This window comes from Succinivibrio dextrinosolvens DSM 3072 (assembly GCF_900167015.1).
GTDB classification, from domain to species: Bacteria; Pseudomonadota; Gammaproteobacteria; order Enterobacterales; family Succinivibrionaceae; genus Succinivibrio; species Succinivibrio dextrinosolvens.
This window is the reverse complement of the sequence record NZ_FUXX01000004.1, coordinates 57,672-113,758: the sequence shown is the minus strand read 5'-3', so window position 1 is coordinate 113,758 and position 56,087 is coordinate 57,672. Positions and strand designations below refer to the sequence as shown.

The following is a 56,087-nucleotide window of genomic DNA, read 5'->3' as shown; positions in this document are numbered from 1 at the left end:
GCTGCTTCTTTTAATAATTAACGAGACTGTGTATTCTACCTTCTGTAGAAAATCAAATAAAGCCTAAAAAATAAAAGTCTACAAAATTTTTGTAGACTTTAAAAACAATTTATAGATTTTTCAAAACAGTTATTAGCCCCATAAAAATGTGACAAAACAGTCATCTTTCATTTTTGGTAAGTTTATTTCTATTTGTTTGTGTCTAATTTTTTATACATAATCAAAATGTAACCAATTCGTTCTACTACAATCACAAGTAAGGAAGGAAAAATCATCCTAATTTGTTGTTATTGAAATTGATTTTATTCTTCAAAATCGTTTTTTCTGTTTTGCTTTATAGAATGGTGTGAATATGGGTATTAAGGTTCGTCTTGCTATATTGAACTTTCTTCATATGGGTGCATGGGGGGCTTACCTCATAAGTATGGGAAACTATTTTGTTCACATTGGTCTGGCAAGCCGTATTGGATCTTTTTACGCTCTGATTGGTATCGTTTCATTTTTTACACCTACCATAGCAGGAATTATTGCTGACAGATATATTCAGCCTGTAAGAGTGTTAGGACTGTGTCATCTTCTGTGCGGTCTGGGCATGATGGTTCTGTTCTACATAGGCGGTCAGCCGGATGCTGGAATGTACTACTCAAAAATGTACATGGTCTATTTCTTCTGCATTGCCTGTTACATGGGTTCATACTCTCTGGTACTTTCTGTTTCCTATACACTTTTGGAGCAGGAAAATCTGGATACTGTAAAGCACTTCCCTTCAATCAGAGTTTTTGGTTCTATCGGCTTTGTTGTTCTGATGTGGATTACCGATATTCTGAACTATGAGACAACAGAAAAGCAGTTTATGCTTTCTGGAATAATAAGCCTGCTTTTCTTCCTCTATACTTTTACTCTGCCTATCTGTAATCATCAGAAGCAGTTAAAGCATCAGACCTTAAGAGAAATGTTCGGACTTAATGCCTTTGGTCTGTTTAAGAATAAGGAGCTGTGTATCTTCTTCATATTCTCAGCACTTCTGGGTGTAAATCTGCAGATTGCAAATGCATACGGTACCCCATACCTTTCAAGCTTCTCAAGTATGGCTGAGTATGCTGACTCATTTGCTGTTAAGCATTCTAATATTCTTTATTCTCTCTCTCAGATCAGTGAATGCGGCTGTCTGCTTTTGATTCCATTCTTCCTAAAACGCTTTGGCATTAAGGCAGTTATGCTTCTTGCAATGGCCGCCTGGGCATTAAGATTCTTCTTTATGGGCGAGGGTAATCCTGGTTCAGGTCTATACCTTCTGATCCTATCAATGGTTGTATACGGATTTGCATTTGATTTCTTCGTAATCTCAAGTTCAATCTACATTGACAATAGAGCTCCAAATAATATCCGCAGCAGTGCGCAGGGACTGTTCTGGATGATGGCTAATGGTGTCGGCTCGTCAGTTGGCTCCATGTTCGCTCAGTCTGTAATCAATATGAATACTGATGTAGAAGGGAAAATAGACTGGTATCCAAGCTGGATGAGTTTCAGTGTGTATGCCCTGATTATCTGTATACTGTTCTACTTTATGTTCCATACAAAAGTAGAGGAGAGTGCTGAATCCCAGTCTGATATAAAAGCTTCTGAATAATCTTTTCGAGTTTTTTTAGATAAAGTAACCACCGTACGGTGGTTACTTTTTGGTGGAAGGCTAATTCTTTGGATGAGTCAGTTTATCACTTTCTTTTTTTGCCATTTCCATTGCATGAAGAAAATCTGAATTAGTGTGCAGTCTTGCATTTACATATCCCGCTATTAAAGCACCAGCTTCAATATCAGACTGCCAGTGGAATCCTCATACAACTCTGTAGTAGCCGAATTTTTGTCCTGCATTGATTATTTCAATCTGTTTTGAAGGAACAATCTCACTTAAAATCAGTGCCACCAGATTTCCATATGCTGAATGAGCTGATGGGTAAGAGCCTGAGTTTACGTGGTCGCGATCATCTTCAATTGTGGAACAGGTTCTCTCTTTATAATATACAAAAGGTCTTACTCTCTGATAGTGCTGTTTTGTGGATTTTGTTCCGCCTGTTTTTGCATCCTTAAATACTCTGGTAATTAGATAATATGTCCAGGGTGTATTTTCCTTTGAAATATTAAGACCGGTTTCCTTTGAGTAAAAACGCGATATATCCCTTGGATCATAGGATGCGAAGGTTCTGGCATCATTCCAGACTTGTGTATCCTTAAGGCGTCTGGTTTCCTTATATATTTTCTTATCTCTTTCAAACTCAAGTGACTTATCCTTTGGAGGAGTTGGAATAGAAAGATAATATTCAGGGTAGGATTTTTTGTCGATAAAAGGCTTTGGATTTGCTTCGTCTATTGTAGGTATTACTGAATTATCCATATGCGAATTATTGGCTGTATTTGATGCTGATCCCTGCAATGAACAACCAGTAAGCCCAAGTGAAAGCGTAAGTGCAGTAACGAGTATTTTTGTATGAATATATAATCCTTTCTTAACTTATATCTGAATCATTCCCAACAAAATCAACATGTAAGTCAAGTATAGGGTCTTTTTTAAACTTTTTACTGAAGAATGACTCTGTTTTACTTTCTTTTGTATGGATGAATTGCTATTTCTGTGCAATCGATGTCGTTTCTTGTTGAAAAATCTCAAAATGAAGTAGAATTTCCTAAGTACTACATTTAATCAGTTTCAAATAATCGGAGAAGTAATGTCCAAAGCAGAAAAAAACAGAATTTTCCTTGTCGGTCCTATGGGAGCAGGTAAAAGTTCCATCGGAAAATCATTGGCATTACTTACTCAGAAACCATTTATCGATGTTGATGAAGAGATTGTAAGAACAACTTTAAAGAGCATCCCGGAGATTTTTGAAGAATCGGGAGAGAGTGGATTTCGAAAGGTTGAAACTGAAGTTCTTAAAAAATGTCTTAAATATGAGGCAGTGATAGCAACCGGCGGTGGAATCGTAGGTTCTGAGGAGAACCGCCAGATTCTAAAGGACAATGGCTTTGTTGTTTATCTATATGCCGATGTTGATACCCAGTATTTAAGAACAATGAACGATTCAAATCGACCAATGATCAACGTGGCAGATCCAAAAGCCAGACTAAACGAGATATTCTCCAAGCGAAAGCCTTTATATGAAGAGGTTCAGGACTGTCTGGTCGATACCAATACTCATACAATAAAAGAATGTGTAGAACAGATTAAGGCAGAAATCAGGAAATAATCAAAGATGGAAAATATAACAGTCGGACTTAATGAGCGTTCATATCCAATTTACATCGGTACTTCCCAGCATTATGGTGAACTGGTCAGAAAAGCTCTGCCTAAAATCACTGATCTTATGGTTGTAACTAATGATACTGTTGGACCTCTTTATTTTGATTCTCTTAAAAAACAGCTTGAAGAATCTGGTTTTAAAGTCTGCCAGTGTGTATTAAAAGATGGTGAGGCCTATAAAACAATCGACAGTTTCTGGGCAATTCAGACAGCTCTGCTTGAGAACAATTTTGCCCGTGACAGCGCCATTGTAGCATTAGGAGGTGGTGTTGTCGGTGATATGGCAGGCTTTGCAGCTGCAACCTATCAGAGAGGCATTCCTTTTATTCAGATTCCAACTACTCTTCTGGCAATGGTTGATTCTTCTGTCGGTGGTAAAACCGCCATCAATCATCCTTTAGGAAAGAATATGATCGGTGCTTTTTATCAGCCAAAAGCTGTTATAGCTGATCTTGAAACCCTAAAGACTCTTCCAAAGAGAGAATTAACTGCAGGTCTTGGTGAAGTGGTTAAAACTGCCATTATCTATGACGCTGATTTCTTCAGCTATCTTGAGAAGAATATTGAAAAAGTCTTCGATTATGATCTGGAGGTTATTGCCTGGATCGTAAAGTGCTGCTGTCAGATTAAGGCCAGCGTGGTTTCAGAGGATGAAAAGGAGCATGGTCTTCGAGCAATCCTGAATTACGGTCATACCTTTGGTCATGCCATAGAGGCTTTTTTAGGATTTGGAACCTGGCTTCATGGAGAGGCTGTTGGTCTTGGAATGGTAATAGCTTCAGCTCTTGCTAAAAAGCGTGGTCTGATTTCTGAAAGTGATGACAGAAAAATGTTGGAGCTTTGCAGAAAGGCTCTGCTTCCAACCAAGATCCCTGAGAATATGACAGCTGATGATTTTATAAAACATATGCGTCATGATAAAAAGGTAAGACAGGGAACAATCAGATATGTTCTTCCAACTTCAATCGGTAAAGTTGAAATATTTTCTGACGTATCCGATGAAGAGATAAAAAATCTGATTAACTGTCTGAAATAATGTAGTAAAATCCCAGTAGTTAATGGAAAGATTTAATTAAAGATTGTGTCTAACCTCAAGCTAAGCATGGATATGTATATTCGTGTGCTGGAACAGAGTGTTCAGACATGACAGCTATCGATTGGAATTACTGGGGACCTGATGAAATATCAGAATTTTTCAACCGCAAAGTCATTATTGGACTGCGTGAAACATCTGCAGTCTGACTTGGAATACGGTGAAAAAATTATTTTTCTGACCGGTAATTCTGGAAGCGGTAGAACAAGTGTCTGTGAACACATTGTGAATGCGCTTGATGAGACTTTTTCTACTGTCTTTATTCCCTGCCAGAGGGAAATGTCTATAGAACGTCTCAGACAGCTTTTTCTTCAGCAGGCAGCTCCTGCTGATAAATGGGATGAGACAGTTCCTTTATATCAGAGCTTTAAATCCTTATCTATTCCTGTAAGACAGAAACTGCTGGTTGTAATAGATAATATTGATGATGTTATTACAACCTTCTCTGATGAAGTATTCGAACTCTTTTCTCAGTTTTTAGGTCAAAATCGATTTTCATTTTTGATCACATCTCATCCTTTGTGGGCTCAGGCTAAGATCTCTTCTTCATTAAATGATAAGCTTGAAGTGAAAGAGTATGAAATTCCAAAAATTTCTATGCAGGAGTCTTTGGAAATCAGCAGACAGTTATTTGAACATGCTGGGCTTGAGAAAGTATATAACGTAATTTTGCCTAAATTACCTAATGCTCTTGAGGCATGTGATGGTAATCTGGGGAGAATCATCAAACTAACGGAGACTTTTATGGCAGATCCAATTGAAGTAGAGAAAGATCAACAGAATCAGAATGTTGATAAGAATGTGTCTGAAGTAAAGAAACACAGCAGTACAGGTATTTTTATTGCTATTGTCTGTGTAGTGATTGTTTTGGCCTGCCTCATTCCTGTTTTCCTTGGAACCAATGTAGTTGATAAACTTTTTGGAAAAACTCCTGCGGAGGATCCGGCCAAGCAGAAGGTTGAGGTTTCAACTTCAATTGCAGATCCATCTGCAAATAAGCTTACCTTCGGTGACGAGGGAGACAAAAAGGAGCAGAGCGTAAGCGATGATCCTCTTGCTGTATCAGCAGGTTCAATCAGCGATATCAAAGCTAATGGACCAAAAGGTTCAGAGAAAGAGGCTGTTCATGATGAAGGAGGTCTTCTTCCAAAGGTTGAAGGTGGCGTAGAAGCTGAAGAAGTAAAATCTACAACCAAGAATTCTGTTACTCTTCAGGGCGAGGCTTTAGAGGCAATTGAAGGAAAGGGGGCTGATTCTAAATCAGACGATCCCAGGCGAGGATTGGCAGGATCTTTAAACAAACAGGATAAGGCAAAGTCTGAGAAAGAAACTGCTGTTTCTAAATCAGACAAGATCGCTGCCAATAAAACTGATAAAGCTGACAAAACTGAAGTGGCTCCTTTAGCTGTACTAAAGAGAGAAAACAGTATCCTTTATAAGGATAAAATCCAGAAAGAGGATGAAGCTATTGCATTAAAGCGTAAGGCTGATGAAGAGGCTGCAATTAAGCTCGCTCAGGCACAGGAACAGGCCAAAAAAGATTTAGCTGCTAAGGAAAAGGCTAAACAGAAGGCTGAAACTAAAGCAGCAGAGGTTAAAGAAACAGCTCAGACACCAAAGAAGAAAGAGCCTGTAAGTTCAGGAATTCCTGCAAAGAGAAATTCCAGAGCATATCTGGGTGAAAATTCAGAAATTGATTCTATGAACTCAAATCATTATACTCTTCAGGTGTTAGCAGGAACTGATAAATCAGCTTTGCAGAGAGCTGCAACATACATTGACGGCAAATACTGGATTTATTCAACAGTTCGTAACGGAAGAGCCTGGCATGTTCTGATTACAGGTGACTTTGCATCTCCTCGTGCAGCAGTGGATGCAAGCAGAGGTTTCCCTGCATCAATTAGAAATGCAGGTCCGTTTGCTAAAACTTTCGATAAAGTTAAAACTGAAATGAGATTGCAATAATCGTGAAAGAGAAAAATTTTTTGATAGCAGGTTCTATCCTGTCAGCTGACCTTTTAAATCTTGAAAGAGATGTGAAGGAGGCTTTAGATGTAGGTGTTGATGTAATTCATTTTGATGTAATGGATTACCATTTTGTTCCAAATATGACATTTGGTCCTGCTTTCCTCAAAGCAATGAGAAAGAAGTTTCCTGATGCAGTATTTGATGTCCATCTGATGGTTACACCTGTTACCGAAAATATTGTTGACGATTATGCAAAAGCAGGAGCAAGCTGGATTTCATTCCATCCTGAAGCATGTGTTCATACTGAAAGAATGCTAACCCATATTCAGGAGATGGGAATAAAGGCTGGTCTTGCTCTAAATCCTTCAACTCCTCCTCAGATGCTTCGTTATCTGTGGGATAAGCTTGATTTTGTTCTTGTAATGACCGTAAATCCTGGTTTTGGCGGACAGTCTACTATTCCCGCAACTCTTACCAAGGTTGCAGATATCAAGGCTATGGCTAAGGCTGAGAACAAGGACATCTTAATTGAAGTTGACGGTGGTGTAAAATCTACCAATATCAAAGAGATAGCTTCATATGGTGCAGAAGTGTTCGTAGTTGGTTCCGCATTCTTTGGAACTCCTGACAAGAGCGCTGCACTATCATCATTACACAGTGCATTAGCATAAGATTAAAATGTCAAAATTAAAGTCTCTTCCAGAGGCCCTTCTTTTTGACCTTGACGGCACTTTAGCAGATACAATCGTACAGCTTGCTAAGGCAGCAAGAGCAAGTGCCGTTTCCTTAGGTCTGAATCCTCCAGCACAGAAAAACGTTCAGGAATATGTCGGCAACGGTGTAAATATGCTTCTTGCAAGAGTTATTGCCGGAAGATTTGATATCACCCTTGATGATGTCGATAAAGAGCTTCTATTAAAAGCCAGAGAAGTCTTTAATCACGTTTATGCTGAAGGCTTAAAAACAGATTTCAGAGTTTATGATGGTGTAATCGAAGGCCTTAAGTATTTTAAGAAAAGAGGAATAAAACTTGCGGTTGTTACCAATAAACCTCAAATTTTTGCTGATCCTTTGTTAAAATGCATGGGCATTTATGATTATTTTGATTTTGTTTTAGGCGGTGAAGTCCTAAAGCAGAGAAAGCCTGATCCTGCACCATTACAGTACTGTCTTGATAAAATAGGCGTTTCTAACGATAAAGCAGTGATGATTGGTGATTCAGATAATGATATCATAGCAGGTCTGAATGCAAAGATTTGTACTGTCTTTTTTACTTACGGCTATAATCGAGCAAATCTAGATGAGCTTGACATAGACTATAAATTTGATAGTTTTACACAACTAATTGAACTAATAAAATCATTTAAATAAAGGTAAAGAAAAATGTCTAAACCAATTATCTTCAGTGGCATCCAGCCATCTGGTGAATTATCAGTAGGTAACTACATTGGTTCTTTACGCAACTGGGTTAAACTGCAGGATGATTATGACTGCATATATTGCGTTGTAAACGAGCACGCAATTACTGTTAGACAGGATCCAAAAGAGCTTCTAAACCGCTCTTACGATACACTTGCTATTTTCCTTGCTGCTGGAATTGATCCTAACAAGAGCACTATTTTCCTACAGTCTCATGTACCTGCTCACTGTCAGCTTTCATGGGTATTAAACTGCTACACTCAGGTTGGCGAGCTAAACAGAATGACTCAGTACAAGGACAAGTCAAAGAGATATGCTGATAATGTTACAGCTGGTCTATTTGATTATCCTGTACTGATGGCTGCTGATATTCTTCTGTATCAGGCAAATCTTGTACCTGTTGGTGATGATCAGAAGCAGCACATTGAAATTACAAGAGATATTGCAACCCGTTTCAACAATCTTTACGGTGACACTTTCGTTCTTCCTGAGGGCTATTTCCCTAAGACTGGCGCAAGAGTTATGTCTCTGCAGGAGCCTACCAAGAAGATGTCAAAATCTGATGATAATCAGAATAACGTTGTAAGAATTCTTGAAGAGCCAAAATCAATCATCAAGAAACTTAAGAAGGCTGTAACCGATTCAGATAATCCTCCTGTAATCAAGTACGACTGGGAAAATAAGCCTGGTGTATCTAATCTGCTTGAGATTCTTTCTGCTTGTAACGGCAAGAGTATTGAAGAGCTTGTTGAGCAGTATAAGGATTCTATGTACGGTACCTTCAAGTGTGATGTTGGTGATGCTCTTGTTGCAATGTTAGAGCCAATCCAGACCAGATACAAGGAAATCAGAGCTGACCAGGGCTATCTTGACGAAGTTCTAAAGAACGGTGCTATAAAGGCTCGCGAAAGAGCTCAGAAGACTCTTGATGATGTTTACAAGAAGGTTGGCTTTGCTCTAGAAGCCTAATTTGAAATCATATCCTCCTGTCCTTAGGAGAGGAGGATATTCTTAAATCTCTCAGATTTATCCTCCATCCTCTCTAGCTATTCAGCAATAATGCTTTTCTGAACCGCTGTTTATCTGTCAAAAGTTAAAGCCATTCCTGTTGTTTCATTAACTATTTTTCCATTTTCAACAATATGATTTCCATTAACGATTGTATGAACAACAGTTGAAGGGAATGTATGTCCAGTAAATGGAGACCATTTGCATGAGGAGGCTATATCGTTCTCGTTAACATTATGATTTAAAAGAGGATTGATGATAGCTAAATCAGCAAAATATCCTTCCTCAATTCTTCCTCTGTTTTCAATATGGAATCTCTGAGCTACATTTTCTGCAGTAACCTTTGCGATAGTCTCAAGAGTTATTTCCTTTCTCTTCCATAATTCCAGAAGACTTAAGCATGAATACTGAACGGAAGGCAGTCCTGAGGCACATTTAAAGTAGGTTCCCTGTTTTGCCTGTATTTCATGTGGCGCATGGTCTGTGCCGACTGTTGTAAGTGTCCCGTTTTCAAGCGCATTAACGATAGCAAGTCTATCTTTTTCTGTCTTTACTGCTGGGTTACATTTTAAGAAAGCATTCTTCTGAATATAATCTGATTCAGAGAAGAATAGGTGAGGAATACAGGCTTCTCCAGATATCTGTCTGGTTTTAACATTGCCGAATTTTAATTGCTCAAGCATTGCAATTTCTTCTTTTGTGGAAATATGCATGATATGAATTCTGGCACCGGTCTGCATAGCAAGCTGAATCGCCAATGTTGAAGAAGCTATACAGCAGTCTCTGTTTCTAATTAAAGGGTGCATTGAGAATGGAACATTATCAGCGTATGATTCCTTTGCTTTTTTCTCATTTCTAAGGATGGTGGCTGTATCTTCACAGTGAAGAGCAATGATGGTTCTTGCAGACTCGAAAATACCGTATAGTTTCTCAGCATTATCAACAAGCAGATTTCCTGTTGAAGAGCCCATAAATACCTTAATACCTGCAATCTCTTTTACAGGAGCCCTCTTTATTTCTTCCAGATTGTTGTCTGTTGCTCCAAGATAGAATCCATAGTTGGCAAGAGAATTCTTTTGGGCTATTTCTTTTTTCTGGTTGATAAGTTCAATAGTAGTTGTTGCCGGATTGTTGTTAGGCATATCCAGATAAGAGGTAACACCACCTAAAACTGCAGCTCTGGATTCAGAGTAGATTGTTGCTTTTTGAGTCATTCCTGGCTCGCGGAAGTGCACATGATCGTCGATAAGGCCTGGAAGCACAATATGTTCATGACATTCAATGATTTTGGCCTGTGAGTCAGAAATATCGTTATCTATTTTTGTTATTAATTGTCCTTCAATAAGCAGATCTTTGCGTATAATACGCTCTGGGGTAACCAGCAGAGCATTTTTTAATAACAGTTTGGTCATATTAACTCCGAAATTTTTTCAATATTTTACAAGATAAAGAGACACTTAAGAAATGAGTGAAAGTGATAATTTATTTGCACCTAGATTCAGCATCAAGGATGTAACAATTCATAAAAAAGAGCGCGTTTACAAACAGTTTTTCGCTATGGACAGATATGAGGTTTCATATAAGCAGTTTTCGGGCGGTGAAACTAAGGTTTTAGTAAGAGAAATATTTGAAAGAGATGCGGATGCCGTTGCTGTTTTAGTATGGGATGAGAAAACCGACGAGGTTGCGTTAATTGAACAGTTCCGTCCTGGTGCTTTAAAGGATGCTGAGAGTCCTTGGCTTATTGAAATTGTTGCTGGCATTATCGATAAAGGCGAGAGCTGTGAACAGACTGCAATCAGAGAAGTAAAAGAAGAAATCGGTATTGATTTAAAGCCTGAGGATTTATGCTTTATCACTTCAGAATACCCATCTCCAGGTGGAATTTCAGAGATGGTTACCTTGTATGTAGCCAAGGCTGATTTATCAAATCTTGGAAATCATGGTGGTCTTGAAATCGAATCAGAGGATATTCGTGTATTTAAGGCTAAACTTGATGATGCTTACGAAAATGTAATGAATGGTCGTATTCACAACTCAGTTGCTATTATCGCAATCATGAATCTGAAGTGGGAAAAGGCGAAAATTGTAAAACGTTTGCAAAATAATAAAAACTAAATCACATTTTTGGTACAGAGGGTTTAAAAAATTTGTCTTTTCCTATAGAATTGCCTAACTTTTTAAATTCAAAAGAAGAAGTACATTGGTACTAATCAATATACTTTTGTAAAAAAGTACCAATTTTCTAAAAATGAGCTAGCGATTACGTTATAAAGGTTCATTTTTTATTAGAATAACTAATATAGTGTTAAAACAAAGATAAGGTTAACAACAATGGCCCCTCGGTACTTAACTCCTAAAGCAGGCGATGGTACAGTCAGAGTTCTTCAGATTTCTGATTGTCATTTGTTTGCTGATCCTGAAAAAGATCTGTTAGGGGTAAATACGTCTGAGAGTTTTAAAGCTACAGTTCAGGCCATTAAAGAGCAGAATTTTGAATATGACTTTATCGCCTTTACCGGTGATATCAGTCAAGATTATTCTGCAACCTCATATCAACACTTCGCTTCTATAATTTCTGTTCTGGAAAAACCTGTATTCTTCCTGCCTGGAAACCATGATGATGGTCCTCTTATGTATAGAATCTTTGAGGATCTTGGGGTTAATATTGCAAAAAATGTTATTACTCCTAGATGGCAGTTTGTATTCCTGAATTCTGAGGTATACGCTGTTCCTCATGGCTGGATAGAAAGAAGACAGCTTGATTACACTGGCTTCTGTTCACAGAGAAATCCAGATCAGTTCATGGCTGTTCTTGTTCATCACATGCCGCAACTGGTTCATTCAGCCTGGCTTGATACGCAGACAATGCATAATCGTGATGAATTCAATGCATACATGCGACGTGTTCCTAATTTAAAACTGGTTCTTACAGGTCATGTTCATCAGGAATTTGACATGTATGATCATAATATCCGTTATATAGCATCCCCATCTACATCAATTCAGTTTACACCGTTGTCCAGTGATTTCTCTCTGGATAATCTAGCCCCTGGATGGAGATATCTGACTTTTTATCCTGATGGCAATATTGATACTCAGGTTTACAGACTTCAGAATAACGTCTTTATCCCAAATCATGATGTAGAGGGATATTAATGAAAATCATTTATATTCATGGTTTTCTTTCTACATCAAATGCTCAGAAGGCCCAGATCCTGAGACGGGAGCTTGGGAATTATTCTGATATTGAATTTCAGTCCGTAGACTATCCCGATGATCTTGAATACAGTGTTGAAAGTCTGAGTGAAATAATAAAAAAAGATCTTTATTCCGGAGTAAAACCTTTTCTTATAGGCAGTTCTCTTGGCGGATTTCTTTCAATTATTCTTTCTGTTCGTTTTGATCTTAAGATTGCTCTCATAAATCCATGCCTGTATCCTTCAGCCTGGATTAAGAAAATGGGGTATATCGGAAAGACTCTAACCAATTTTGACAGCGGAGAATCTTTTGTGGTTCGTCCTGAAGCCGTTGCCTACGTTGAAAAACTTGAAAAAGAACTTCCTTCATATCTTAAGGATAAGACCATGGTTCTTCTGCAGACAGGGGATGAGGTTTTAGATTACAGATATTCTCTTGATTTTTTTAAGGATATTGATGTTGATGTAGAGGAAGGTGGCTCTCATCGCTATGACAATTTTGAAAGTAAGATAGGAAAAATACTGAAATTCTTTGAGGAAAAATAAAGTATTGTCCTTTTCTCCCTGCGCTCCATCCGGTTTTCTAATCTTCTTGCTAAATTTATCCTAAGTTTGTTGTAACATAATAATAGGGTTAAATAATATGTGGGATGATTATGCGCATTTTAGTTGTTGAAGATGATCCATTGATTTCAAATGCACTTGAGAACAGTCTTAAGTCAAGTGCTTATGCTGTTGATTGTGTTTCTGATGGTAACCAGGCTCTTTATGCTCCTAAGGATATCAGCTATGACTGTATCCTTCTCGATCTTGGTCTGCCAGGAATTGACGGTGTTCAGCTTTTAAAAACATGGCGTTCTGAAAGCATATTTACTCCTGTAATAATTATTACAGCACGTGATGGTCTTGATGACCGTATTCAGGGCCTAGATGTAGGCGCTGACGATTACGTGGTCAAACCTTTTGATCTTACTGAGCTTCTTGCTCGAATCAGAGCAGTTACAAGACGAAGTGCAAATTCTAATGATGTGGTTTCTTTTACTAACGGCACTTTAACCCTGGATCCTGTAACCCATGAGGTTATGGTTAAGGACGAAGCCGGTGTATTAAGCCACTGTCCTCTAACATCCCGTGAATACTCTCTGCTTGAGGCATTACTACGTCGTCCGGGCGCTGTTTTATCAAGAGAGACTCTTGAAGACAAGATTTATGCATTTGGTGAAGAAGTTGAATCAAATGCGATCGAGTTTATCATTCACAACCTGCGCAAAAAGGTTGGCTCTGCAAATATTAAAAATGTCAGAGGTGTAGGTTGGAAGGTAATAAAGGGAAACTAATAAGGTCTCTGCGCTTAAAGCTTTGCGTTGCTCTGACTATTATTGGTATCGTTTATACAGGCTTTAGCTGTTATCGTTCATACAACAAAACCAAGATTGAGGCAGCATCGTTTATTGATGAGGAGCTTGCTCAGATAGCAAGTGTTATTGTCAATTATGATGTTATGCTTCCTAAATCCTGGGAAGGTCCATCTCTTAGAAGAAGAATCTTTCGTGATTTAAACGGAAATCTTTTATTTCCTCATCACGGTTCACAGTCATCGCTTCTTCCAATGCCTTCACTGAATGATCTTTTTGATAAGCATCAGGAAATCATGGTTGCCCCTCTGTTTGCGCAGCCAGGTGAAACCTTTTATTTTCCTTCAATGATTGAGGATGGCATTTATACCGTTCTTATTAAGGATAAACGTGTTAGAGCGTATGTTTCAACCAACAAGGCAGGTATTCGTTTTGTTGTTGCCCGCTCTTATGATCTTCTAGATGAAGTTGTTAATCAGGCTTTACTTCACTCTTTAAGTGAGTTCCTGCTGCTTCTGATTATCTACGTTCCAAGTACTATTTTTCTTGTTAATGTCATTTTCAGACCAGTCAAGAAGGTTGCTTCTGAGCTTGATGCTAGAAAGCACAATGATCTTTCTCCAATCAGAGCAACAAAGCTGCCATCAGAGCTTGATATCTTCATTGAGTCCATTAACCGTCTGTTTACTAAGACTCAGGGAGTAATGCAGAATGAACGTCGCTTTATTGCTGATGCAGCTCATGAGCTTAGAACTCCTTTAACCGCAATTTCTCTTCAGGCTCAGGCAATTCATGAGGGAGATCTTCCACATGAGGAAGCTGAAAAGATGAGTCAGCTTAAACAGGCTATTGCAAGACAGAGAACCCTTACCAATAACCTTTTGGAATATGCCCGTTCTCAGTGTGGACATGTTTTGAAGCTTCAGAATTTCTCTATAAAGGAGATATTTGTTGAGGTTATTGATGAAATCGGCTTCATTGCAGATAGGAAGAATATTGATTTAGGTCTTGAAGGTGAATGCGACATTCAGGTCTATACCGATAGAACCAATGTTAAGACCATCGTTACCAATCTGGTTTCAAACGCTCTAAAGTACACTCCTGATGGAGGAAGATGTGATCTTTCTTGTTCTGAGAGTGCCGACAAGAAAGTTGTTACCATTTACGTTGATGACACTGGTCCTGGTTTACTTCAAAAAGATCTTGATTTGGTATTTAATGCCTTCTATCGAGTTGGCGGAGATTCTGCTAAGGTCGAAGGTACAGGACTAGGTCTTTCAATTGTTAAATCTGCCTGCGACGAGATCAACGGAAGAATTGAACTTTCAAATCGTAATAAGGGTGGTCTAAGAGCTGCTGTTACCATTCCTAAGCGTAATTTTGCTTAGCTTCAGACAACCTTTGGATAAAAGTTCATTGCTAGGCTATTTCTACTTTATGTTCTAATTGCCTGAATCATAAAAAATCGAGACTGTATTCCAATCTTTTTTTCTGTCAGCAAGATCTGAATAATCTATTTTGATGATGAATTTATTTTCCCAATTGAAATTTAAGCGTTTTGCTAGATATATCTAATTCTCGCTAATGTGCTTTTATCCATGCTTTTTGCTAAAATGGAAATGATTATTAATTTGCAAAGATATACATACATTAGATTTATATGACAGATAACGTAAAAGATTATACAGGCGCTTCTATTGAGGTTTTGAAAGGTTTAGAACCAGTTCGTAGAAGACCAGGTATGTACACCGATACTCAGAATCCAAATCATCTGGGTATGGAAGTTATAGATAACAGTGTGGATGAGGCGGTTGCAGGTTTTGCTTCCGTCATCAATGTAACTCTTTATGAGGATGAATCCTTAGAGGTTGAAGATAACGGAAGAGGTATGCCTGTTGATCTGCATCCTGTCGAAAAGATCCCTGCAATTGAGCTTATTCTGACCAAGCTTCATGCTGGCGGTAAATTTAATTCTGACAGCTATAAGTTCTCAGGTGGTCTACACGGTGTTGGTGTATCTGTTGTAAATGCTCTGTCTAAAAAGCTTTCTGCTACTGTAAAGCGTGATGGAAATGTTTACCGTATTGTTTATGAGTATGGCAAGAAGTCTCAGAACCTTGAAGTAATTGGAAGCTGCGCAAAAAAAGATACCGGTACAACTGTTCATTTCTGGCCGGATGATCCATATTTTGACGATATTAAATTTAATGTTCAGACCTTAAAGCATCTATTAAAAGCCAAAGCTGTACTGTGCGAAGGTCTGACCATCAACTTTATAGATAAAATCCGCAACACAACTGATCAGTGGACCTATAACGGAAATCTTCAGACATATCTGACCAATCAGGTTCAGGGCAGAGTAATTGAGCCTCAGCCTCCATTTTTCGGTGTTGTAAAAAATGAGGATGAAGAGCTTGAATGGGCTGTTGGCTGGGAGATGGAAGGTCGAGGAACTCACTGCATCGGTGAATCCTTTGTAAACCTTATTCCTACCGTTGACGGCGGTACTCATGTTAATGGCTTCAGAAGCGGACTTACCTCAGCGATGAAGGAGTTCTGTGAACTGCACAACCTTCTGCCTCGTGGTATCAAGATTACTGCTGATGATGTCTGGTCAAGATGCAGCTATGTGATTTCCTTGAAAATGAGAGATCCTCAGTTTGCTGGTCAGACTAAAGAGAAGCTATCTTCTCGACACATTGCTGCTCTGGTTGATGGTATTATTTCCGATCGATTCTCCCTATGGCTTAATGCCAATGTTGAAAAGGCAACTGTTATTGCCAATCTGATCATTGAATCTGCTAGGGAAAGAGAGAATTCTGCTAAGGTGGTAGAACGTAAAAAAATCACCCGTGGCCCGGCTCTTCCAGGCAAGCTTGTTGACTGTACTTCAACAGATCCCTCAAGAGGAGAACTCTTTATTGTAGAGGGTGACTCTGCAGGTGGTTCAGCAAGACAGGCAAGAGACTCAAGCTGTCAGGCAATTCTTCCATTGCGTGGAAAGATCCTTAATACCTGGGAGAAGTCATCATCAGAGGCATTGGCTTCAGAGGAAATCAGAGCTATATCTATTGCTATTGGTATTGAGCCGGATGCTGATTCTCTTGAAGGATTACGCTACAACAAGATCTGCATCCTTGCCGATGCGGACTCCGATGGTCTACACATTGGAACTCTGCTATGCGGCCTTTTTGTTAAGCACTTTACTCAGCTTGTACGTGAAGGACATGTTTTTGTTGCCTGTCCTCCTCTTTTCAGAATTGACTCAGGAAAGCTCAAGGAATATGCCTTAGATGAAGAGGAGCTTGAGGTAAAACAGAAACAGCTTCTGAGAAAGGGCATAAAAAAGGAAAACATTAAGATCCAGCGATTCAAAGGTCTGGGTGAGATGAATCCTGAGCAGTTAAGAGAAACAACTCTTGCTCCTGAATCCCGTCGCCTGATGCAGCTAACTCTGACAACAGATGCAGATGAAGGCACATTTGCTCTTATGGATATGCTTTTATCCAGCAAGAGAGCCGCTGATCGTCGCCAGTGGATTGAAAATAACGGTGATAAGGCTGAAATGCTCGATTAAGTAAACTAAACTTAAGGTATGGCAGACAACGACGAAAAAACAGAACAACCGACAGGTAAAAAGTTAAGTGATGCAAGAAATAAAGGTCAGGTTCCTCGTTCAAAGGAAGCTGCGACCTTTATTGTTCTCTTGGCAGGTGTTCTTTCTCTATGGGCTTTTGCCGGAATGCTCGGTAAGTCAATTCGTCAGATCATGAATAATAGTTTTAATCTGACAAGAGATCAGATTTTCTATGAGGATGAAATCCGAAGGTTGTTTGTTGCCAATATTACCGAAATTGCTCTGCCTATTCTCTGTATTTCTGTAATTCTCTTTTTCTGCGGTATATTTGGCAATATCTTTGTTGGTGGCTTTAATTTTTCTCACGAGGCTTATCAGCCAAAATTCGATAAATTAAATCCTATAAACGGTATAGGAAGAATCTTTTCGTTAAACTCAATTGTTGAACTATTAAAAGGTATCTTAAAAGTAGCCTTTATTGGTTCTTTCTGTTATTTCGCTCTGTCTGGTCGAATCAATGAGGTTTTAACCTTATCCTATCTTGATCCTATCGGCGCTATCAGACGTGCGATGATTCTGCTTTTGCAGTTTATGATTATTGTCGTTTGCGCGATGCTTCCAATTGTGCTTATAGATGTTCCTTATCAGAAGTGGCATTACCTAAAGCAGCTTCGAATGACAAAACAGGAAGTAAAAGACGAGTATAAGAATACAGAAGGTAATCCTCAGATTAAGGGCAAGATCAAGCAACTGCAGTTTCAGATGGCTGCCCGTCGTATGATGGCTAAGGTTCCTGCTGCTGATGTTGTGGTAACCAACCCTAATCATTATGCTGTGGCTTTATCATACGATCCAAATGGAACTCTTGCTCCTGTGGTTGTTGCAAAAGGTGTTGATGAAATTGCAGAGAAGATTAAAGAGATTGCCCGTGAAACCAACGTTCCTGTGATACCTATTCCTCCTCTTGCCCGTTCTTTGTACTACACAACCGAACTGGATACTGAAATTCCAAGAGGTCTGTTTAAGGCTGTAGCTCAGGTCCTTGCCTGGGTAATGGGCATGAAAGCCTTTAAAGAGGGTAAATCCCAGCAGAGACCTCGCGATCTGGATATGAATCCGTATATACCTGACGAACTTCGCTTCTAAATGTTCCATATTGGAACCTTTTCCTTAGTTTTACTATTTTTAGCTTTTTTTCTCGTCTCATTTCTTCTTTTTATTTTGCCAATTTCAAATTTTCAGTATTAAGCTGCAACAATTATTTGAAAATTAAGAGGAAGTTCAAAAAAAATTATCGATTTTGGTTTAATATTGTGTAGTACTTTGAGTATGAACGGGTTTTTACGCTTTGTTATAATCGAGTACACCAAAGGAGTTAAAGAGGAATTTTTTATGGCAACTTCTTCAAAAAAACAAACAACAAAAACCACTGTTAAGGCAAAAGCTCCTGTAAAAGCTGCAGCTAAGACATCTACCTCAGCTACACAGACTACAGCAACTGTAGACAAGGCTCAGGTAAAGGCATTTAAAGAGCAGGTTGAAAAGCATCTGCGTACCACAATCGGTACTTCACCTGTCAAGGCAAGTAAACTAGCATGGTGGCAGGCTGTAGTTGCAACAGTTAATGAGGATATCTTCGGTCGTTTAACTGATACTCAGCAGACTCACGCAAAAAATGATACACGTGCAGTGCATTATTTATCAGCAGAATTCTTAATGGGAAGATTAACAATCAATAATCTTACCAACCTAGAAAAATTCGATGTTGCTCGCGAAGCATTAAAGGAATTTGGATTAGATATAAACGAAATTTGCGAGGAAGAGCCTGATATGGCTCTAGGTAATGGCGGTCTAGGTCGTCTAGCTGCCTGCTTTATGGATTCACTTGCAACCTGCAATTATCCTTGTGTAGGTTACGGTATTCATTATGAAAACGGCTTATTCAGACAGGAAATCCGTGCTGGTAAGCAGGTTGAGCGTCCTGATTCATGGAGAGAGTACGGTTGCCCTTGGGAAGCATGTCGACCTGAGTCTGTGCAGAACATACCATTGGGCGGTTATGTTGAGAAACAGACAGCTCCTGATGGCTCACAGTGTTCAGTATGGCACCCATCTAGCATGATTAAAGGTGTACCTTGGGATATTCCTGTTGTAGGATACAGAGGTTCATCTGTTGCAATTCTGCGTCTATGGGAATCACGTTCAACTGAACAGTTCAACTGGGACGTTTTCAATGCTGGCGGTTATGTTGACGCTCAGGCAGAAAAATCACTGGCAGAAACTATTTCAAAGGTTCTTTATCCTAATGACTCAACTGAGGCTGGTAAGGAATTACGTTTAACTCAGCAGTACTTCTTCTGCGCATGCTCTCTACGTGATATTTTACGTAGATATAAGAGATCTCATCATAATGACTTTAGCGAGTTTGCTGCAAAGATTGCTATTCAGCTGAATGACACTCATCCAACCATTGCTATTCCTGAGCTGATGAGACTTCTTATTGATGAGGAAGGCTTATCTTACGATCAGGCATGGGATATTACCTCAAAGACATTCAACTATACCAACCACACTCTGCTTCCAGAAGCATTAGAGAAATGGCCTGTATATATCTTTGAGAAGTTACTGCCTCGTCATCTTGAACTGATTTACGAGATTAACTTCCGCTTCCTGAATGGTCCTGTTGAGGCTAAGTGGCCTGGAAACAATGAAATCAAATCTAGACTTTCCATTATTGAGGAAGGTGAAGTAAGAAAGGTTCGCATGGCAAACCTATGCGTTATTACTTCTGAGCACGTTAACGGCGTTGCTAAGATTCACTCCAAGCTTGTTAAAGAGAATCTGTTCCCTGATTATGCTCAGTTATGGCCAAACAAGTTCTGCAACGTAACAAACGGTGTAACTCCACGTCGCTGGATTCTGTCATGCAACAGAGGTCTTGCTGAGTTATATAACGATGTTGCTGGTAAGGATTGGCCTCTAGATCTTGATAAGTGTGAAGTATTAAAGAAATATGCTGATAAGAAAGAGTACCAGGATCGTTTCATGAAGATTAAGCATGACAACAAGGTTGCTCTTGCTAAGACTATCAAGGAACTGACCGGTGTTGAGGTTGATCCTAACGCAATGTTTGACGTTCAGGTTAAGAGACTTCACGAGTACAAGCGTCAGCATTTAAATCTTCTGTACATTATGTCTCTGTACAAGAGTCTGCTTGAAGATCCAGATCAGGATATCGTACCTCAGGTATTTATCTTCGGTGCTAAGGCTGCTCCTGCATATACTCTTGCTAAGGACATTATTTTCGCAATCAATGCAGTTGGCGAGAAGATCAACAATGACCTGCGCATTAAGGGTAAGTTAAAGGTTGTATTCCTTCCAAACTACAGAGTAAGTCTTGCTGAAAAGATTATTCCTGCTGCAGATATTTCTGAGCAGATTTCTACTGCCGGATATGAAGCTTCAGGTACCTCAAATATGAAGTTCTCCATGAATGGTGCTCTAACTTTAGGTACTATGGATGGCGCTAATATTGAGATTGTTGAGCAGGCAGGTATAGAAAACAACTTTATCTTCGGTCTGAGTGTTGATGAGGTTCTTGAGTTGAAGCCTCGCTACAATCCATGGGATTACTACAACGCAGATCATGATCTGAAGGCTGTTGTTGATTGGCTTGATTCAGACTTCTTCACTCCTGGTCAGCCAGGTGCATTGTCATCAATCAAGACATCATTACTGAATAACGGTGATCCTTTCTTGGTTCTTGCTGATTTTGCATCCTACAAGGAAGCTCATCAGAGAGCTCAGAAGCTGTTCAAGGATAAGGCCAAGTGGGCAAGAGCTGCAATGATTAACTCTGCAACTATGGGTATCTTCAGTTCAGACAGATCAATTAGGGATTATGCTGAGAATATCTGGACTCTAAGAAGCCAGATTGTAAAGAAATAATCGATATTTGATTTGATGCTAAGCCCCTTCTAGTTTGTAGTAAGGGGCTTTTTAATTTCCGGAATCAGTTTCGGTCGATTTCGTACAGATTCATCATTCTTCCGTCTTTGACTTCAACGCAGTCAAAACCGCCAGCAACAGCCGCCTTAAGTCCTAGACCACCATCTTCAAAAACACAGCATTCTTTTGGTGAGAGCTTCATTCTCTCTGCAGCCAAAAGGAAAGTATCTGGATTTGGTTTATGACGGGTAACATTATCAGAGGTGACAACAACATCGATGAAATCTGTCATATTCTTTGCTTGAAGAAGACCTTCTACATTAGCTGTTCTTGAGCCTGTTCCAATTGCTATTTTAACGTTGTTCTTTCTGCTTTCTTTTAGGAAATTAAAGATCTCTTCAAAAACGATAATGTTAGGTACATTTTCAAGATAGATTTCGATCTTTCTATCAACGTATGTTTTTATATCTCCAACAGGGAATCCCTGATTTTTATAGAATCTGGCAATATCATAGCTCGAGGAGCCTCCAAGTCTATAGATATCAGCCATATCTATATCAAAACCGTGTTCATTAGCAACCTGCTTCCATGCGCGGGCGTGGAATGGCATTGAGTCAATAAGTGTTCCGTCAAGGTCAAAAATAAGACCTTTGTATTTTGTAAGTTTGCTAAATTTCATATTAATTCGTAGATGTCTTATAGACAAAAAAGTTTTATAAAAGAGTATATCCGTGATTATTTCTTAACAATTGTAAATGAATAATCGAATATTAGCGAGTTAGTTAATCTGAGATTTTCTTTTGGGGCGCAGGGTAGGGATGTAAAAAAAATCACCGTGTCTTGGACACGATGATTTTTCTGTTGTTTCTTTTGAGAGGATTAAGCTATCTGTAGCTTAAACTCCGTGCATGTAGAAACTTACAACGAACATGATTGAAATCAGCCACATTACAGGTGAGATTTCTTTTACATGACCTGTAAATGTTTTAATCAGACAGTAGCTGATGAAACCAAAACCAAAACCGTTACCGATAGAATAGCTTAATGGCATCATTGCGATAGTTAGGAATGCTGGAATTGACTCAGTAATATCTGAGAAATTAATATCCTTAACATTTCTCATCATCATACTGCCAACAATAATAATTGCAGGAGCAGTTGCAAATGCAGGAATTAGACCAGCAAGAGGAGCAAATACGAAAGCCAGGAAGAAGAATAAACCAACTACAACTGCAGTCAGACCGGTTCTACCACCTTCCTTGATACCAGTTGTTGACTCAACATATGAAGTAACAGTACAGGTTCCCAGTACAGCTGAAGCCATAGTGCCAACAGAGTCTGTTAAAAGAGCCTTCTCCATACCTTCAACATTGCCTTCCTTGTCCATTAGACCTGCGTCTTTGGTTACACCGATCAGAGTACATAGGTTATCGAACAGCTCAACTACTGTGAAGGTAAAGATAACAGTAACCAGACCGTAGTTAATAGCACCCATTACATCCATCTGCATGAAGGTATCTGCAAAACTTGGAATATCAAAACTGAATACATCTCCTACTGACTTTGGAGCAGGGGTAAGACCGAAAATCATTCCAAGAACAGTAATAGCAAGAATACCGTAGATTAAAGCGCCCTTTACTCTGTAAGCAAGCAGAATTGAAATCAGAATCATACCGATAATTGACAGGAATACCTTGCCGTCACCAATGTGACCCAGGGTAACCATGGTTGCATCTGACTTGACTACGATACCAGCACTGCTAAAGCCGATGATTGCCAGGAACATACCGATACCAACAACCACAGCTGCCTTGATGCTGTCTGGAACAGCCTTGATGATAAGAATACGAAGCTTGGTGATGGTCAGAATCAGGAAAACTACGCCTGATACAAAAACTGCACCTAATGCAGTCTGCCATGACAATCCCATGGTTCCGCATACGTAGAATGCGAAAAAGGCATTGATACCCATTCCAGGAGCAACACCGATTGGCAGATTGGAGAATAAGCCCATAGCAATTGAACATAGAGCTGCTGACCAAAGTGTTGCTGCAACGGCTGCTTCACGTGGAATACCTGAAGCCTCAAGAATAGATGGGTTAACGAATATGATGTAGGCCATTGCTACGAAAGTGGTTAGACCTGCAAGAAGTTCTGTTGAAACAGATGAACCTTTCTGTTCAATTTTGAATAGACGGTTCAAAAAGTGTGATGTAGACGAAAGCATAATGTCCTCAGTTTTTTATGCAATATTCTCTTTCAAAGAGAATCGACAAACCGAGTTATTTTATCATAATTTTGTCAATAACACTGATTAATCATGCGATTGTGTATTATCTTTTGACTGATTGTATGGTATCTATTTCTTATCCAATTTATGTTGGCTAATAAAGACGAGAAAAGAAAACACCTCCGGCAGTAGGAGGTGTTATCATGATAATTTTTATGATAAAGATCAATCTTTACTCGTCTTTTTCCTGTTCCCTGTATATTGTACCTTCAATATTTCTGCAGAAATAATCCAGCTGGGTTATAGCAGCTTCAAAGTTCAGATTATCCTGATAATCAAGTGTCATATGTTTCTTAAAATGTTCTCTTACAACAATCGGATCCGTCATTATTTTCTTGAATATATTTGTATAGTACTTAACTACTTCTTCTGATACGCCATGAGGGGCAACAATGCCTCTAATGGTTCCATACCATTTATTGTAATAACCGGCTTCCTCAAGAGTAGGAACATCAGGAAGAGCTGAGATTCTATTATTGCCAAAGACTGCCAGTACTCTCAATTTTGGTGAGTTTGATAAAACCAGGTCTGCAACCTCGGCAAAGGTTACGCAGATAAAATCAACATCTTTTGTTAATAGTTTTGCAAGCTGATTGATTGTTCCATCGCAGTGAACTGCAGTATATTCAAAGCCTGCTGAATGAGCAAAAAGCTGTGCTCCTGTGTGGTATGAAGCTTTATATCCATTTGTTGAAGCTTTAATTTTTCTCGGATGTTTTTTTGCATCTTCAACAAGATCATCAATCATCATGTATTTACTGTCTGCATTAACCACAATAATTGCAGTTTCTGTGTTCTGGGCACAGATTGGTACAACATCCGAAACCTTAAAGAAAGCTCCTGGAAGATAACTCATAGCAGCAAATGTTGGAAGGTTTACATATCCGATAGTATGTCCGTCAGGATTGGCTTTTACAATCTTCTTTACTCCCGAGATGCCATCTTCACCAACAATGTTCTCGATGATTATTTTCTGTTTGATGTATTTCTCTGCCACAGTCTTGATTGCCTGTGCGCTCATATCAGTGCCGCCTCCTGCCTTGTAAGGAACAATAATGGTGACATCCTGTGTAGGCTTCCATTCTCCTGCTACAGAAGAGAAGGAAAGAAAAGTAGAAAAAATACCAACAAACAATGCAGAACTAATTTTCATTATTACTGATCCCTAGGATAACGTTTTCTAATACTCAAAGTACTCCTACATATACTGAATATAAGTTAAAAAGATGAAGTTACAATTTTTTAAACTCATTTTCATAGAGTTTGTTTTATTTTTTTGCGTTATCTTAAAAATTCGAAAATGTTTTAAAACTAAAAGTCTTCAACAAGACCAATGTGAAAAAATACAGAATGATTCTGTCAGCAGAATATACTTTGGATGATTAAGTATTTAATTTTTGGAACAGTAAAACTTAATGGAAATATGACTTCTATATTGTTAGAATCTATTTCAAATGGAGAGTCTTGCTAAGGATTTGTCATGGAAACTCGAAAAATTGAGTGTCATACTTTGATTGTAGGTGCAGGTTCTGCCGGAATTGAAGCTTATAAAAGTGCAGTAGAAAACGGTGCCGACTGTATCATTGTTGATTCTGGACCAGTCGGAACGACGGCGCAGCGTTCAGGTGAACTTCCTACTAGTCTTTTAATGTCAGCGGCTCAATCCCTAAAATCTTTAAAAAATCTTGAACAATGCGGTATAAGTTTTCCCGTTCCTGTTCAGCCCGATACCTCCAATGTCCTATCTTCTTTAAGAGCCGTCAGATCCCGTGCAACGTCAGATGTTCTCTCTTTTATGTATAAAATTCCTGAAAACAGAAGAATCAGGGGAAAAGTTAAATTTATAGATAATCACAATGTAAGTGTTGATGAGTCCATTGAAATCCATTTTGAAACAGCCGTAATCGCAACAGGCTCTTCTCCTCTAGTAACATTTGAACAGTCAAGGTTAAAGAATATTCTGACCTCAAATGAATTTTTTGAGCTTGAGACTCTTCCAAAATCCGTTGCCGTATTTGGTAGTACCAAGGTTGGTCTTCAGTTAGGTCAGTCTTTATCATATCTTGGTGTTGACACAGTTGTATTCGGTCAGAAAAAACTCTGGCAGCTTACTGACGAATCAGTTCTGCTGGTTGCTCATCAGCTTCTTTCTTCCAGATTCAAACTTTATGTTGATACCTATGTAACCTCCATGGATGATGATGGAGATAACGGCTATACAATTTATTATGTTGACGGCAAAGGCTATGAAAACTACCTGCATATGGAAAGCATTGTTGCAGCAACAGCACGTATTCCAAATGTCGGTGGAATGAATCTTCAGAAAATCGGTATTAAGCTGATGCCTCACGGACTTATAAAAATCAACGAAAAGAATATGCAGACTTCAGTTCCTAATATCTTTGCTGCTGGCGATGTCTGTCGTGATACCTTCCTTTCATCTGTTGCTTTCGCTGACGGACGCTATGCCGGTTTAAATGCTGCCAACTATCCTGTTCTTTCCGATAAGCCTACTCAGGTTAAAATCAATCTTGTTTATACAGATCCTGTACTTGCGATTGTCGGTAATTCTCTTGAAGATATGAGAAAGTATGCAAAGATGACAGGAGATACTTTTATTACAACCGAAGTAAGACTTGCTCAGGGGCATTACAGAGGATTAAGAGAAGATGGCGGTATTCTGAGTATTTATACTTCTGTTACATCTCATAAGATCCTCGGAGCTGAGCTGTGTGCTTACAAAGGTGATAAAATAGCAAACTTCCTGGCATTGGCTATGGAAAATAACTACACCGTTGAAAAGCTTTCAGAATATAATTTTACGAATCTGTCCGCTGAGTCTGCAATTGGAATTGCAGCACAGAATGCAGTTGATAAATTAAAGAAAAGTAATAAATTTAGAGTTCATTAAAAATGGAAAAAACAATTGTTTTAGCATCCGCAAATGAAGGAAAGGCTAGAGAGTTCAGAGCAATCCTAGAGCCATTAGGATTCAAAATTGTTCTTCAGTCTGAACTTGGTGTTAAATCCCCAGAGGAAACAGGAAAAAGCTTTATTGAGAATGCTATTTTAAAGGCAAGATACGCTGCAGAGAAAACCGGAATGTGGGCTTTGGCTGACGACTCAGGTTTATCTGTGGATGCTTTAAACGGTGCTCCTGGAATTTACTCTGCCCGTTTTTCCGGTGGCGATGATAAGAGCAATAATTTAAAACTTCTAGATTTAATGAAGGATGTTCCTTCCGATAAAAGAACTGCAAGATATTACTGTGCCTTGTGCCTTGTAAGACATAAGGATGATCCTGTCCCTCTGACAGTTTTATCTTCCTGGGAAGGATCAATTGGCAATAAGGAAATAGGCTCAGGCGGTTTTGGCTATGATCCTTTATTCATAGTAACCGGTCGTCAGTGCACTGCAGCTCAGCTTCCTCCTCAGATTAAGAATCTGATTTCTCACAGAGGAAGAGCTCTGGCTGCTTTAACCTACAAACTAGAGCACAATCTTTCATGACATTATCTCTGCCAGTAGGATTATACGTACATTATCCCTGGTGCGTGAGAAAATGTCCTTACTGTGACTTTAACTCATATCCTGTAAAGAACAGGTCAGCATCTGAGGAAAACAGTTATGTAAACGCTCTGCTTTCTGAATTCTCCTTATATGAGAAATATCTTGAGGGCAGATCGCTTATATCCGTTTATTTTGGCGGAGGTACTCCGTCATTATTTTCTCCAAAGGATATGGGAAGGGTTATAGATAGAATCTCTCCTTATCTTACTGAAAATACAGAAATTTCCATGGAAGCAAATCCTGGAACTGTAAAACTTGATAATTTAAAAGACTACAGAAGCATTGGTGTTAACCGAATCAGTATTGGAGTTCAGAGTTTTAACGACACTTCTCTTAAAGCTCTGGGACGAATTCACAGTTCAAAAGATGCTGTCATGTGCTGTGAGAACGTTATTAAGGCAGGGTTTGATAATTTCAATATTGACATAATGCACGGACTGCCAAAGCAGAATGTCGCTATGGCGATAGAGGATATTAACAGAGCAGCGGAGCTGGGGTGTAATCATATGTCCTGGTATGAGCTGACAATTGAAGAAGATACTGCATTTGGTCTTAATCCTCCGGTTTTACCTTCTGAAGATGCCTTATCAGATATTGAGGAGCAGGGCTTTAATCTTTTATCTGAGAAAGGATTCAGGCGGTACGAGGTTTCAGGTTTTACCAAAGATAGAAGATGCATTCACAATCAGAATTACTGGTACTTTGGGGACTATATTGGAATTGGAGCAGGCGCTCATTCCAAACTTAAGCTTGAAGATAATACCTTCAGAAAAGCTAATCATGAAGTTCCATCAGAATACATCTCTCAGATAGAAACAGGCTCTTTAGAGCTTCGGAAAGTTAACTCTGAGGATTTACCTTTTGAGTTTATGCTGAACAGACTGCGTATTTTTGACGATATCGGATATGATGAGTTTGAACAAACTACAGGTCTTTCATTTGAAACTGTAAGAGAAAAACTGGAAGAGGCTCAATCCCTGGGCTTACTTGAAATGAACAGCGAATCATATCGTCTAACCTCAAAGGGCAAATGGATGCTCAATGATATTCTGGAAATGTTTTTGGATTAGGTGTAAACTGCAACGACCCTCCTCACGAAAACAGTTTTTGTCAAAAATGAGCAGTAGGACAATGTACTTTTGTAAAACACACTGTTCATCCACATAGCAGATTATAGAAAGATGCTATAATTTCATTGAAAAGAAGATAATCAAATCAAAACAGCGGGATTTTTTACAACATCAGATTTTACTACGGGATATCTGTAGTAACTATACGAACGGAATTCAGGACAAATACGATCCACTCTACCTGTTATTATTTCCCCCGCAATAAAGGGTAGAGGTTATCGACGAGAAAATTTATGAATACAAACGATAAAAAAAGAATTAACTCACTTTTAGCATTGAAGAATGCTCCAAAAGGAAAAATAGAAGCAGATTTCAGAGTTGCCCTATATGTTGTTGCAGCTCTATACCATCTTGATTTTTCAAATAAATCAAATCTAGGAGTATGCTCCTATTTAATGGGAGAAGTCGGTTTTAAAGGCGATATTTCCCGTTATTCTGAAAAGGACTATTCAGAGTGCTTAAAGGATCTCGTGGATAAAGGAAGTCTGATTCCATTAGGCAAGGGCAGTTCTTATACAGCTCCAAATGATCTGATGATTTTTAAATCAAAAGTCTTTTGTGTAGAAGATCCTGCCATGTCTGTTGAAATGGGGGAAAAGTTCTACAACTACTGCGTAGCAGATGAGACAGGAAAACAGTACAGACTTAATTCTGATTTTGTTCTGCTGCCAAACGATGAAGTTGAGGCTGTGGTTTCAAAATCTGGTGATGTTGCTTATATCAGAAACATTACCAAGGTAAGACAGTGTGTATTAGGAAGAGTAATTCCTCTGTCAGGGAAAAAGGTAGGATTTTCTCCTGATGAACCAAATCTTAAGCAGTTGAAGTTCTTCTTTAATTCAAAGGAATCTCTGGGGGAGGCAACATCTGGTGACGTTGTTATTGCCCAGATTGTCAAAAGAGATACTTCTGGCTTTGAAATCAAGACCAGGGAAGTGGTAAAGGATATCGGCAATCTTAATAACATCATTGTTATGGCTGTGTTAAGAAACGATATTCCTAATGTATGGCCTCAGAATCTTTTAAAATCCCTTTCAAGAATTCCTGATACTGTATCTGAAAAAGATACCAAGGGCAGAGTTGATCTGCGTGAGCTGCCTCTTGTAACCATCGATGGCGAGGATGCTCGAGACTTTGATGATGCAGTTTACTGTAGAAAAGAGGGTAAGGGCTGGCGCCTATGGGTAAGCATTGCCGATGTTTCTACTTATGTAAAGCCTAATACTCTTTTAGATAAGGAAGCTGTAAACCGCTGCAACAGCTGTTACTTCCCTAATTTTGTAATTCCAATGCTTCCTGAAAAGCTTTCAAATGGAATCTGCTCTCTAAACCCAAATGTTGACAGATTATGTATGACAGCTGAAATGGAAATCTCTCACCAGGGTAAGATTACATCATACAAATTCTATCCTGCGGTTATGAGATCACATGCCAGACTGACATATACCGAAGCATGGCAGATGATGGAGAAGGGTACTGTTCAGTTTGAAGAGCATGAAAGCGTAGTAGAGGATGTTAAAGAACTTCATAACCTGTATCTTGCTTTCAAGAAAGACAGAATCAACCGTGGAGGTGTTTCTGTCGAGTCAGAAGAGCTTCATTTCGTGTTTAATGAGGACATGGAAATTGAGGGAATCAAGCCTCTTGAGAGAAATGATGCCCATAAGGTTATTGAAGAGTGCATGATCGCAGCTAATGTTGCCGCAGCCTGCTTTGTGGCATCCAAGAATGCTCAGACTCTGTACCGTGTTCATGCCAAGCCAACAGAGAAGAAACTGGGGCTTTTAGTTACCCAGCTGGCAAGATTCGGTCTGTCTTTACCTGGCGGAAAGGAGCCAACCTCCAAAGATTACATGAAGCTTGCAGATTCAGTTGCACATCGTGTTGATGCAAAGATTATCAATGAACTGATTCTAAGAAGTATGTCCAAGGCAGAATATACTCCAGAGAACATCGGTCATTTTGGTCTGGCACTGGAGAAATATGCTCACTTTACTTCTCCTATTCGTCGTTATGCTGATCTTCAGTTACACCGTGTTATCAAATATCTTCTTGAAAAAGAAGAGAAAAGATCATGGGGTAAGATTGGTTCAAGATCTTATACAAGAGCTGAGCTAGTTGCTTTGGGTGTAAAGTGTACAGATAGAGAAATCGCAGCAGATATGGCAGAGCACGAGGTTGATGCTGCTTTAGCATGTATCTATATGGAGAAATTCATCGGTGAAACTGTTGAAGGTACCGTAACTGCAGTAACAAGTTTTGGTGTGTTTGTAAGAATCGATGATTTTGGTATCGATGGAATGATTTATATTGGAAACTTTAATTCCTATATGGTCTTTGATGAACGAACCCAGACTTTAACTTCCAATAGAGGAGAATCTTACGCAATCGGTAAGAAAGTTAAGGTTGTGGTTGCTGATATTAATCATGAAGAGCATAAGATCAACCTGATGCTTGCCAATATGAGTAAAGCCCAGATCAATGCTCTTAAAAAAGAAAGAGATGCAATAGTTGCAAATAGACAGAAAATTGTTCAAAATGCACCAAAAAATGATAAAGAAAAAATATTCAAGAATCTTTCAGACATATCAAAGGGCAAAGATCCTTCAGAACAGGATATTGTTTTGAGAAACAAAAAACAGTCTTTTTCAATTGGAAAGGAATATATAAGTGATCCATATGATTCAGCAATTGATATGAAAAAGATTAAGTTCTCAAAGAAATCGAATAAAAAGAGTAAAAAAGGTTAAAAGTTTATATGTACGTAAATAAGAAAAAGGCAAATACCAGAGAAATCATCTATGGTATTAATGCAGCTACAACCGCAATTCAGTCAAATCCTGACAAAATTACTGCAGCATGGGTAGTTAAAGGTCGTGAAGATGACAAGCGCATTCGTCAGATTGAGCAGATGTTATCTCAGATCGGTATTAAGGCACAGGTTGCAATGCGTCATTCCTTAGACGAGAAGACTGACAACGGAGTTCATCAGGGAATTGTGCTTGAGGTTATCGCTACTCCTCCAAAGGATGAGAGATTCCTGGAGACTCTACTCAAGGATCTTGAAGGTCAGAGACAGCTTTATCTAATCCTAGATGGTGTTACCGATCCAAGAAATCTTGGTGCTGCAATGCGTTCTGCATGGGCTGCAGGTGCCGCAGCCGTTATTGTTCCTAAGGACAAGTCTGCATCATTAACTCCTGTTGCCAGAAAGACCGCTGATGGTGCCGCAGAGCATGTTCCTTTTGTTGCTGTAACCAATCTTGCAAGAACCATTGAACTATTACAGGAGTTTAATGTTGAGGTTGTTGGCATGGCTGGTGAGGCTACAGATACAATCTATGATTACGACTTCCAGAAGGCCACTGCTCTTGTAATGGGCTCTGAGGAAAGCGGTATGCGTCATCTGACACGCGAGAAGTGTGACGCTATTGTTAAGATTCCTATGGCGAAGGGCGTTGAGTCTCTAAATGTTTCTGTTGCTGCAGGCATTGCTATGTACGAAGTTGTTCGTCAGCTTTCTGTAAAATAGAGTAAACATTCTTTTTTGCTATCGTATTCAATCAGATACGATAGCAACCCTTCAATCTTTCTGATTTTTCTTGATAAATCGCACAAAAAGCGTATAATAACCGCACTCAGTCATGTGGATAATATATTCACATTGGTCTCCTTGTCTGATAATTGACTGATTTATCAGATTTTTACCGTAAGGGGCATTTTAATGCGTAACTACGAAATTGTATTCCTGGTTCACCCAGATCAGACTGATCAGGTTCCAGGTATGATCGAGCGCTACAAGGGCGAGATCGAGAAATCAGGTGGTAAGGTTCACCGTTTAGAGAACTGGGGCCGTCGTCAGCTGGCTTACCCAATCCAGAAAGTACACAAGGCAACTTATGTTCTTATGAACGTTGAAGCTGATCAGGAAGTTATCGATTCAATCGAGAACACCTTCCGTTTCAATGATGCTATTATCCGTAATTTAATCATTCGTACCAATGAGCCAATTACTGAGCAGTCTCCTATGATGAAGGCTCGTGATGACCGCCGCGTACGTGATGAAGAAATTTCTTCACAGAAGATTGAAGATGATGCAGATGCTGAAGCTTCAGTAGATGCAGAATAAGGGGATTAATCATGGCTCATTACTATCACCGTCGTAAGTTCTGCCGTTTCACTGCAGAAGGCGTTACCGAGATTGATTACAAAGATGTTGCTTTATTAAAGAACTATGTTACCGAGTCAGGTAAGATTGTTCCAAGCCGCATCACAGGTACCAGTGCTAAGTATCAGCGTCAGCTAGCTACTGCTATCAAGCGTGCTCGCTTCTTAGCTCTATTACCATACACTGACCTACAAAGCCGCTAATTAGGAGCTAAAATGGAAGTTATTCTATTAGACAAAATTGGCCGTCTAGGCGGTCTAGGTGACAAGGTTAAGGTTAAGAATGGTTATGCTCGTAACTACCTGTTACCTTTAAAGAAGGCTGTTTTAGCAACTAAAGAGAACCTAGCTAAGTTCGAAGCTGAGCGTGCTCAGTTTGAGGCTAAGATTGCTGCTGAGTTAAAGGCTGCTCAGGATCGTGCTGAGAAGTTAAACCAGATTGGCAAGTTCGAAATCGCTGCTCAGGCTGGCGACGAGGGCAAGCTATTCGGTTCAGTTGGTACTCGCGATATTGCTGAAGCTGCATCAAAAGCTGGTGTAGAGTTACACAAGTCAGAAGTTCGTCTTCCAGACGGTGTTCTACGTTCAGTTGGTGATTACCAGATCGAAATTCAGCTTCACGCTGATGTTAAGACCGAAATTACTGTTTCTATCGTTCCAGAGAAGTAATAGTTTTTCGTTCTAAATAAAAACGGAGACTTGTTCTCCGTTTTTTAATGTGTTTTAAGTAATGATTCAACCTGCTCTTAAGTGGGTCGGTGGAAAAAGACAGTTAATAAATTCCATTGTACCGCTTATCCCAAAATCCTTTTCTAGCTACTGCGAACCATTCTTTGGCGGTGGAGCCGTTTGTTTTCACTTAAAACCTAATGTCGCTTTCATAAACGACATCAATTCCGAACTCATTGATTTCTATAAAGTTGTAAGAGACTACCCTGAAGAGCTGATATCTGAATTGTTAACCTACGTTAATGATGAAGAATTCTATTATTCAATAAGAGCTCTTGATCGTGTCGATTCTTTCAAAAAACTCTCTGCAGTTAAAAAAGCTGCCAGAACCTATTATTTAAATCGAATGGGGTATAACGGTCTTTACAGAGTCAACCGTAAAGGTCTTTTTAATGTCCCTTACGGAAAATACAAGCGAGATTTTCGTCCTAATGTTGAGGCAATCAGAGATTTAAGTATTTACTTCAATACAAACAGGATTGTCTTTTTAAACGGACATTATTCAGAGGTTATCAGTTACCTTGACTCTGATTCCTTTGTTTATCTTGATCCTCCATACGATCCGATATCAACCACCTCATTTACAAGTTATTCAAGACATAACTTTTTCCGTGAAGATCAGTGCGATTTGAAAGCTTTCTGTGACAAGCTGGATTCTATGAACATAAAATTCATGCTTTCAAACTCCGCAACTCCTTTTATTAGAGATCTATATAAGGATTACAATATAAAGATTGTCGGCGCGAAAAGGTTTGTTAATTCTGATGGAAAAAAACGTGGTTTTGTTGATGAGGTTATTGTAAGAAATTACAAATAACATTTTGCGTTTTAAATTATTAGCAAAAGAAAGGATCGTAGCAGGTGAATAGAACTCCGATCCTTTTTTGTTTATGCTATGTAGCAATTACAAGGTTATTTGTTTGCGGCAATAAGCTTACGGTATATCTCAGCCATTTCCTCATGTGTAAAGGCTTTAGGATTATTGCCAAGAAGTCTGGTAACCTTTGATGCTCCTTCAACCAGCTCTGGAATAACATCTTCAGAAATCCCCTTTTCCTGAAGATTGCACTTGATGTTCAGATCACTGTTAAATGCATACAGTTCTTTTACGAACATATCTGCAACCTGTTCTTTTGTTTTTCCGGTTACATCAAGCTCCATTGCAACAGCCATGTCATAGTACTTATCAAGGCATGAATCCTTGTTTGCGTCCATAACAAGAGGCATTAGAATAGCGTTGGCAAGTCCATGTGGAATGTGGTATCTGCCTCCTAATGGATAGGATAGTGCATGAATAGCTGTTGTTGATGATGATGCAATACAGATACCACCGTAACATGCGGCAAGCAGCATCTTTTCACGAGCCTTAAGATTTGAACCGTTCTTGTAGCACTCACGAATACTCTGTGCAACCAGCTTAATACCCTGTAGAGCAAAGGTATCTGAAAGTGGATTAGCCTTCTTTGAAATATAACACTCCATTAAGTGGCAAAGTGCATCTATACCGGTATTTGCTGTGATGTGAGGAGGAAGACCTGCGGTCATAGCAGGATCAAGAATTACACAGTCTGCAATCATCAGATCAGTTACGATACCAACCTTAAGATTCTCTTCTGGAACCAGAACGATTGCATTTGGAGTAGCCTCTGAACCTGTGCCGGCAGTGGTTGGTACCATCAGAGTAGGTACACCTCTTTCGACAGGCTTGGTTCCTCGTACCATCTCTTCAAGTGTACATTTGTTCTTTAGCATCAGTGATACTAGCTTTGTAGTATCCATTGATGAACCGCCACCAACAGCAACAAGAAGATCACAGGAGAAGTTCTTTGCCTGCTCGTAGATGTGATTTACCTGGGCAACAGAAGGCTCTGGAGGAACATCATTGATGACGCTTACATTTAAACCAGCATCCTTTAATAGCTGAATTGGTTTATTTACAAGACCGGTGGCAAATACGCCTGCATCGGTTACAACAACTACATTCTTTGCATTTAGGTCTTTTGCTAGACTTGGTAGTTCGGCGATAGAGTTTTCTCCACCAACAATTTTACGAATAGATCCCTGACTAAATACTGACATTTTTTACTCCCGTAAGGACTCTGTTTATTTTTAAGGCATAACCTTAAGGCTATGCCTGTTTTTAGTTATTCGTACTGCTTGAATACTTCTAAAAGAGCGTTATCGATTTCCTTGTTCTCAATATTGGAAGGAGCTCTTGCAGGTCCAACCTTGAAGCCCTTTAATTGAGCAGCTCTCTTAACAACGCTGTTTGGATTTCCCATCTGCATTACGTTACGGAATGGACGGATCTTCTTCTGTGCCTCGTTAGCCTTTTCGAAGTCTCCCTTTACATAGTAGTTGTAGATTGATGACATTAACTCTGGGAATACGTTTGAACAGCCTGAAATAGCACCGCTGCCTCCAGCCTTAAGAGTCCATAGAATCAATGAGTCAGAACCAGCTAATACACATAGGCGAGGATCAGTGTTCTCGATGTACTTTAAGGTATTGTCAAAGTTACCTGAGCTGTCCTTGATTCCGATGATATTCTTATGAGCTGCAAGAGTCTTTACTGTCTTGTAATCAATGTTATTTCCGGTACGAGCTGGAATGTTATAAAGAAGGATTGGTAGATCTGTACATTCTGCAACAGAATTGTAATGTCTTATCAGATCATCCTGCTTTATTGCAGTGAAGTATGGAGAAATAACTGACAGACAGTCGATTCCCTTTAATGATGAAACCTCACGGGTAAGCTCAACTGTTTCCTTGGTTGTGATACAGCCTGTACCTGCATAGAAGGGAACACGTCCGTCTACAGCTTCAATACCAGCTTTAATGATACGCAGTTTTTCTTCAGAGTTGAAAGCATAGAATTCGCCGTTGGTTCCTAAAGAGAAAATACCATGAACGCCTGACTTGATTAGATGATCAATGAAATTCTTGTATTCAGTCTCATTGAAGTTCTCATTGTCATCTAAAGCGGTTAATACTGGGGTAATAATTCCGTATGGCTTGAACATTCTCTGTATCTCCAAATTAAACTAAATCTTCTTTAAAACGTACTTTTGCCATCTGAGCACCGATCTCCATTGCCACAATCATTGACTCTGGATCTGCAATACCTTTACCTGCAATTTCAAATGCTGTACCGTGATCTACAGATGTTCTGATGATTGGCAGACCAACAGTGATGTTAACTCCTGAGCTGAAGCCTAATACTTTCAGAGGAATATGTCCCTGGTCGTGGTACATTACAACAACGATATCAAACTCATTTCTGTTTGCTGCACGGTGGAATACGGTATCAGGTGCAATTGGTCCCTGAACATTGATTCCTTCCTTGATTGCGTCTTTAACAGCAGGAACGATTTCATTCTCATCTTCCCATCCAAACAGACCATTTTCACCACAGTGTGGATTTAAGCCTGCAACAGCAATGCGAGGGTTCTCAAAGCCCATCAGTTTCATGGTTTCATCTGCAAGCTTGATTACACGGTAGACTCTGTCCTTCTGAACAGCATCGCAAGCCTTACGTAACTGAATGTGGGTTGAAACATGGATTACTCTCAGATTCTTACCAACAAGCAGCATTGAGTAGTCTTTTGTATTTGTTAGTTTTGCAAGGATTTCGGTATGACCTGGGTAAGGGCAGCCGCCTGCATGTAAGGCCTCTTTGTTCAGTGGAGCTGTAACGATAGCCTGGATCTTGTGTTCCTTTGCACAGTCAACTGCTGCCTTGATATACTCATAAGCTGCTTTTCCGCATTCAGCCTGAACCTTTCCAAAAGGAACGTCAGCTGCAACATTGTGAAGGTCAATCACTTCAATTCTGCTTGGTGAAGGATCTGCCTCTCCAGGCTCTTTGATAACATGAACTTCAACATTGGCATTGATTATCTTAGCTAAACGCTCAAGCTGTTTTGCATCACCAAACACTACTGGTCTGGAAATGTCATACATTTTCTTATCTAATAATGCTTTTACAATGATTTCAGATCCAATTCCAGCTGGATCTCCCATGGTTAGACCTAAAACAGGTTTTTTCATTTTAATTATTTCTCCAAGTTTTTAAATTTGTGTACTGCATCGGTAAAAGCATTTTCGTTTCCGAATGCACCTGCTTTGGTAACCAGATAACGATCCTTTAGGTTACCAGTTAAAATCTTTGTTAAAGGAATTCCACTCTGAACTTCCTCTATTATTTCCAGCATTCCTGCGTTACAGGCTTTGCATGCATGAATTGCAGTATCTCCGCCTGTAAGGACATAGGCGTCAAACAGTTCTGCACATTCACGCATAATGTCTGACATACAGCTGGCCATGATTTCTCCAATCTCAAAGAAGGAAATTCCTAATCTTTCTCCTTCTTTTGCAGTTCTCTGAACATCTGATTCCTCAAAGGCTGCACAGACTACAACAATGTCGCTCTTTGCAAGAGCATCCTTTATTTTTTTGCTGCAGTCTTTTGCAGACTCTTTTGGAGAAGAAACTGTAAGTTCTGGATTTGTTCTAATCAGTTCACAATCGTAATTATTCAGAAGCTCAACAGTCTGTCTGCGTGTTGTCTGACTAATAGAACCTGCAAGGACTAGAATTTTTGATACGCCACTAATTGGTTTTAAGGCGCTCTTCTGGGATGATGCGTAGCGTCTGCTTAAAGCAAGAGCCAGACCGGCTGAACCGCAGAATACTACTTGCTGATTTATTGAATCACAGGCTTGAACAAGTAGTTCCTGATGCTGTGGTTCTGTTGCATCACAGATTAAAATCTTTACTTCATCTGCTATGGCTTGATTAATCTTCTGTCGTATTTCATCAACCCCTTTATTTAGCTCATCTATATAAAGGTTTGAGCATTTAAGTGCACTCTGTTTTTTTATTATTGTCTTTATATCAGAAGTGGTAACGGGGCTCTTTGGTATTCCAGCAAGCTCTGTTTCTTCAAGCCTTACTCCATCTAAAAGCTGAACTCCATTTACAGTTGTCCTTTTTGATGGAATAAATGCAGGAGAGAAGATAATAATCTTTGGTTTAAACTCATCGAATACTGCCTGTAGCTCTGCTCCGATATTTCCTCTTAAGGTAGAATCTACCTTTTTATATAGAAGAATATCTTTATTTAGTGAAAGGACCTTTCTGCAGGCTGCAGATACTTCTTTATAAGCAATCTTTTCATCTATATCTCGTGATTCACTATCAATCACAATTACATCAAGATTGTTGCTTTCAGGAATTTTTGTCTCTGGCATTACCACAGCAGTAGCCATTGAAGCAGATGCAAACTGGACAGCACTGTCTGCTGAGCCTGTCAGGTCATCGGCTATAATTGCTATTTTTGGTAATAATGTCATTTTGTTTTTCCTTTTTGTGATTACATGAGTGATTATAAATAATCATACTAAAAAAAACGTGATTATACTCACGCAAGCTACAATTTTATAGTCAAATATGTTAAAATTATGATTGAATTAAATCACTAGAATAATTCAAACATCGCATTTATATAGGTAACAGCAATGACACAAGACAGACTGCAAAGTATTCTTGATTATCTTAAGAATCACAATCTTGCTACTGTAGATGATCTGGTAAAGGTTACTGGAGCTTCAGCTGCAACAATTCGACGAGATCTAATCAAACTGAATAATGATGGAACAGTTTATAGAGTTCATGGTTCTGTAACTCTAAATAACTCAGTTCGTCAGCCAACAACCAGTGAGAAGGTTGGACAGCATCATGAAGCAAAAATTAGAATTGCCAACGAGGCTGTTAAGCTTGTAAATTCAGGCAACTCCCTGATTCTTGATGCTGGTACAACAACCATTGAGCTTGCAAGAAAACTCAATAATATTCCTCTGAAGGTTATTACCTCAGATCTGAATATAGGTATGCTGCTTTCTGATAATCAGAATGTATCAGTAGTTATCACTGGTGGAGAACTGGATTCAAGCAGTCAGTCATGTATTGGTGAAATTGCAAGAAATGTATTGAGCAGATTACATCCGGATTATGCGTTTATCAGCTGCAACGCCTGGGATATTAAGTATGGTATTACTGCTCCAACCTCAGACAAGGCAAATTTCAAACATGATTTAATTGAATCAGGTGCCTGTACTGTATTACTTGCAGACAGCAGTAAATACGGTAAGAGTCAGCTGTTCTCGGTTGCTGATATCAGAGATATTGACGTGATTATTACTGATAATAATCTACCTGAATCTGTAGCTGAACAGATTAGAAGTCTTGGAATAAAACTTATTCTTGCTTAATGCGATGTTTTTAACATAAATGACTGAATAATCAAATGATTACTCAGCCATTTTTTTTATATAATCAAAATTCTACTCATAAAAAAAGATCTGTTTCATAGAATTTAAATAAAAATAATCATCGAACGGTATTTTTGTTTATTATTACTATCTGCCTGTTATTAAACGTAATTTATTTAATTTCCTTATCTATAAATAATAATTTATTTGTCTTTTTATTTATAAATTACTGAAAAAAATCAAAAGATTAAAAAAAAATGAGTGCGTTTTATCACGTTTAATCATCTTTGAGCTTTTATAATCATTTTTGCTTTTTTATACTCAGCAATGTAACAGATCGATCGTGTATTCCATGATCTCAAGAATTATGAGTTTCACATTTAAAGACTACAAACATACAGGAGCATATCCATGAAACATTCTTTTTCTAAATTGGCATTAGCAGCATGTATTGCTGTTGCACCTATTTTCAGCGCAAATGCAGCATATGATTTAGATAAGCCAGTTAACCTGACCTTTGCTGCACAGGAAGTTGGAACTGCTGCATATACTTATGCGACAGCTATTCAGTCTGTTATGTTAAAAGAATTACCAAAGGGCTCAAACATCACTATCACCACCACTTCTCCTGGTGCAGTTGGTGCTCCTCTAATTGTAAATAACGCTGCAAAGTGTGATGTTGTTATGTCAAACTCAGCACCTTCAAAGTGGTCAAAGGAAGACGGTATTCTGGGCAAGAAGCCAACTCCTAACATTGCAGCAATCGCTGGTGGTTTAGGTCATGATTTTATCAATGTTATGTTTACTAAGAAGTTTGTTGATAAGACTGGTATTAAGACCATTGAAGAGTTAGTTGCAAAGAAGCATCCTGTAAAGATTGTTATTAAGAAGAATGGTACTTTAGGTGAGCTTTCAGCTGAGAAGTTATTCGAAGCTTTAGGCGCAAAGCTTGAGGATGTCAAGGCCTGGGGCGGTGTTGTTGAAAAGACAGGCGGTGACGCAATTAAGTCAGGTTTACAGGACGACATCTACGATATGACAATCGACCACATTGGTGCTGGTCAGTCAAATACTACCGAGCTATGCATGACTCACGATATGGTGGATGTTCAGTTAGCTGATTCAACCTTAGACAAGCTTGTTGAGATGGGTTACAACTACGTCACTGTTGAGCCAAATACCTGGAAAGGCCAGACTGAGCAGATTAAGACTGTTGGTTCTCAGCAGTTAGTTCTCGTTTCTTCAACCATGGATGAGGCGGTTGCTTATCATTTGGCAAAGGCTGTTTGTGAGAATGCTGATGCTTTAGGTGATCAGGTAGCATCAATGAAGTACTTTGATCCAAAGGTTGCAGGTTCCAAGGCTGTTACCGGTGTTGACTTACATCCAGGTGCAAAGGCTTACTACCAGGAGAAAGGTTATAAGGCTGAATAAAACTAATACATGACAACTTAAAGAGGGGGAGTTCTCCCCCTCATTTTCTGAAGTTATCGAGGCTATCATGTCAGAGGAAGTAAAAAAATTCGACATTAGAAAGACTGCTGTTATTGTCGTTACCGCAGCTTTCTTCTGTTTCCAGATTTATCTGGCTTTATTCAAGCAGCTGACACCAATGCTGCAGAGCCCACTGCATTTAGTGTTCGCTTTAACTGTAATCTATCTGTATATGCCAGTTGATTACACTTACCGCAAGAAAACCAAGCTCAAGGCTGAACTGAGCGGAACAACTGTAGATGAGAAAACTCTAAGCAAATACTCATTCCTGAATATCCTGGATCTAGTTTCATTTGCTGCAATCGGTTACCTTCTATACTATGTTGTAACAAACTTTGAAAGGTTACGTGACTTTACCCCATTCATTGATGATGTTGAGTTAATAGACAAGCAGATCATGGTTATAACCATTCTGCTGTTACTTGAGGCAGTAAGACGTTCATTAGGTCTAATTCTGTTCTTCTTCATCCTTGCATTCATCGCATTTGCATGGCTGTCTCCATATTTACCTGGTGTGTTCTATACCAAGTCAGTCGGCTTCGAGCAGATGCTTGACCAGTTCACAACCGGTATGACCATGGGCGAGGCAGGTGTATTTGGTACCCCTTTATATACTTCTGCATCAGCTCTGTTCTATTTCATTGTATTCGGTGTATTCTTCAGTACCTGCGGTGGCGGTCAGCTTCTGATTGATATCGGTATGAAGTTCTCAAACGGTTCTGCCGGTGGTCCTGCAAAAGCTGCTGTTCTATCATCAGGTATGATGGGTATGGTTTCAGGTTCAGCTGTAGCAAACGTATCTACAACCGGTGTTATGACCATCCCTATGATGAAGAGAATCGGTTATGCTCCTCAGGAAGCAGGTGCTATTGAGGCGGTTGCTTCAACTGGTGGTCAGATCATGCCTCCTATCATGGGTGTTGGCGCCTTTATTATGGCCGAGATGTTAGGTGTAAGCTATTTCAGTGTTGCCTGTGCTGCTATCATTCCTGCATTTGCATACTACTTTGGTGTCTTCGTACTTGTTACATATATCGCTAAGAAGCGTTCTGTAAGATCAAGCGCAGCTGATGCCAAGATTGTTATTGAACAGCCAATTCTTCCACGTCTGTATCTATTGACTCCTGTTATCCTGCTGGTTGTATGGATTATTTCAGGTTCATCTCTGATGCGTGCCGGTATGGTTGGTATTATTTCAGTTCTGATCTGTAATGTAATCAGCTACTTTGTAAATGATAGAAAGAACTTTGCTGGTCTTAAGTCTTTATGGAACTGCTGTCTGCGTGGTGCAAAACAGTCTGCAGAAATTGCAATTCCAACTGCTGCATGCGGTATCATAATCAACGTTGTAACAGGTCAGACTTCACTTGCAACCAACCTGTCATCACTAATCGGTTCATTAGGTACAAACTACCTGTTCTTAGCTCTGTTAGTTGCAATGGTCGGATGTATGCTTTTAGGTATGGCTCTTCCAACAGTTGCTGCATACCTGGTTGGTGTAATCCTGTTCGTTCCAATTATTCGTGCATTAGGTGTTGATGCTCTATGCGCCAACATGTTCGTATTCTACTACGGCATTATGGCTCAGATTACACCTCCTGTATGTGTTGCTTCATATACTGCTGCTGGTATTGCAGGTGCGGATGCAATGAAGACTGGTATCAACGGTATGCTGTTCGCACTGGTAGGCTTCATGGTTCCATTCGTGTTCGTATACAACCCTGCAATTCTTCTGGAAGGCTCAATTATCGAGATTGCTATCGGTGCTATTCAGTTGCTGATTGGTACTTACTTCTTAGCCTTAACTGTTGCAGGTTACTACAAGACTACTATGCCTGTCTGGTTAAGAGTACTGTCCTTTGTCGTGGCATTAGGCTTTATAAGCCCTGATATGACTACCTCAATTGCTGCAGTTGCATTAGGTACATTCGTTCTTGTAATGAATCGTCATCATGCTGGTCATGCAGTTAACACAAAGGTGATGGCATGATTATAGATAGAACCGAAAACCTGATGAAGTATCAGAGCATGCTCCCAAATCTAAAGGCAGGTTTAGCAGCTCTGAATGCCTTAACAGACAAAAAAGCTGGCCGTTATGAATTTGAAGGTGGATTCTTTATGATTCAGCAGGGGAGTACCTCCCCTGTGGATAGCGGAGACTATGAAGCTCACCGCAAATACATTGACGTTCAGATTATCCTGTCAGGATCAGAGATTGTTGTATGGGAAGATATTTCCCGCCTTACACAGAGTGTACCTTACTCCGAGGAAAAAGAGCGCGAAATGTTCAAAGGTCCAGTTGCCCATACTTTCAGAATTGAAGAAGGTATGTCATGGGTAGCCTTCCCTCAAGATGCTCACAAAGCCTGTAAGCATCTTGAATCTCAGAACGATTATTTAAAAGTAGTAATGAAACTACCAGTAATGTGAGAATAAAATGAATTATAAGAAATTACCGGGTCTTACAAATGATGGCACCATGTACGAGAATGAGGGCATGAACACCGTTGAAGCTCTGCTTCCTCCTGGTCCTTATCGTACAGCTCACTCTCCTGCAATTTTAGAGTTACCTAACAAGGATTTATTATGCTGCTGGTTTGCAGGATCTTTTGAAGGTAGCCCTGATGTAAGTATTGTCTGTGCTTCTTTAAAGCACGGTGATACCAAGTGGTCAGATCCTGTTCAGGTTTCATCCGATCCTGAGCGCAGTGAGCAGAATCCTTCATTATTCTACGGCCCTGATAATGCTGTATGGTGTATGTACACTGCACAGAAGGCCAGAACCGAAGGTAAGGATAACATGCAGTATACATCTCAGGTTCGCTGCCAGAAATCAACAGATGGAGGTAAGACCTGGAGCAAGTACGAAACCATGTTTGCTCGCGAGGGAACTTTCTGCCGTCAGCCAATTCAGGTTTTAAAGAATGGACGCTGGATCTTCTCAAACTGGCTGTGCACAGACTCTCCTGATGGACTGTCAGGTGATCCTACCGCATTCCAGATCTCTGATGATCAGGGAAAGACCTGGAGACAGGTTGATATGCCTCAGAGCTCAGGTCGAGTTCATGCTAACGTTGTAGAGCTCGAAGAATCTCATCTGGTTGCATTTATGCGCAGTAGGGAAGCTGACTTCATCTATAGAAGTGAATCATTGGACAATGGTGATTCATGGAGTGTTCCTCTTCCTTCTCCATTACCAAATAATAATTCAAGTATCAGTGCAATCAAGCTAAAGAGTGGTCGTATTGCAATTGCCTACAATCCAACTTGCACTCCAAATCCTGTAAAGGGTAAAGCTGCATGGCCAGGACTTCGCTGCCCAGTTGCAATTGCTCTTTCAGAGGATGGTGGTAAGACTTTCCCTATGATTAGAAATATTGAATTAGGTCAGGGATATGTTGGCGAAGAAAACCGTACCAATAATAAGCAGTACGAATATCCATTTTTAATGCAGTCTTCAGATGGTATGTTGCATCTTGCTTATGCTTATCATGACAGACAGGGCGTTAAGTATGTAACTCTTAGTGAAGAAAGTGTTGCTGGTAAGAAGAGAGAGAAGGTTGGTCTATACAATCCTACTTCTGCTAAGGTTTCCTGATTTTCCTCAATCTTTGTAGTTATTGAATTATGGAGGACTTTGTTCCTCCTTTTTTTGTTAAAAATCTGAGCAATAACGTATCACGGGAGTAAAAGTTCATCAGAATTCTGTAAAATATAGGAGGTATAAGGAGTTTTTATAACATGCATAGCCCAAACACTTTTCCAAACCTAAAACCATTCGTAAAATGGGTAGGAGGGAAAACAACAAGTATTCCGAGTCTTTTACAGTACATCCCAGAGCATATTTCAACCTATGTTGAACCCTTTGTCGGTTCTGGTGCTGTTCTTATGGCACTGAATTTTGATAGGGCTATTATCAATGACTCCAACTCTGAGCTTATCAATGCATATAATGTAATCAAATCCAATCTTGGTGAACTGGAGTTCTACCTTTCAACTCTAATCTATGACAGGAAGCTATTTGATGAAATTAGATCCTGGGATAGAGAGCCTGATTTTGATAAAAGATCTGCAGTGGAGAGGGCTGCTCGTTTTATTTTTCTTATGAAAACCTGCTATAACGGTCTTTATAGAGTCTCCAAGAAAAACTACTTTAATACTCCTTTTGGAAATTACAAGAATCCGACTATCTGTGATACTCCAACGCTGGAGGCATGTTCTTCTTTCCTAAACCAGAAGAATATCAGTATTCTCAATCAGGATTATCAGTCATTGCTTGATATTATTCCAGATGATGCTTTTGTTTATCTTGACCCACCTTACTTCCCTATATCTAAGACTGCAAATTTCACTCAGTATCAGTCAGAATCATTTAAACAGGATGAGCATTTAAGATTGTATGAGTCCTGTGTTCAGCTACATAAGAGGGGAATTAAATTCCTGCAGTCAAACTCAGATGTTCCTCATATTAGGGAGCTGTATAAGAACTTTAATATCAATACAGTTGCTGTAAGTCGTAGAATCAACTCAAATATCACAAAGCGAAATGCTGTTAATGAGCTTATGATTACAAACTACGATAAGGATACTCTGGCTTTAATCTAGTCTTCATATACAACAAAGGCCTGCTGTAAGTATAAGCAGGCCTTTGATAATTCGTGATTTTTTCTCTAATCAGGATTTGCCTGAAGATTTGGTTTTGCAGGAATGTTCGGATCAATATAGGTGTTGGAGGTTCCGACATTCAGGCTTTCTGAGGCAACTTCATTTGCTTCTTCAAGCGCCTCTGTCTGCTCCTCACTAAGAACCTCAATTTGCTGTTTATCGATATTATTCTTGTTTTCCTGAACTCTTGCCTCAGGAATATAATATTCGTATTCAGCCTGTTCAACTCTCTTCTTGATCATCTTTGCATTATCGGAAGTCTTCTTTGCAATTGGTTCGTACTTGGCAATACGAGCTTTTTCCTTCAGAACCTGCGCATTGTCTGTTATGAACTTAAGAGGAGATGTCAGCTTCTTAGGCTTGTTTGACATTTCCTTTGGAAGAGCTGATTTGCCAATAGACTCTGGTTTTCCAAGGAATTTAGGCTGACTCTTCAACAGATAAACATCAAAAGCACATTTGATTCTGGCAAAGAACTCTCTTATGGCAACCTTCGAGAAGAATCCATAGTTAGGGCTTAATGCATTGAATCCAACTGCATTCAGATCATAGTTATCTGCAATAAACAGAGCTCGTTCATTCTGAAAATCCTGAGAGATAATGGTTACATTCTTAAGCAGAAATACCTTTCTTGCTCTGATAACTGAGTCTAGTGTAGAGATTCCTGCAAAATCAGCTACGATTCTGTCTGCAGGAACACCGGCCTTAACCAGAGCTCTAATCATCTGTCTTGGCTCGTTATAGGAGTGATGCAGATTATCTCCAGATGCTAGAATGTAATCAATCTTTCCCGATTTAAATAACTGCGCAGCCGCTATGATTCTATATGTGAAATAATCATTTGGCTGACCATTTGAATTGAGAGAGGAGGTGCCAAGTAAAAGACCAACTTTGTTATAAGGAATCTTTTCTATGCTTTCATAGGTTTTAAATGCAAAGCTAGAAATTCTGAAACAGCCTAGCACCAGGAATAGAATTCCAATAAATAAGGCCAATAGACCTATGTAGCCTACTGCCTTTAAAAAGCTAGACATATCAGATGAAAACCTCATCTCAGATTGATCTTGATATGACATAATTTCCTTAAATTACATGTTTAACACAAGGTAATGCACTAATTTTTTCGTATAAAAGTTTTAGGTTTTCTGCCTTATTAACTTTTACAGGTATTGTGTAGGAAACATAGTTTCCTTTTGAACTTTTGCGAGGTTCATCGGTAATTTTCTGCATAATTCCGGCTTCAACCTCATTTATAGCTTTTTCAACCTCACCAAGTGAATTCACAATTGAAGCATCAACAATAACTCTGAATCCAACAATACATGGAAATTCCATGAGTTTCTCTAATTTATTATATGAATCAGTCATAACTTTGTACAAATTCTATCCATTGTTTTGGATAGAATTTTCTCCTGTAAAGGTATTAGGCCTCTTCAACAACTTCTTCATCGGATGAGAAGAATAAGCAGATCTTATCCCATAATCTTCCGAAGAAGCCGCATTCTTCAACAACATCTACAGAAACAAGTGGAACAGTTGAAATGACGTTGTCATCAATCTTAACTTCAATTACACCAAGCTCATCGCCCTTGTTGATAGGTGCAGTGAAGACACTCTTCTTTAATCTGTAGCCAAGCTTAATGTCTCCCTGACGTCCGCGAGGGATCATTAGGTTCAGATCCTTCTGAATCGCAAGGCGAACCTGATTGGTTTTACCCATGCGTACGTTTCTGGTTAATAGAACCTTGTTGGCTGTAACTGGTGTGTACTGCTGGAAATAACGGAAACCATAGGTTAATAGAGCCTTGTTGTAGTCCGCACGTAATTTCTCTGATTTAGCCCCGATTACAGATGCAACCAGTCTCATACCATCGTTGGTAGCTGAGGTTACAAGGTTATATCCAACCTGAGACAGGTGTCCAGTCTTAATTCCGTCAACATTGATTGCCTTGTCCCATAGCAGACGGTTTCTGTTCATCTGTTTGATACCGTTGAAGGTAAATTCCTTCTGACTGTATAGAGGGTACTCATCAGGAAGATCTCTGATAGTTGCTCTTCCTAATAGAGCCATATCATAAGCTGATGAATAGTTCAGTTCATCAAAAAGGCCGTGAACATTTGAGAAATGGGTATCCTTAAGTCCAAGTTGTGCAGCGTAGTTGTTCATTACAGAAACAAAACCTTCCTGTGTTCCTGCAAGATGAATTGCCATAGCAACACATGCATCGTTACCTGACTGGATAATGATTCCCTTTACCAGATCTCCAACCTTTATGGTTTTACCCACTTCGATGAACATCTTTGATGAATCGGTGTACTTCTTTGCCCAGGCATCTTCGGTAATGGTTACATCATCTTCCATGTGAAGTCTGCCTGCTTTAAGCTCCATGCCGATAACATATGCTGTCATCATCTTGGTTAGTGAAGCTGGCCAGATTTTCTCGTGAGAATTGTGCTCACAGATAACTCTTCCTGAACTGTAATCCATTAGTACCCATGACTGAGCATCGAATACTGGTGGCTCTGGAATTACAATTGGGGCAGGTGCAACTCCATTAGCAGGAACGGCAGAAGGGGCAGCTGAGTCAGCATTTGCCTTCATCTGAGCAAAAGGATCTGGAATGTTTTCCTCTGCGGAAACACTTAAACCAGAAACAAGAGCCGTAACTAATAATGTAGTTTTTAGTACCTTTTTTAATGACATTTTTATTTCCTAGTTTTCTTTTTTAAAAACTTTTTACAAAACAATCAGTATACCCTTTTTTCTTCAAAGATGCGGCAGCATTTCGTGCAGAAGCTTCATTTAAAGGTCCAACCAGAACCTTGTTAATGTTTCCTTCCTTTCTGATTACGATAGGGTATGAAATCTTAGTCTGAACGTTATTCTTAATCTCATTTGCCATCAGATCAGAATTACATGCAACTAGCTGAACATACCAGCCTGGAACTGTATTAGATGTTATTCCCTGATTATTAGTTTTTATGTAGCCGGTATTTGCATATCCTGTATTGGAATAGCCTGTATTTGAGCTTCCAGCTGATCTTGAGGTTGCAGCACCGATATGCTGATAGGTTGAGGTATTCTTGTTAACTACACCTGCATACTGCTGTCGTACGGTGCCGGCTGGTTTACCGTATGCGTTGGTATATGTTCCGTTTGCACTTACGTTGATAAGCTCAATTCTAACCTTTGAGGTACCGGTACCAACCATATCAATTGCACGTGCTGAGCCCTCTGACAGGTCAAGAATTCTATCTCCAACAAATGGACCACGATCATTTACGCGAACGATAACCTTCTTGCCGTTACGAAGGTTGGTAACCTTTAGATATGATGGCAGTGGCAGATTCTTATGTGCAGCAGTAAATCCCTTCTGATCATAGATTTCACCATTTGAGGTCTTCTGTCCGTGGAAACCAGGACCATACCAGGATGCAATTCCTTCTTCGACATATGAGGTTGTTCCGTTCCAGATCATGTAGTTTTTGCCTAAAACTCTATAATCCTTATTGCATCCGCCAACACGCTGGTACTCATATTTTGGTACTGCACCACCGACGCCGTTGATGTTGACTTTTTCTGTCTGAGGCTGTGGTTTAGTCTTGTTTGGACCTGTTCCGTATCTGTATGAACCTGAGAATGAAGGGGAGCCACCTGAACCTGAAGATGAACATCCCTGAAGAACAAGTGCCGCTGAAACAGTAATAATGGTAGCTATAAATTTTAAGTTTTTCATAAAATAAAGGATCTCCATTTTCATCGGCATTAAAATAGACTTTTAAGCCCTAACATTTTAATTAGTGAAGGCCGTACTTAAAAGTCTTTTATTCTGAAATTTAATAATTAGAACAAACTATAGACAGTTAATCTGTGTCTATGGCTTCTTACTTCTGTGGACTACTTTTTTTCCCTGTCTTAGTTTTTCCTTGTTTACGCCCATCGCAATAAACTCTGAGAGCTCATATACAGCTCTTGCATATAACTGAGAAGTGTTATACCTCATGATTGAATGGAAGTTCTCAAGACCAACAGCATACCCCTTCTGTCCGTTTTCAAGGTCAAATGCAAACAGTCTTATCTTCTGATTTGGACTTAGGTTTACCTTGGTTGTGGCTCCGGATGCATACAGCTCCTGAACAGTAAGATCCCACTGTTTATCCATCAGTGCTTTTGGATCTGCATTGTTGATATGACAAGGATAGTAGATACCTCTTCCTGTCTGCCAGCCGTGACCTTTAAAATAGTTTGCAACAGATCCGATGGCATCTTCTCTGTTAGTGAAAAGATTTACGTAGCCATCTCCATCATAGTCAACTGCATAATCAAGATATGCTGATGGCATGAACTGACCCATACCCATTGCACCAGCATATGAGCCTTTGATGTCGTCGTAATTCCATTCTTCTCTTGATGCTAAAGCTACGAATCTAGCAAATTCCTTTGAGAAGTAAGCTTCTCTCTTAGGAAAATTAAATCCTAGTGTATACAGGGCATCCAGAACTCTCCAGTTACCCATATTTTTTCCAAAGAAGGTTTCAACTCCGATAATTGCACAGATAATCTCGTAAGGAACACCAAAGTCCTTCTGAGCCTTTAAAAGAGTTTTTTCGTTTTCAAAGTAGAACCTTACAGCAGCCTCGATTCTTGAAGTTGTAATAAAGATCTTTCTGTACTGCCACCAAGGTTTTCCTTCTGAAGGACGGGTGATTGCATCGATAATTTTCTGCTGATATACAGCCTGAGATGTGGCATCTTTAAGTGTTTGAACATCTACTCCTGCATATTTAGCTAGTTCATCAAAATTAGGCGCAGCATGAACGGATGTGGCTGTAAAAAAGGATAATCCCAATACTATGGCAAGTTTACTAATTGTTTTGTTCATTCTTTCTATTATTGCCTGCACATTATGTGCAGCCTCCTTATTTATCCTTTTTAAAGAAACTTATTCGTTTATGTGTGTGAATTGACATCATTATTCCAAAGCAGATCATCAGTGTAATCATCGCTGTTCCGCCATAACTGATGAGAGGCAGAGGAACACCTACAACTGGCAGAATTCCTGAAACCATACCGATGTTAACAAATATGTAGAACATAAATGTGAAGGTAAAGCTTCCACACAGAATTCTTTCAAAGTTATGACGAGCATTTAATGTGATGACAACGCATCTGCCGATTATAAAACAGTAGAGTGATATAAGAATGAGGAAACCAACCAGACCTGTTTCTTCTGATAACACAGCGAAAATAAAATCTGTATGAGGCTCTGGAAGAAAGTCCAGCTGTGACTGACTTCCCTGAAGCCAGCCTTTACCATATAGACCACCTGAACCAATTGCAATCTTGGATTGGATGATATGATAACCAGCTCCCAAAGGATCCGATGATGGATCTAACAGGGTGAAAACACGCTGTTTCTGATAATCATGAAGTACGAAATTCCAGATGACAGGGAGGGCTGCTGCTCCTGCAATGGCACCTGTAATCAGCCACCACCATGAAAGACCTGCAATAAAGATGCAGATAAAGCCTGCAACAGAAACCAGAGCTGCTGTACCTAAATCAGGCTGCATCAGAATAAGTACTGTTGGAATACCTACGATGATAAAAGAACAAATTGTATGCAGAAGTTTTGGTGGCAGGGCAGTTTTTGCGAGAAATGCTGCAACTGACAGAGGCATAACAACCTTGAAAAATTCAGATGGCTGAATTCTTACTATACCCAGATTAAGCCATCTCTGAGCTCCTTTTGAAATATCACCGAACAGTTCAACCATTACAAGCAGAATTACGCCTATGATGTAAAGATAGGTTGAAGCTTTTGCAAAGTATTTTGGTGGAATCTGTGCAACTGCAATCATTAGTACGAATGCAGCTCCTGTTCTTGTGATCTGACGAATCAGCATATCAGCATGCTGACCTGATGCAGAGTACAGAACAAACAGACTGAAACACAGAGCTAAAAACAGACCGAACATCAGCGGAAGATCTACGTGATGTCTGGAAAAGAAGTTTTTTCCAATGCTGTTACTGGTTACCTGACTTAATGTATTTTTATCTTCTGACATTTTTACTACTTGATATCTGTGCTTGTTGTTTGTTTTTTTACTGTAAAACTACTGTTCCACCCATTCCGAACTTAACCACCTGAGGCTCAGGATCGCCCATATATCCGTTTGGATATAGGTCCAAAAGGTACTTATCAATCATTGCTCTTGCAACAGGAGCAGCTTTGGTAGAACCACCACCCTCGTTCTCAAGAATAACTGCAACAAGGATACGCGGTTTTTTGAACGGTGCATAGGCAACGAACAGTGCATTATCACGATGCTCTACTTTTAACTTTGCTGCGTTGTATTTTTTGCCCTGTTTAATAGAAACCACCTGTGCTGTTCCTGATTTACCAGCTGCCTTGTATTTAGCTCCGAAGAATGCTCTTCTGCCGGTACCCTCGGGCCCGTTTACAACTAGATACATACCGGTTCTGCAGTCCTCATAATACTGAGGATCTTTTACCTTAAGTGTATCTTCAGGCTCTTCCTGCATATACTCGGTTACTTCATTTGTTGAAGGATCAACCATTTCCTTTAGCAGATGAGGCGTCCTGGTAACACCTCTGTTTGCAAGGGTAGCGTGAGCTTTGGCAAGCTGCATAAGGGTAGAAGTCCAGTAACCCTGACCAATACCGATTGGTACAGTATCTCCAAGATGCCACTGCTGATTGAAACGTGATTTCTTCCAGTCTCTGGAAGGATTTATACCTAAGGATTCTTCTGAGATATCAATACCGGTTTTTTTACCGAAACCATATCTGTCCAGATAGTCATGAATTCTGTTAATACCTGCTCTATATGCAAGATCATAGAAATAGGTATCGGCTGAAATTTCAATTGCTCTGTATAAATCCATCCAGCCGTGCCCCCATGCTCTCCAGTCACGGAACTGATGAGTTGAACCTGGTAGCTTGAAATATGGAGCTCCAAAGAAATTGCCCTTGGTTGTAATCAGTTTCTCATTCAATCCCATTACACAAAGTAGTGGTTTTACAGTTGATGCAGGAGCATAACCACCCTGAGTTGCTCTGTTGATCAGAGGATGTCCCGGATTGTCCAGAAGTCTCTTGTATTCACCAGATCTGATTCCTCGAACAAAAGGATTTGGATCATAGCTAGGGTTTGAGTACATTGCCAGAATTTCGCCGTTTGAAGGATCAATTGCCACAACTGCACCTTTCATCTGTCCAAAGATTTCCTGAGCGTAGTACTGAAGTCTGATATCAATGGTAAGCTTCAGATCCTTTCCTGGAACAGGAGGTTCGTAGTTAAGTGTACGGATTACCTGTCCGTGTGAGTTAACCTCAACCTTGGTTGAACCAGTTTCTCCATGAAGAGAGTCCTCATAGTATTTCTCAATACCAAGCTTACCGATTTCAGTTGAACCTTCGTAGTTATCCAGTTTTCCTGCGCTTGCAAGTTTCTTTACGTCATTCTGGTTGATTCTGGATACATAACCTGTGGTATGGGTTGTAATATCAGCAAAAGGATAATATCTTTTCAGATTTGCTACGATCTGGGCATTTGGGTATTTGTATGAATTTACCGCAAAGGTTGCAATCTGTTCCTCTGAGAGGAAGTTAGAAAGCTCAACACCGGAAAAACGCTTTCTGGTTTTTGATTCATATAGTAATCTTGCAATATCCTTTTCTGACAGATTCAGCTCAAGTAATCTATCAAGTTCCTCGATTGTATCTTTTGTGCTGATCTGCTTGTTAGGGAAGAGAACCAGATGGTAAACAGGAGAGTTGTCTGCAAGTACCACATGATTTCTGTCGTAAATGATTCCTCGAGGTGGAACAACAGGCATTACCTTGATGCTGTTCTCATTTGATCTGGTCTTGTAGTCCTGATAGGAGATAATCTGCAGATAGTAAAGATTGCAGAAAAGAATAACCACCATCAGTATGGATATACCGATGCATATGAATACTCTAGAACGGAATACTCTAAGTTCAAGTTTCTCGTTACGATTTTCCTTACCTAGTCCGTCTCGAGATGAATAACGCCTTTTTGTTGGTTTTCTGAAAAGTGACCGTTCGTGTCGACTTTTTCTGCTAAAAATTGACAATTTTTTCTCTAAATTCTTCTTATATTCTCCGCACTTATTTATTATTTTAACGGTAAAAAACGATATATATCCTTTATTTTCGTTTTTTTAACGAATTTTGCGGAGGTTTTCAAATATTCTTTATGTTTAAGCCCTATGATAAGGTAAGTTTGCGTAGATACTCCATCCTCTGTAGATGGTTTCCGCAAGAAATACCCTTACCAGAGGGTGAGGAAGAGTCAGTTTTGACAGTGACCAAAGTTCGTTTGCCTTGTTTCTTACTTCATCTGTAAGTCCGTTTGGTCCGCCGATGATCAGTACAACATCCATTCCTAGGTTCTGCCATACACCAACTTTGTCACCAAGCTCTAGCGATGTGAACTGCTTTCCTCTTTCATCTAAAGCAACTATGTAGGCTTTCTTTGGTAAAGCTTCAAGGATCATCTTTGCCTCAAGCTCTTTTGCCTTTTCATCAGAGTTTTTTCCATTTCGTTTTACAGGGGCAATTTCCTCTAATACCAGTTTCATCTCTGGAGGAAATCTTTTCTGATAGTCTGTAAAAGCTTCTGTAACCCATGATGGCATTTTGTTGCCAACAGCAATGATAATCAGTTTCATGCTTTAAAATCCGGCAGCCATGCAGCGATATAAATCATCTAATTCATATCTTTCTCTAGCTTCGTTCTGAAGAATATGAACCATTACTGAACCAGTATCAACGATAACCCATTCGCCAAGCTGTTCACCTGAAATCTTGATGTGCTTTAAGCCTTCCTTGTAAAGATTATCAACAAGTCTCTGTGCAATAGCACTTACATGACGGTTAGATGTTCCGGTGCAGATCACCATATTGTCAGCGATCGATGAATGTTCTTTTACATCAATGCTTACTAAATCTCTGGCCTTTGAGTCTTCAAGAGTTTTAATACACTTCTGAATTAAAATTTCGTTTTCCAAATTAGGATTCTCTCTCTTTGTACAGTGAATTCTTAGTAATATACTCAATAATTCCCTTATCAAGATATTTTAGTGAATATGGAAATTTATCGGCATAATCAAACAACTCTTTCTTATGTTTATCGTTTTTATAAAATTCGTCAAATTCTAGCCTTATTTTACTAGAACTTACATCATTAAAGCATTCTTTTAATAAAAAGCAGTTGCCTTTTTCTTCGTTAAGTTTCTGTGAAAAGTCATCTGAATCCTCATAAACAGCATGAGATTTTAGATAATCTTTTACAGGAGGATTAGCTTCCTCGATGGAATATCCTTTTCTTCCAATAACAACAATATTGCATTTTTCTGTTATAGAAAGTCCGTTTCTCCACTTATCAAGATAGATAAGTGAATCCATTCCCATACAGAAAAATACGTATGCCTTCGGATAAAGATTCCTAATCTTATCAATCAGATCAATGGTGTAATGAGGTACATTCGGATCACTTTCAATATCACTGATTTCAAGATCATCATACTGGCATGCAAGAATTTCGAGCATTTTCCTGCGATGTTCAAATCCTACATGGCAGGTATTCTTATGTGGAGGCTGAGCGTTAGGAACAATAATGAACTTATCCAGCGATAGTCTGTTCTTAATATACTCGGCAATTCTGATGTGGTCATTATGAGGAGGATTGAAGCTTCCCCCTAGCACGCCTATCTTTTTAATATTCTGGATCATTACAGTTTTTTTAACTCTCGTACAGATGATGTATACACTGATACAGCCATGTTCTGAAGTGACTGGTAGGCTTTCTTATCGTCAAATTCCTGAAGATACTTTGCTGCCTGAGCAAGTTCTGATACAAGATATTCATAAAAATCATCTGGCATGGTTGAAGCCGCTTTTATAAGAACATCACTTGTTGATGGCAGTACGATTCCGTTTGATTTAAAAAATGCAGAGCGTTCTTTAAAATTACGAGATCTCAGAATCTGTGAATTCTCAGGCTCTTTAAGTTTTCTTATTACCCAGAGCATTTTGTCAAAATTAGATACCACCATAGATAGTATCTGTGTTCTGTTAGAGTTTGTCTGACATAATGAGGCAAGAATATTTAATGCTCGAATTGTATTAGGAGCCAGGACTGCCTCTGAAAATTCAAATCCGGTGTATCTGCTGCTAGATTCCAGATAAGCCTTGGCAGTATCTAGATCAATTACTTCTTTTCCGGAAATTTTTGCGATGGAGAAGAACTGATCTACAGCCACAAGATTGCCTTCGCAGCATAACGACAGGAAAGTCACCACATCAGCGTCAATTTTGAGGCCATGCTTCTGAGCTTGATTCATTATCCATGTATTGAACTGTATTCCCGATGGAGCATAGAGAATTTCATTGATTCCTCCAATGTCCATAAGAAATGCCAGAACATGCTTAAGTTTTGTTTCAACAGAACTTTGTCCGCGGAATTTATCGGTATATTTTTCTGGCGCAGTTGGCAGAGTTGTTTTCTTGATACGAGGAATTTCAACAACTGTAACTACACCTGGACGAGATCTTTTGGCTAAAAGCTGTAGAACCTGTACGGTAGTTGAGTTGATAGAATCAAGATAAATCTTGATAATGCGGTCTCCACCGAAAAGACCAGGATCGATAAGTTCGTTTTCAAGTCTTGCAAGATTAGCAGTTGCTCCTGATGAGAAGTCGTTATTTGTGAAGAGCATGAATTCAGCTTCAGGTAGCTCTTTTCTGGCCATCTGAATCAACATTGAACTCTTTTCGTTCTTCAAGAAAGGCTCATCACTTGAAATAACGTATACCGGTGCTAATGCCATATCTAATCCGCTGAAATAATTCCTG

General features: G+C 39.4%; 50 protein-coding genes. 30 read left to right on the top strand and 20 right to left on the bottom strand.

The window, feature by feature from the left end; all coding sequences use genetic code 11:
- The first annotated feature begins 352 nt into the window (after positions 1-352).
- A complete protein-coding gene (locus B5D46_RS02305) occupies positions 353-1,630 on the top strand; it encodes an MFS transporter (RefSeq protein WP_078928042.1) in 1,278 nt (425 codons plus the stop codon).
- 204 nt (positions 1,631-1,834) lie between these two features.
- On the opposite strand, the gene B5D46_RS02300 is transcribed toward B5D46_RS02305, so the two are convergent.
- Positions 1,835-2,431 carry a phosphatase PAP2 family protein gene (locus B5D46_RS02300; protein WP_143675589.1) on the bottom strand — a complete coding sequence of 199 codons (597 nt, stop codon included), beginning with the start codon at positions 2,429-2,431 and terminating at the stop codon, positions 1,835-1,837.
- A 292-nt stretch (positions 2,432-2,723) separates the two neighbouring features.
- Here B5D46_RS02300 and B5D46_RS02295 point away from each other — a divergent pair, with 292 nt between their 5' ends.
- The 6 genes from B5D46_RS02295 to trpS all read left to right on the top strand — a co-directional run bounded on the left by B5D46_RS02295 (position 2,724) and on the right by trpS (position 8,744).
- Positions 2,724-3,242, top strand: a complete 519-nt coding sequence (locus B5D46_RS02295; RefSeq protein ID WP_078928040.1) for a shikimate kinase — start codon at positions 2,724-2,726, stop codon at positions 3,240-3,242.
- 6 nt (positions 3,243-3,248) lie between these two features.
- On the top strand, positions 3,249-4,331 hold the full coding sequence (gene aroB / locus B5D46_RS02290) for a 3-dehydroquinate synthase (protein ID WP_078928039.1): 1,083 nt from the start codon (positions 3,249-3,251) through the stop codon (positions 4,329-4,331).
- A gap of 141 nt (positions 4,332-4,472) precedes the next feature.
- Complete coding sequence (locus tag B5D46_RS02285; RefSeq protein WP_078928038.1) at positions 4,473-6,353, top strand: AAA family ATPase; 1,881 nt, start codon at positions 4,473-4,475, stop codon at positions 6,351-6,353.
- A 20-nt stretch (positions 6,354-6,373) separates the two neighbouring features.
- Complete coding sequence (rpe, locus tag B5D46_RS02280; protein ID WP_234973806.1) at positions 6,374-7,027, top strand: ribulose-phosphate 3-epimerase; 654 nt, start codon at positions 6,374-6,376, stop codon at positions 7,025-7,027.
- Between the two features lie 7 nt (positions 7,028-7,034).
- Entirely contained in the window at positions 7,035-7,727 is a 693-nt protein-coding gene (locus B5D46_RS02275) for an HAD-IA family hydrolase (RefSeq protein WP_078928036.1), read from the top strand.
- 12 nt (positions 7,728-7,739) lie between these two features.
- A complete protein-coding gene (gene trpS, locus B5D46_RS02270) occupies positions 7,740-8,744 on the top strand; it encodes a tryptophan--tRNA ligase (RefSeq protein WP_078928035.1) in 1,005 nt (334 codons plus the stop codon).
- A gap of 110 nt (positions 8,745-8,854) precedes the next feature.
- Here trpS and B5D46_RS02265 read toward each other — a convergent pair whose 3' ends face one another.
- On the bottom strand, positions 8,855-10,195 hold the full coding sequence (locus B5D46_RS02265) for a dihydroorotase (RefSeq protein ID WP_078928034.1): 1,341 nt from the start codon (positions 10,193-10,195) through the stop codon (positions 8,855-8,857).
- 52 nt (positions 10,196-10,247) lie between these two features.
- Between B5D46_RS02265 and B5D46_RS02260 the strand changes: the two genes are divergently transcribed.
- The 8 genes from B5D46_RS02260 (at position 10,248) to B5D46_RS02225 (ending at position 20,863) form a co-directional block, all read left to right on the top strand.
- Positions 10,248-10,901, top strand: a complete 654-nt coding sequence (locus B5D46_RS02260; RefSeq protein ID WP_078928033.1) for an NUDIX domain-containing protein — start codon at positions 10,248-10,250, stop codon at positions 10,899-10,901.
- Between the two features lie 216 nt (positions 10,902-11,117).
- Complete coding sequence (cpdA, locus tag B5D46_RS02255; RefSeq protein ID WP_078928032.1) at positions 11,118-11,942, top strand: 3',5'-cyclic-AMP phosphodiesterase; 825 nt, start codon at positions 11,118-11,120, stop codon at positions 11,940-11,942.
- The gene (locus tag B5D46_RS02250; RefSeq protein ID WP_078928031.1) at positions 11,942-12,529 is read left to right on the top strand and encodes a YqiA/YcfP family alpha/beta fold hydrolase; all 588 of its coding nucleotides are present in this window, start codon (positions 11,942-11,944) and stop codon (positions 12,527-12,529) included. The genes cpdA and B5D46_RS02250 overlap by 1 nt, the downstream gene beginning before the upstream one ends.
- A gap of 110 nt (positions 12,530-12,639) precedes the next feature.
- Complete coding sequence (locus B5D46_RS02245) at positions 12,640-13,320, top strand: response regulator (RefSeq protein ID WP_031490974.1); 681 nt, start codon at positions 12,640-12,642, stop codon at positions 13,318-13,320.
- Positions 13,296-14,726: a sensor histidine kinase gene (locus tag B5D46_RS02240; protein ID WP_078928030.1), complete on the top strand. Its 1,431-nt coding sequence runs from the start codon at positions 13,296-13,298 to the stop codon at positions 14,724-14,726. The genes B5D46_RS02245 and B5D46_RS02240 overlap by 25 nt, the downstream gene beginning before the upstream one ends.
- A 272-nt stretch (positions 14,727-14,998) precedes the next feature.
- A complete protein-coding gene (parE, locus tag B5D46_RS02235) occupies positions 14,999-16,915 on the top strand; it encodes a DNA topoisomerase IV subunit B (RefSeq protein ID WP_078928029.1) in 1,917 nt (638 codons plus the stop codon).
- 18 nt (positions 16,916-16,933) lie between these two features.
- The gene (gene flhB, locus B5D46_RS02230; RefSeq protein ID WP_078928028.1) at positions 16,934-18,061 is read left to right on the top strand and encodes a flagellar biosynthesis protein FlhB; all 1,128 of its coding nucleotides are present in this window, start codon (positions 16,934-16,936) and stop codon (positions 18,059-18,061) included.
- A 246-nt stretch (positions 18,062-18,307) separates the two neighbouring features.
- Positions 18,308-20,863 (top strand): glycogen/starch/alpha-glucan phosphorylase, encoded by a 2,556-nt coding sequence (locus B5D46_RS02225; protein ID WP_078928027.1) that lies wholly within the window; start codon positions 18,308-18,310, stop codon positions 20,861-20,863.
- A 64-nt stretch (positions 20,864-20,927) separates the two neighbouring features.
- Here B5D46_RS02225 and B5D46_RS02220 read toward each other — a convergent pair whose 3' ends face one another.
- The 3 genes from B5D46_RS02220 to B5D46_RS02210 all read right to left on the bottom strand — a co-directional run bounded on the left by B5D46_RS02220 (position 20,928) and on the right by B5D46_RS02210 (position 24,306).
- Positions 20,928-21,542 (bottom strand): HAD family hydrolase, encoded by a 615-nt coding sequence (locus B5D46_RS02220; protein WP_078928026.1) that lies wholly within the window; start codon positions 21,540-21,542, stop codon positions 20,928-20,930.
- Positions 21,543-21,758: 216 nt separating this feature from the next.
- Complete coding sequence (locus tag B5D46_RS02215; RefSeq protein WP_031490966.1) at positions 21,759-23,090, bottom strand: NCS2 family permease; 1,332 nt, start codon at positions 23,088-23,090, stop codon at positions 21,759-21,761.
- Between the two features lie 235 nt (positions 23,091-23,325).
- Positions 23,326-24,306, bottom strand: coding sequence for a tripartite tricarboxylate transporter substrate binding protein (locus B5D46_RS02210; RefSeq protein WP_078928025.1), 981 nt, complete (start codon positions 24,304-24,306; stop codon positions 23,326-23,328).
- A 327-nt stretch (positions 24,307-24,633) separates the two neighbouring features.
- Here B5D46_RS02210 and B5D46_RS02205 point away from each other — a divergent pair, with 327 nt between their 5' ends.
- The 9 genes from B5D46_RS02205 to B5D46_RS02165 all read left to right on the top strand — a co-directional run bounded on the left by B5D46_RS02205 (position 24,634) and on the right by B5D46_RS02165 (position 33,566).
- Positions 24,634-26,064, top strand: a complete 1,431-nt coding sequence (locus B5D46_RS02205) for an FAD-dependent oxidoreductase (protein ID WP_078928024.1) — start codon at positions 24,634-24,636, stop codon at positions 26,062-26,064.
- A gap of 2 nt (positions 26,065-26,066) precedes the next feature.
- A complete protein-coding gene (gene rdgB / locus B5D46_RS02200; RefSeq protein ID WP_078928023.1) occupies positions 26,067-26,663 on the top strand; it encodes an RdgB/HAM1 family non-canonical purine NTP pyrophosphatase in 597 nt (198 codons plus the stop codon).
- Positions 26,660-27,793 (top strand): radical SAM family heme chaperone HemW, encoded by a 1,134-nt coding sequence (gene hemW / locus B5D46_RS02195; protein WP_078928022.1) that lies wholly within the window; start codon positions 26,660-26,662, stop codon positions 27,791-27,793. The genes rdgB and hemW overlap by 4 nt, the downstream gene beginning before the upstream one ends.
- A 293-nt stretch (positions 27,794-28,086) precedes the next feature.
- Positions 28,087-30,603, top strand: coding sequence for a ribonuclease R (gene rnr / locus B5D46_RS02190; RefSeq protein ID WP_078928021.1), 2,517 nt, complete (start codon positions 28,087-28,089; stop codon positions 30,601-30,603).
- 8 nt (positions 30,604-30,611) lie between these two features.
- On the top strand, positions 30,612-31,385 hold the full coding sequence (gene rlmB, locus B5D46_RS02185; RefSeq protein ID WP_031490960.1) for a 23S rRNA (guanosine(2251)-2'-O)-methyltransferase RlmB: 774 nt from the start codon (positions 30,612-30,614) through the stop codon (positions 31,383-31,385).
- A gap of 192 nt (positions 31,386-31,577) precedes the next feature.
- Positions 31,578-31,982, top strand: a complete 405-nt coding sequence (rpsF, locus tag B5D46_RS02180; protein ID WP_031490959.1) for a 30S ribosomal protein S6 — start codon at positions 31,578-31,580, stop codon at positions 31,980-31,982.
- An 11-nt stretch (positions 31,983-31,993) separates the two neighbouring features.
- Positions 31,994-32,224: a 30S ribosomal protein S18 gene (gene rpsR / locus B5D46_RS02175; protein ID WP_021890783.1), complete on the top strand. Its 231-nt coding sequence runs from the start codon at positions 31,994-31,996 to the stop codon at positions 32,222-32,224.
- Positions 32,225-32,236: 12 nt separating this feature from the next.
- On the top strand, positions 32,237-32,689 hold the full coding sequence (gene rplI / locus B5D46_RS02170; RefSeq protein WP_031490958.1) for a 50S ribosomal protein L9: 453 nt from the start codon (positions 32,237-32,239) through the stop codon (positions 32,687-32,689).
- Between the two features lie 61 nt (positions 32,690-32,750).
- A complete protein-coding gene (locus tag B5D46_RS02165; protein WP_078928020.1) occupies positions 32,751-33,566 on the top strand; it encodes a DNA adenine methylase in 816 nt (271 codons plus the stop codon).
- A gap of 95 nt (positions 33,567-33,661) precedes the next feature.
- On the opposite strand, the gene B5D46_RS02160 is transcribed toward B5D46_RS02165, so the two are convergent.
- The 4 genes from B5D46_RS02160 to B5D46_RS02145 form a co-directional block, all read right to left on the bottom strand.
- Positions 33,662-34,828, bottom strand: a complete 1,167-nt coding sequence (locus B5D46_RS02160) for an iron-containing alcohol dehydrogenase (RefSeq protein WP_078928019.1) — start codon at positions 34,826-34,828, stop codon at positions 33,662-33,664.
- A gap of 65 nt (positions 34,829-34,893) precedes the next feature.
- Complete coding sequence (gene dapA / locus B5D46_RS02155; RefSeq protein WP_078928018.1) at positions 34,894-35,772, bottom strand: 4-hydroxy-tetrahydrodipicolinate synthase; 879 nt, start codon at positions 35,770-35,772, stop codon at positions 34,894-34,896.
- 16 nt (positions 35,773-35,788) lie between these two features.
- Positions 35,789-36,799: a 4-hydroxythreonine-4-phosphate dehydrogenase PdxA gene (gene pdxA / locus B5D46_RS02150; protein WP_078928017.1), complete on the bottom strand. Its 1,011-nt coding sequence runs from the start codon at positions 36,797-36,799 to the stop codon at positions 35,789-35,791.
- Positions 36,800-36,804: 5 nt separating this feature from the next.
- Positions 36,805-38,103 carry a four-carbon acid sugar kinase family protein gene (locus B5D46_RS02145; protein WP_078928016.1) on the bottom strand — a complete coding sequence of 433 codons (1,299 nt, stop codon included), beginning with the start codon at positions 38,101-38,103 and terminating at the stop codon, positions 36,805-36,807.
- Positions 38,104-38,268: 165 nt separating this feature from the next.
- On the opposite strand from B5D46_RS02145, the gene B5D46_RS02140 reads away from it, so the two are divergent.
- The 6 genes from B5D46_RS02140 to B5D46_RS02115 all read left to right on the top strand — a co-directional run bounded on the left by B5D46_RS02140 (position 38,269) and on the right by B5D46_RS02115 (position 45,120).
- The gene (locus B5D46_RS02140) at positions 38,269-39,021 is read left to right on the top strand and encodes a DeoR/GlpR family DNA-binding transcription regulator (protein ID WP_031490952.1); all 753 of its coding nucleotides are present in this window, start codon (positions 38,269-38,271) and stop codon (positions 39,019-39,021) included.
- A gap of 411 nt (positions 39,022-39,432) precedes the next feature.
- Positions 39,433-40,455, top strand: coding sequence for a TAXI family TRAP transporter solute-binding subunit (locus B5D46_RS02135; protein ID WP_078928015.1), 1,023 nt, complete (start codon positions 39,433-39,435; stop codon positions 40,453-40,455).
- A gap of 67 nt (positions 40,456-40,522) precedes the next feature.
- Entirely contained in the window at positions 40,523-42,505 is a 1,983-nt protein-coding gene (locus B5D46_RS02130) for a TRAP transporter permease (protein WP_078928014.1), read from the top strand.
- Positions 42,502-42,945: a NanQ anomerase/TabA/YiaL family protein gene (locus B5D46_RS02125; RefSeq protein ID WP_078928013.1), complete on the top strand. Its 444-nt coding sequence runs from the start codon at positions 42,502-42,504 to the stop codon at positions 42,943-42,945. The genes B5D46_RS02130 and B5D46_RS02125 overlap by 4 nt, the downstream gene beginning before the upstream one ends.
- A gap of 7 nt (positions 42,946-42,952) precedes the next feature.
- Positions 42,953-44,113, top strand: coding sequence for a sialidase family protein (locus tag B5D46_RS02120; protein WP_078928012.1), 1,161 nt, complete (start codon positions 42,953-42,955; stop codon positions 44,111-44,113).
- Positions 44,114-44,256: 143 nt separating this feature from the next.
- Positions 44,257-45,120 carry a DNA adenine methylase gene (locus tag B5D46_RS02115; RefSeq protein WP_078928011.1) on the top strand — a complete coding sequence of 288 codons (864 nt, stop codon included), beginning with the start codon at positions 44,257-44,259 and terminating at the stop codon, positions 45,118-45,120.
- A 65-nt stretch (positions 45,121-45,185) separates the two neighbouring features.
- On the opposite strand, the gene B5D46_RS02110 is transcribed toward B5D46_RS02115, so the two are convergent.
- The 11 genes from B5D46_RS02110 to holA all read right to left on the bottom strand — a co-directional run bounded on the left by B5D46_RS02110 (position 45,186) and on the right by holA (position 56,062).
- On the bottom strand, positions 45,186-46,214 hold the full coding sequence (locus tag B5D46_RS02110; RefSeq protein WP_234973805.1) for a SanA/YdcF family protein: 1,029 nt from the start codon (positions 46,212-46,214) through the stop codon (positions 45,186-45,188).
- A gap of 49 nt (positions 46,215-46,263) precedes the next feature.
- Positions 46,264-46,548, bottom strand: coding sequence for a DUF493 domain-containing protein (locus B5D46_RS02105; RefSeq protein ID WP_143675588.1), 285 nt, complete (start codon positions 46,546-46,548; stop codon positions 46,264-46,266).
- A gap of 55 nt (positions 46,549-46,603) precedes the next feature.
- The gene (locus B5D46_RS02100) at positions 46,604-47,782 is read right to left on the bottom strand and encodes a serine hydrolase (protein WP_412556290.1); all 1,179 of its coding nucleotides are present in this window, start codon (positions 47,780-47,782) and stop codon (positions 46,604-46,606) included.
- Between the two features lie 124 nt (positions 47,783-47,906).
- Positions 47,907-48,917, bottom strand: coding sequence for a septal ring lytic transglycosylase RlpA family protein (locus tag B5D46_RS12095; RefSeq protein WP_159442999.1), 1,011 nt, complete (start codon positions 48,915-48,917; stop codon positions 47,907-47,909).
- 138 nt (positions 48,918-49,055) lie between these two features.
- Positions 49,056-50,063: a lytic murein transglycosylase B gene (gene mltB, locus B5D46_RS02090; RefSeq protein ID WP_078928007.1), complete on the bottom strand. Its 1,008-nt coding sequence runs from the start codon at positions 50,061-50,063 to the stop codon at positions 49,056-49,058.
- Between the two features lie 37 nt (positions 50,064-50,100).
- Positions 50,101-51,159, bottom strand: a complete 1,059-nt coding sequence (gene rodA / locus B5D46_RS02085; RefSeq protein WP_412556289.1) for a rod shape-determining protein RodA — start codon at positions 51,157-51,159, stop codon at positions 50,101-50,103.
- A gap of 127 nt (positions 51,160-51,286) precedes the next feature.
- Positions 51,287-53,305, bottom strand: coding sequence for a penicillin-binding protein 2 (mrdA, locus tag B5D46_RS02080; RefSeq protein WP_234973804.1), 2,019 nt, complete (start codon positions 53,303-53,305; stop codon positions 51,287-51,289).
- 126 nt (positions 53,306-53,431) lie between these two features.
- On the bottom strand, positions 53,432-53,902 hold the full coding sequence (gene rlmH, locus B5D46_RS02075) for a 23S rRNA (pseudouridine(1915)-N(3))-methyltransferase RlmH (RefSeq protein ID WP_031490939.1): 471 nt from the start codon (positions 53,900-53,902) through the stop codon (positions 53,432-53,434).
- Positions 53,903-53,905: 3 nt separating this feature from the next.
- The gene (rsfS, locus tag B5D46_RS02070; RefSeq protein WP_051639143.1) at positions 53,906-54,241 is read right to left on the bottom strand and encodes a ribosome silencing factor; all 336 of its coding nucleotides are present in this window, start codon (positions 54,239-54,241) and stop codon (positions 53,906-53,908) included.
- 1 nt (position 54,242) lies between these two features.
- The gene (gene nadD, locus B5D46_RS02065) at positions 54,243-54,965 is read right to left on the bottom strand and encodes a nicotinate (nicotinamide) nucleotide adenylyltransferase (protein WP_078928004.1); all 723 of its coding nucleotides are present in this window, start codon (positions 54,963-54,965) and stop codon (positions 54,243-54,245) included.
- Positions 54,965-56,062 (bottom strand): DNA polymerase III subunit delta, encoded by a 1,098-nt coding sequence (gene holA / locus B5D46_RS02060; RefSeq protein WP_078928003.1) that lies wholly within the window; start codon positions 56,060-56,062, stop codon positions 54,965-54,967. The genes nadD and holA overlap by 1 nt, the downstream gene beginning before the upstream one ends.
- Positions 56,063-56,087: the final 25 nt, after the last annotated feature.

Bases quoted from the DNA above. Each gene is read 5' to 3' on its own strand.
- B5D46_RS02285 (WP_078928038.1), top strand. From the start codon at position 4,473: ATGAAATATCAGAATTTTTCAACCGCAAAGTCATTATTGGACTGCGTG.
- hemW (WP_078928022.1), top strand. From the start codon at position 26,660: ATGACATTATCTCTGCCAGTAGGATTATACGTACATTATCCCTGGTGC.
- B5D46_RS02210 (WP_078928025.1), bottom strand. From the start codon at position 24,306: ATGAAAATTAGTTCTGCATTGTTTGTTGGTATTTTTTCTACTTTTCTT.
- B5D46_RS02160 (WP_078928019.1), bottom strand. From the start codon at position 34,828: ATGTCAGTATTTAGTCAGGGATCTATTCGTAAAATTGTTGGTGGAGAA.
- trpS (WP_078928035.1), top strand. From the start codon at position 7,740: ATGTCTAAACCAATTATCTTCAGTGGCATCCAGCCATCTGGTGAATTA.
- B5D46_RS02110 (WP_234973805.1), bottom strand. From the start codon at position 46,214: ATGTCTAGCTTTTTAAAGGCAGTAGGCTACATAGGTCTATTGGCCTTA.
- rdgB (WP_078928023.1), top strand. From the start codon at position 26,067: ATGGAAAAAACAATTGTTTTAGCATCCGCAAATGAAGGAAAGGCTAGA.
- B5D46_RS12095 (WP_159442999.1), bottom strand. From the start codon at position 48,917: ATGAAAAACTTAAAATTTATAGCTACCATTATTACTGTTTCAGCGGCA.
- B5D46_RS02225 (WP_078928027.1), top strand. From the start codon at position 18,308: ATGGCAACTTCTTCAAAAAAACAAACAACAAAAACCACTGTTAAGGCA.
- mltB (WP_078928007.1), bottom strand. From the start codon at position 50,063: ATGAACAAAACAATTAGTAAACTTGCCATAGTATTGGGATTATCCTTT.
- B5D46_RS02220 (WP_078928026.1), bottom strand. From the start codon at position 21,542: ATGAAATTTAGCAAACTTACAAAATACAAAGGTCTTATTTTTGACCTT.
- rodA (WP_412556289.1), bottom strand. From the start codon at position 51,159: ATGTTCGGTCTGTTTTTAGCTCTGTGTTTCAGTCTGTTTGTTCTGTAC.
- rnr (WP_078928021.1), top strand. From the start codon at position 28,087: ATGAATACAAACGATAAAAAAAGAATTAACTCACTTTTAGCATTGAAG.
- B5D46_RS02265 (WP_078928034.1), bottom strand. From the start codon at position 10,195: ATGACCAAACTGTTATTAAAAAATGCTCTGCTGGTTACCCCAGAGCGT.
- B5D46_RS02165 (WP_078928020.1), top strand. From the start codon at position 32,751: ATGATTCAACCTGCTCTTAAGTGGGTCGGTGGAAAAAGACAGTTAATA.
- rplI (WP_031490958.1), top strand. From the start codon at position 32,237: ATGGAAGTTATTCTATTAGACAAAATTGGCCGTCTAGGCGGTCTAGGT.
- rpsR (WP_021890783.1), top strand. From the start codon at position 31,994: ATGGCTCATTACTATCACCGTCGTAAGTTCTGCCGTTTCACTGCAGAA.
- B5D46_RS02100 (WP_412556290.1), bottom strand. From the start codon at position 47,782: ATGAAGGCAAATGCTGACTCAGCTGCCCCTTCTGCCGTTCCTGCTAAT.
- B5D46_RS02135 (WP_078928015.1), top strand. From the start codon at position 39,433: ATGAAACATTCTTTTTCTAAATTGGCATTAGCAGCATGTATTGCTGTT.
- B5D46_RS02275 (WP_078928036.1), top strand. From the start codon at position 7,035: ATGTCAAAATTAAAGTCTCTTCCAGAGGCCCTTCTTTTTGACCTTGAC.
- rpsF (WP_031490959.1), top strand. From the start codon at position 31,578: ATGCGTAACTACGAAATTGTATTCCTGGTTCACCCAGATCAGACTGAT.
- flhB (WP_078928028.1), top strand. From the start codon at position 16,934: ATGGCAGACAACGACGAAAAAACAGAACAACCGACAGGTAAAAAGTTA.
- B5D46_RS02120 (WP_078928012.1), top strand. From the start codon at position 42,953: ATGAATTATAAGAAATTACCGGGTCTTACAAATGATGGCACCATGTAC.
- B5D46_RS02130 (WP_078928014.1), top strand. From the start codon at position 40,523: ATGTCAGAGGAAGTAAAAAAATTCGACATTAGAAAGACTGCTGTTATT.
- B5D46_RS02295 (WP_078928040.1), top strand. From the start codon at position 2,724: ATGTCCAAAGCAGAAAAAAACAGAATTTTCCTTGTCGGTCCTATGGGA.
- parE (WP_078928029.1), top strand. From the start codon at position 14,999: ATGACAGATAACGTAAAAGATTATACAGGCGCTTCTATTGAGGTTTTG.
- B5D46_RS02145 (WP_078928016.1), bottom strand. From the start codon at position 38,103: ATGACATTATTACCAAAAATAGCAATTATAGCCGATGACCTGACAGGC.
- B5D46_RS02205 (WP_078928024.1), top strand. From the start codon at position 24,634: ATGGAAACTCGAAAAATTGAGTGTCATACTTTGATTGTAGGTGCAGGT.
- holA (WP_078928003.1), bottom strand. From the start codon at position 56,062: ATGGCATTAGCACCGGTATACGTTATTTCAAGTGATGAGCCTTTCTTG.
- B5D46_RS02115 (WP_078928011.1), top strand. From the start codon at position 44,257: ATGCATAGCCCAAACACTTTTCCAAACCTAAAACCATTCGTAAAATGG.
- nadD (WP_078928004.1), bottom strand. From the start codon at position 54,965: ATGATCCAGAATATTAAAAAGATAGGCGTGCTAGGGGGAAGCTTCAAT.
- pdxA (WP_078928017.1), bottom strand. From the start codon at position 36,799: ATGAAAAAACCTGTTTTAGGTCTAACCATGGGAGATCCAGCTGGAATT.
- B5D46_RS02245 (WP_031490974.1), top strand. From the start codon at position 12,640: ATGCGCATTTTAGTTGTTGAAGATGATCCATTGATTTCAAATGCACTT.
- cpdA (WP_078928032.1), top strand. From the start codon at position 11,118: ATGGCCCCTCGGTACTTAACTCCTAAAGCAGGCGATGGTACAGTCAGA.
- B5D46_RS02260 (WP_078928033.1), top strand. From the start codon at position 10,248: ATGAGTGAAAGTGATAATTTATTTGCACCTAGATTCAGCATCAAGGAT.
- rlmH (WP_031490939.1), bottom strand. From the start codon at position 53,902: ATGAAACTGATTATCATTGCTGTTGGCAACAAAATGCCATCATGGGTT.
- B5D46_RS02105 (WP_143675588.1), bottom strand. From the start codon at position 46,548: ATGACTGATTCATATAATAAATTAGAGAAACTCATGGAATTTCCATGT.
- rlmB (WP_031490960.1), top strand. From the start codon at position 30,612: ATGTACGTAAATAAGAAAAAGGCAAATACCAGAGAAATCATCTATGGT.
- B5D46_RS02305 (WP_078928042.1), top strand. From the start codon at position 353: ATGGGTATTAAGGTTCGTCTTGCTATATTGAACTTTCTTCATATGGGT.
- B5D46_RS02215 (WP_031490966.1), bottom strand. From the start codon at position 23,090: ATGCTTTCGTCTACATCACACTTTTTGAACCGTCTATTCAAAATTGAA.
- aroB (WP_078928039.1), top strand. From the start codon at position 3,249: ATGGAAAATATAACAGTCGGACTTAATGAGCGTTCATATCCAATTTAC.
- B5D46_RS02140 (WP_031490952.1), top strand. From the start codon at position 38,269: ATGACACAAGACAGACTGCAAAGTATTCTTGATTATCTTAAGAATCAC.
- B5D46_RS02250 (WP_078928031.1), top strand. From the start codon at position 11,942: ATGAAAATCATTTATATTCATGGTTTTCTTTCTACATCAAATGCTCAG.
- B5D46_RS02125 (WP_078928013.1), top strand. From the start codon at position 42,502: ATGATTATAGATAGAACCGAAAACCTGATGAAGTATCAGAGCATGCTC.
- dapA (WP_078928018.1), bottom strand. From the start codon at position 35,772: ATGTTCAAGCCATACGGAATTATTACCCCAGTATTAACCGCTTTAGAT.